Below are 57,671 nucleotides of genomic sequence, written 5' to 3'. Positions count from 1 at the left end.
GACCCTGGGCCAGCGGCACTACGACGTGCAGCTGATGGGTGGGGCAGCCCTGCACCTGGGCAACATCGCCGAGATGAAGACCGGTGAGGGCAAGACCCTCGTCGCCACGCTGCCGGCCTACCTGAACGCGCTGACCGGCAAGGGCGTCCATGTCATCACCGTCAACGACTACCTGGCCTCCTACCAGTCCGAGCTGATGGGGCGCGTGTTCCGTTTCCTGGGCATGGAGACCGGCTGCATCGTGGCCAACCAGGACCCGGCGACCCGGCGCGCACAGTACGCCGCGGACATCACCTACGGCACGAACAACGAGTTCGGCTTCGACTACCTGCGCGACAACATGGCCTGGTCCAAGGACGAACTGGTCCAGCGCGGCCACCACTTCGCGATCGTCGACGAGGTCGACTCCATCCTCATCGACGAGGCCCGCACCCCGCTGATCATCTCCGGCCCGGCCCAGGGGGACGCCAGCCGCTGGTACACCGAGTTCGCCAAGCTGGTGAAGAGGCTGACCCTGGACGAGGACTACGAGGTCGACGAGAAGAAGAAGACCGTCGGCGTGCTCGAGCCCGGTATCGAGAAGGTCGAGGACTGGCTGGGGATCACCAACCTGTACGAGTCCGCGAACACCCCGCTGATCCAGTACCTGAACAACGCCATCAAGGCCAAGGAACTGTTCAAGAAGGACAAGGACTACGTCGTCATGGGCGGCGAGGTCAACATCGTGGACGAGCACACCGGTCGTGTCCTGTCCGGGCGCCGGTACAACGAGGGCATGCACCAGGCCATCGAGGCCAAGGAGGGTGTGCAGATCAAGGCGGAGAACCAGACCCTGGCCACCGTCACCCTGCAGAACTACTTCCGGCTCTACGAGAAGCTCTCCGGCATGACCGGCACGGCCGAGACCGAGGCCGGCGAGTTCATGTCCACCTACAAGCTGGGCGTGGTGCCGATCCCGTCGAACCGGCCGATCCAGCGCCAGGACAAGACGGACCTGATCTACAAGAACGAGGTCGCGAAGTTCGACGCGGTGGTCCAGGACATCGCCGAGCGCCACGAGGCCGGCCAGCCCGTGCTGGTGGGCACCACCTCGGTGGAGAAGTCCGAGTACCTGTCCAAGCTGCTTGCCAAGGCGGGTATCCGGCACGAGGTGCTCAACGCCAAGAACCACGCCCGTGAGGCCGCGATCGTCGCCCAGGCCGGCCGCAAGGGGGCGGTGACCGTGGCCACCAACATGGCCGGGCGCGGAACGGACATCATGCTCGGTGGCAACGCCGAGTTCAACGCTGTGGCGGAGATGCAGAGGCGCGGGCTGGATCCGGAGGAGAACGCGGAGGAGTACGAGCGCCTCTGGGACGAGGTCCTCGCGGCCGCCAAGGAGGGCGTGCAGAAGGAGCACGAGGAGGTGCTCGCACTCGGTGGGCTCTACGTGCTGGGCACGGAGCGCCACGAGTCGCGGCGCATCGACAACCAGCTGCGCGGGCGCTCCGGACGGCAGGGCGACCCCGGCGAGTCCAGGTTCTACCTGTCCCTGACCGATGACCTGATGCGCCTGTTCAACCCTGCCGCCGCCTCCCGGATCATGAACTCCTCCTCGGTGCCGGACGACATGGCCCTGGAGTCCAAGATGGTCTCCTCCGCGATCGCCAACGCGCAGCAGCAGGTGGAGTCCCGCAACACCGAGCAGCGCAAGAACGTGCTGAAGTACGACGACGTGATGAACCGCCAGCGCGAGGCCATCTACACCGACCGGCGGCAGATCCTCGAGGGTGAGGACCTGCACGAGAAGGTCCAGCACTTCCTCGAGGACGCGGTCTCGACCATGGTGGACGAGAGCACCGCCGTGGGCCACGCAGGGGAATGGGACCTGGAGCAGCTGTGGACCGACCTGCGGCAGATGTACCCGGTGGGGGTCACCATCGAGGAGGTCCTCGAGGAGGTCGGCGGGCTGACCAAGCTCAAGGCGGCCGACCTCAAGCGGGAGCTGACCTCGGATGCCAAGCTGGCCTACGAGGACCGGGAGAAGGCGATCGGCGCGGAGACCATGCGCGAACTGGAGCGCCGGGTGGTGCTCTCCGTGATCGGCCGGAAGTGGCAGGACCACCTGTACGAGATGGACTACCTCAAGGAGGGCATCGGGTTGCGCTCGATGGCCCAGCGTGACCCCCTGGTCGAGTACCAGCGCGAGGGGTACATCATGTTCCAGTCCATGATGGAGGCCATCCGTGAGGAGTCCGTGGGCTACCTGTTCAACCTCGAGGTGCAGACGGCGCCGGCCCCGACCTCCCTGCCCGGCGTGAAGGACGCGCGCGGTGCGACGATGACCCCGGTACTGAACGTCAAGGGCCTCGAGGCGCCGCAGCAGCCGGCAACCCTGCGGTTCTCTGCTCCCTCCGACTCCGGCGAGGTCACCACCGAGGTACGCCGCACCGGGACCACCGACGCGGATGGCCGGCGCGGTGAGGCCGAGACGGCCGGCGCCGGAGGACGGGGCGCGGCGTCCTCGAAGAAGGGCCGCAAGCGCCGGCGCTGATCTGGCACCGACCCGAGGTGGACCCGGCGTACGAGCATGCTCAGCCGAGTTCGAGCGCGGTGACCTTCCACCGGTCGCGGTGGCGCTCGATCCGCAGGGCCATGGCCCGGACGCGATCCGGCAACTGGATGGTGGCGCTGGCCTCGTAGACCCCGTCCCCTGCGGGACAGCAGCGGGATCCCAGGGCCTGTGGTGCGCCCGCAGCGCCGCGATCAGGCCGGATCCGGCGGGCCAGTTCCGCCCGTCGGGTCATCTTGCCGTAGGTCGGCAGGTCCAGCCATGCCGAGAGCTGGCGCGCCGGCCGGAGACCGAGCTCGGCCTCGACGCAGGCCAGGGCGACGATCCGGGCCAGGGACCTGATGTGCCGTTCCTCTTCACGACGCCGTTCGGCGAGGGCCCGTTCGGAAGGCGTCGAGGCCGGGGCGGTCTGGGGCCCGGGAGACCACGCTGGACGTGAGGTTCCGGACCCGGGGCGTCCGACGGCGGGGGCTCCTCCGTGGGCGGACCGGGGCGGCAGGGCCGGTGGCACCGTGGACACGGTCAGCGGACCGGGGGTGCGGTGGGTCGCGGTCAGGTGGGTGGTGGACATCGTTCCTCCGATGGGTCGGTCGAACCGTGCTGGGGGTCAGGTGTGGGGGATCGAGGGCGCGCACGCGGGGCGTGCCCACCGCGCGTGGCCAAACCGGCCGGCTCAGGACACCGGGGGCGCCTGGAGGACCGTTCCGGGGGCCAGGACGTCCGCCTCGGCTCCGATGACCGGCCGATTGAGCTGATACCACTGCCGCCACCTGCGGTCGATCTCCAGGTCGGTGGCGTACGGACCGAGTTCCTCGGCGGCGATGTCCCAGAGGCAGTCACCGGCGCGCACGGTGACCGACCTGGGCGCCGTGCTGCGGCCCTGCTGCCCGGCCCCGGGGACCGCCGGGGCCGGAGCGGCCGGTCGCCACGTCGGCGACGGGACGTCGGCGGAGGGAGGCGGCGTCCCGGACGGTGTCTCGCGCGACGCGGCCATCCAGCCGGGCCGGGGGGCGGGTACGGTCAGGACGGCGGCCTGCTGCCGGGCCACGGAGACGTGCTGCCCCGGGGTTGTGCCGACCCCGAAGGGGTCGTCGGTCGCCGCCCATGAGCCGGGGGCGACCAGCAGGTTGAGGCCCAGGACGGAGGCGGCCACCCGGCGCAGGAACCGCGGTGACAGGGCCTGTCCGTACCGGACCAACCGGACCGAGCGCGACCGTTGACCGAGGGCCGTCAGGGCCGTGCCGATCAGCGCCACGAACCACCAGGCGGCCAGGAGTGCGCCTGTCCCCGCGCAGGCCGAGGCCACCAGGACCTCGACCGCATGCAGTCCCGAGACGGCCTCGGCGGAGAGTCCGGTGGACCCGAACCACCACAACAGCGGGCCGGTCGCCGTGGCCAGTACGGTCAGGGCGACGTCGTCGCCCCGCGGGGCGCTTCGATGGTGCGGTGATGGGGCGTCCACGGGGCTTCCCTTCGGTGGTGTGGCCTGCGCCGACTCGTTCGACGGCCGGTGAGCCTTCTCGATGCCCTCAGCCAACCGTGGCCGCCCGGTGATGTCAATAGGTTCTCTTCAAGTGTCTATGGCTCGTTCTGATGATGTTTGATACTATTTGGTGTCATCTGATGCTTTGTGGTGTTTTTCGGAGGGCTCGTCTCCTCGGGCCGCGGACTCTCAACGCGGTGGCGCTTCTGCCGATGGGTCGCCCCCCTAGGCTGGGGCCATGAGATGGGAACGGCTCTTCGCCGACCTCGAGGCGCAGCTCGCCCAGGGCCAGTGGCAGGACACGGAGGCCGAGGCCGCGGAGATGACGCGCGGTGAGCATGCGGGCATCACGCTGGCGGACCGGATCCGCGGGGCGCTCGGTGCGACCCTCCAGATCCAGCTGACCCAGGGGGAGCGCCTGCAGATGACCGTGTCCACCGTGGGTGAGGAGTGGCTCGGGGGCAGTGACCGGGGCGGGAGCCTGCTCGTCCACCTGGAGGGGGTCCTCTCGGTGGACGCTCCACTGGCCCTGGCGACGCCGGAGGACTCTCCCGGCCGCCGGAGACTGGGGATCTCCGCGGCCTACCGCACGCTCTCCCGCGCGCGGGCCGGCGTCGTGGTCTACGGACGAGACGGTCGCTCCCTCGGGGAGGGGACCATCGACAGGGTAGGGCGGGACCACTTCGACCTGGCTGTCCATCCGCGGGACGAGCACCGCCGTGGACGTAACGTCCGCGGGCTGCGGGTGATCCCGTTCAGCGCAGTGCAGGTGGTCCGGTCAGCTCACGCGTCCTCGGTCTGAGGTGCGCCGGCGCGACGGGCCTCGGTCTTGGCGGCCTGCTGTGCGTACAGGTCCTCGATGTACTGGTCGAGCTTGACCTGCTCCACCCGCCACTGGCCCCGTCCCCCGATCTGGATGGCCGGGAGCTCACCGCTGCGCACGATCGCCCGGGCCTGGGCCATCGAGATCTGCAGCTCCTCGGCGACGTCGGTCAGGGTGAGGAATCGGGGCATCGGTCCTCCGGGTGGTCGGGACGGGCGTACTGCCGCCCATTCTCCCACGTCCGCGGATCCCGGCCGCGGTTGTCCCCAGTGCCGGTGTCCAGGAACCGATGTCCACAGTGACGGACCGTCCCCTGGGCGGTCTTTTCCGGATGTGACTAGGCTGATTGGCGCATCCGGTGGTGGACGGGACCGCCGGGCCGAACAGGGAGGGCGCTCGTGGAGGGGACGAACAGCGCGGAGGCCCCGCGCCTCAGGCGACCGGGATGGAAGGATCCCCGACTGCTGGTGGGGGTCCTGCTGGTCCTGCTGTCCGTGGCGGGGACCGTTGCCCTGGTCCAGTCGCTGGACCGGTCGGAGGGGTACTGGGCTGCAGGGCAGGACCTGGTGCCCGGAGCGGTCGTGGAGCCCGATCAGCTGACCGTGGTGCAGGCACGTCTGGGCGAGGCGGCAGACGACTACCTGCCGGCGGAGCGGCCGCTGCCGGCGGACGCCTCGGTGGTGGGGACGGTCCGTCAGGGGGAGCTGATCCCGGTGGGCGCAGTGGCTGGCGTGGACCCGGAGTCCCGCCAGGCCGTCGCCCTCACGCTGGAGGATCCCCTTCCGGAGGGCACCGGTCCGGGGGCCCGCGTGGACGTCTGGATCGCCGCCGCCGACGGCCGGCAGGGGTTCGGCGAACCCGAGCTGGTGGCCCCACGCGCCGAACTCGCCGGGATCTCCGAGGCCTCGGGATCCTTCGGCACCACGGGTGAGATCTCGCTGCAGGTCCTGCTCGGCCCCGAGGAACTGCCGCGTGTCCTGGACGCCAAGGGCAACGGCGCGCGCATCAGCGTCGTTCCCTCCCTCGGCGGGCGGTAGGGGCACCGGATGCGCAAGGTCTCGGTCGCCACCACCATCATGCCGGGGCACGACCACGTCTCCGGGCTGGAACGGCTGCGCGGGCCGGTCACGGTCATCCGGCGCTGCGAGAGCCTGGCGGAACTGATCTCCGTGGCACGATCCGGACTCGCGGACGTCCTGCTCGTGGCCGGGGACACGGGACAGCTCACGCTGACCTTCTTGGACTCCGTCGCCGCCGACGCCCGCGGACGCCGAGTGGCGGTGGTGGCACTCAGCGACGTCGCCGCTGAACGCGAACGCCTCGGACACCTCGGCGTCGTCGCCGTGCCCCCGGAGACACCGCCCTCCGACCTTGCCGCACTGCTGCAGGAGGCGGTGGCGGCGGCGCGTCACCCACTGCCCGTCGGTTCCTCCGACCATGACGACCGACCGCCCGGCGCGACGGAGCGACCCGGCCGCCGGGCGGCTGGGGCCATCGTGCGGACCGGTTCGTCCGGGTCCGCCGCACCGGGTACCCGGCCCGCGCCGGGGCCGTCGACCCCGGCGCGGGCCAGGACAGCGCTGCGGCCCCGGTGTCATCGGGGGAGTGGATCCCGGCCAGCGGCGAGGACGATGACGACGGTGACCGGTCTGGGGCCCGATCGGCCGCACCGGTCGCGGTCCCGGTCCCACCGGCGGATGTCCTGACGGATTCCGAGGCCGGAGCCCGCCCCACCCGGACGACGGCCGTCTGGGGGCCTGCGGGCAGCCCGGGCCGCACGACCGTGGCCGTGAACCTCTCCGTCGAACTGGCGCTGGCCGGACGCCGTACCCTGCTGGTCGACCTGGACACCTACGCCGCGTCCGCCGGGGTGCTTCTGGGACTGCTGGACGAATCGGCCGGTATCGCCCAGGCCTGCCGACTGGCGGACCAGGGTGAAATCAGCGCGGAGGGGGTCGGCCGCTGCGCCCTCCGTGCGCGCGTGGCCGGGGCCACGCTCCAGGTCCTGACGGGACTGACCCGCTCCGACCGGTGGCCCGAACTGCGCCGGTCCGCCCTCGACGCCGTCCTGACCGCGGCCGCCGAGGGGTGGGAGGAGGTCGTGATCGACTGTGGCTTCAGCCTGGAGCAGGACGAGGAACTCAGCTTCGACATCCCCGCGCCGCAGCGTAATGCCGCCACCCTCGCGGGGCTCGCCGCCGCCGACCGGATCCTGGCCGTGGGCGCCGGTGACCCGGTGGGACTGCCGCGCCTGGTCCGGGCCCTCGACGAGCTCGACCAGGCCGAGACGGCGGCCGGCGCCGTCGTGGAGATCGTGGTCAACCAGCTGCGGGCCGAGGCGTCCGGCGTGGCGCCGAGGTCCCAGGTCCGCAGCGTCCTCGAACACTTCGCCGGGGACAGGACGGTGTCCGCCTTCCTCCCGTGGGACCGCAAGGCCCTGGACCGGGCACTGCTGGGCGGCCAGGTGCTCGCGGAGGCCGCGCCGAAGTCGGCGCTGCGGCGGGCCCTGTCCGCGCTCGCGGGGACGCCGCAGGAACCGGCCGAGGGCCGTGCACGGCGCCTGCCGGTTCCCCGGCGACTGCTCGGCGCGGCCCGTTAACGCTTTGAGACGTGGGCCACTAGGCTCGGAGCCAGTGGACCAAGGACGTTCCACTGCCTCCGGACGCCCCGGTGCCCGGAGCCGTTGAAGCGATGGAAGAGGACACCACCACATGTCATCGTCGACTCCCCTGTGGACCGATCAGCACGACTCCACCACCCCGGAGCGCCAGATCGACCCCGCCCCGCTGTTCGATGCCTACTTCGAGCACGTCTCCGAGGCGGATCAGGCCGAACTGGACCCGAGGACCCGCCAGGCGCTGGTGACCACGCACGTGGACCTGGCTGCCGGCAAGGGACTGCGGGACGCGGTCGTGAAGGTGACGCCCATGCGTCAGTACGCGCTCGTGCAGATCGTTCACGACGACATGTCCTACCTGGTCGATTCCGTCACCTCGGAGCTGACCCGGCAGGGCCACGCCATCCGCATCGTGGCCCATCCCACGGTCATCACCCACCGGGACCAGGAGAGCGGACGGCTGCTGGCGGTGCACCGCGTCCCCACCCAGTCCGGTACCGCCAGCGGTGACACGACCGCGGCGCTCGCCGACCTCGGCCCGCTCATGGCCGGTGAGGGCGCCCGGGCCGTCGTCGAGTCCTGGATCGGGATCCAGACCGTGGGACCGCTGACGGAGGACCAGGCGGCGGACCTCGAGCACGGTCTCGAGGAGGTGCTCGCGGACGTGCGGGCGGCCATCGCCGACACCGACCGCATGCGCTCGGCGGCCTTCACGGCGGCCCGGGCCCTGGCCCACGATGCCCCGCCGAGCGTCCAGGGCGTGCGCCAGAGCACCGAACTGCTGAACTGGATGGAGGACGGCCACTTCACCTTCACCGGCTACCGCGAGTACCTGCTGCAGAGCGGGGACAACGGGCAGGTGCTGGTCGCTCTGGAGGACACCGGCCTGGGGATCCTGCGGCACCGGCCCAGTGCGCCCCCGGCACCGCTGTCCATCGCCGGCCGCAACCAGATCGAGCGCCCCAACCCGCTGATCATCACCAAGGCCAACTCCCGCTCCCGGGTGCAGCGGGCCGCCTACATGGACTACGTGGCCGTGAAGACCTACGGCGCGGACGGCCGGGTCACCGGCGAGCGGCGCTTCATCGGCCTCTGGGACCCCAAGGCGTACACGACCTCCGTGGAGGACATCCCGCTGATCCGGGACAAGGTGGCCGCGGTGCTGGCCCTGTCCGGGTTCCCGCGGGACTCCCACTCGGGCGCCGAGCTCCAGCAGATCCTGGAGACCCACCCGCGCGACGAGCTGTTCCAGGTGGACGTGGAGGAACTGTGGGAGACCTGCCGGCAGATCCTGCAGCTGCAGGAACGGCGCCGGACCCGGTTGTTCCTGCGCCCGGACACCTACGGGCGGTTCATGAACGCCCTCGTGTTCCTGCCCCGTGACCGGTACAACACCGCCGTGCGCGGCCGGATCCAGGACGTGCTGCTGGAGACGCTCGGGGGGGAGTCCCTCGACTTCCAGGTGCGGCTGACCGAGTCCGTGCTGGCCCGGCTCTACTTCCGCGTCCGGCTGCCGCGCGAGCGCGAGCGCAGTGAACCGGTGGATGCCAAGGAGCTGGAGCAGCTCCTGGTCGACGCGGTGCGCTCCTGGAAGGAGGGCGTGGACGAGAAGGCGATCGAGGCCTTCGGCGAGGACAGCGGCGTGGACACCGCCCGGCTCTGGGACGAGGCGTTCCCGCCCGCCTATCGGGTGGCCTACGAGATCGACGACGCCCTGGAGGACATCGGCCGGTTCTCGAGCCTGCCGGGGGACGGCGAACCGGTGGTGCACGTGGTGCCGGAGGACCGCGACGAGAGGTCCCGCAAGGCGGAGGAGGAGGTCGAGGGCATCACCGTGGGCCGGATGAAGCTGTACTCCGACCGGCCCCGGACGCTCACGGAGGTGCTGCCGGTATTGCAGAACCTCGGTCTGTCCGTGATCGATGAGCGCCCCTTCGAGGTCGAGCCGGCCGACGGGCGCAAGTTCTACCTCTACGACTTCGGACTGGGCTATCCCGAGGGCACGGAGAACGATGTCTCCGCCCGACTGCTCGAGGACGCGGTGGTGGCCACGGCGACGGGATCCGCCGAGTCCGACGCGCTGGACCGGCTGGTCCTGTTCCAGGAGCTGCCCAGCCGCACCGTCACCATGCTCCGGGCGTACGCCAAGTACCTGCGCCAGCTCGGCGTCCAGTACTCCCTGACCTTCATGGCCGACTCCCTCCTGACCCACCCGGAGATGACGTCCCTGCTGGTGGAGTACTTCTACACCCGCTTCGATCCCTCGCTGCCCGCGGCCACGGACGACGACGGCGCCACCGCCGGCCCGGCCCGGCGCCAGGCCATGGAGGACGTCCGTGAACGCGCCGAGAACGCCCTGGACGCCGTCTCGACGCTCGACGCCGAACGCGTCCTGCAGGGCTTCCTCACCGTCATGCAGGCGACCCAGCGGACCAGTTTCTTCCAGGGGCACCGCCGGCTGAGCTTCAAGATCGCCACGGAGCAGATCCCGTTCGCGCCCCAGCCGCGGCCGGCCCGGGAGATCTGGGTGTACGCCCCCGACGTCGAGGGCGTCCACCTGCGCTTCGGGCCGATCGCGCGTGGCGGGCTGCGCTGGTCCGACCGCCGGGAGGACTTCCGCACCGAGGTGCTCGGGCTCGTGAAGGCCCAGCAGGTCAAGAACGCCGTGATCGTCCCCACCGGCGCCAAGGGCGGGTTCTACGCCAAGAGGCTGCCCGACCCCGCCGCCGATCGCGGCGCCTGGATGGAGGCCGGGAAGGACGCCTACCGCACCTTCATCCGCGCCCTGCTCGACATCACCGACCAGCAGGAGCGCTCCGGCGAGGGCACGGTGTTCTCGGTGCGCGGGGACATCGTGCGCTACGACGGTGACGACGCCTACCTGGTGGTGGCCGCGGACAAGGGCACGGCGTCCTTCTCCGACACCGCCAACGAGATCTCCGCCGACTACGGTCACTGGCTCGGTGACGCCTTCGCCTCGGGCGGATCGGTGGGCTACGACCACAAGGCCATGGGCATCACGGCCCGCGGTGCCTGGGAGTCGGTCAAGAGCCACTTCGCCTCGATCGGCCATGACACCCAGGCCCAGGACTTCACGGTGATCGGCATCGGGGACATGTCCGGTGACGTGTTCGGCAACGGCATGCTGCTGTCCGAGCACATCCGGCTCGTGGCCGCGTTCAACCACCTGCACGTCTTCCTCGACCCGGACCCCGACGCCGCGGCCTCCTTCGCCGAACGCCGCCGGCTCTTCGAGCTGCCCCGCTCCTCCTGGTCCGACTACGACCGCTCCCTCATCAGTGAGGGAGGTGGCGTCTACGACCGCTCCGCCAAGTCCATCCCCGTCTCCGAGCAGGTGCGGGCCCGGCTGGGCCTGCCCGCGGACACCACCGAGCTGACGCCGGCGGAGCTGATCCAGGCCATCCTGAAGGCACCGGTGGACCTGTTGTACAACGGCGGCATCGGCACGTACGTCAAGGCCGCGGACGAGGACCACGCGGAGGTCGGGGACCGGGCCAACAACGCGATCCGCATCAACGGCGCCGACCTCCGGGTCCGCGTGGTGGGTGAGGGCGGGAACCTGGGCTTCACCCAGCGGGGCCGGATCGAGGCGGCCCTGGCCGGGGTGCAGATCAACACCGACGCCATCGACAACTCCGCCGGCGTGGACTGCTCCGACCACGAGGTGAACATCAAGATCCTCGTGGACCAGCTGGTCTCCACCGGAGCCCTGGAGGCGCAGGAGCGCGCCGCGCTGCTCGAGTCGATGACGGAGGAGGTCGCCCGCCTGGTGCTGCAGACCAACGTCGACCAGAACAGGCTGTTGCGCAACGACTCCCAGAAGGTCTCCGAGTGGCTGCCCAGCTTCGAGCGGCACATCCACTGGCTGGAGGCGCACGGGGACCTGGACCGGGCGCTGGAGTTCCTGCCCGATGACGCGGAGCTCGAACGTCGCCAGCAGGACGGGGCATCCCTGACGACCCCGGAACTGTCCGTGCTCGCCGCCTACGCCAAGACGAACCTCTCGGCCGTCCTGCTGGACTCGGCACTGCCGGACGACCCCTGGTTCGACCGCACGCTGGACGCCTACTTCCCGACGCAGCTCCGGGAGCGGTTCGCCGGACAGATCCAGCAGCACCCGCTGCGCCGGGAGATCATCGCCACCGTGGTCGCCAACGACGTCGTCAACACCGGCGGCACCACGTTCGTCTTCCGCGCCATGGAGGAGACCGGGGCGGACGCCCCCGCGGTGGTGCACGCCTACGTCGCGATCAAGGAGATCTACGGCTTCGGCCCGTTCCTCGACGCGATCTCGGCGCTGCCTGCGTCCGTGTCTGGGGAGGCCAAGGGCCGCGTCTACCTCGACGCCCGGCGCGTGCTGGACCGCGCCGTGCGCTGGTTCGTCAACCACCGCACGCGCAGCGGCGCCAGCATCAGCTCGGGGGTGGAGTACTTCCGGGACGATGTCCAGGCACTGGCGGCGGACCTGCCGCAGATCCTCCGGGGCCAGGACGCCGAGCGCTACGAGCAGTGGCGTGACGAGGCCCTGGAGATGGGCCTTCCGGAGGACCTGGCCAGCCGACGGGCCTACCAGTTCGAGTCCTACGGGCTGCTCGACGTGGTGCGGCTGGCCCGGAAGACGGGGCGCGACCCGCGCTCCGTGGCCGAGGTCTACTACCGCCTCTACGACTGGTTCGACGTGGATCCGGTGCTCAACCGCATCACCGGCCTGCCGCGTGACGGGCGGTGGCGCGCGCTGGCCCGGGCCGCGCTGCGCGATGACCTGTACGGCCTGCTGGTCAGCTTCTGCTCCGACATCCTGGACGGCAGGGGAGACACCGTCGACGAACTCGTGTCCCAGTGGGCCGAGGACCGCTCGACCAGCCTCACGCGGGCCGAGGGTTTCCTGGACGAGATCCGCGAGGCCGGGACCGATGACCTGGCCTCGCTGTCCGTGGCGCTGCGCCAGTTGCGCGCGGTGACGGCCCAGTAGGGTTCCGATGTCCCTGCTGACCGCACCGCTCGAGGACGATCCGGACCTCCGGGACGGAGACGTCGACCGGCTGCAGGCCGTGGTCGCCGACTGGCAGCTGCTGGCGGACCTGTCCTTCGGCGACCTGGTGCTCTGGTACCCGGTCACCGGGCCGGAGGAGCCCGATCGTGGTTTCGTCGCCCTGGCCCAGGCCCGGCCCTTCACCTCGCAGACCGCGCTGCACCGGGACATCGTGGGCAGCAGGGTGCGCGCGGACCTGAGGTCCCTCGTGGACCACGCGTGGCAGACCGGGGAGCCCACGGTCACCGCGCCCTCGGTCTACGCGCCGGACAGTTCGATGCGGGTCACGGTGTGGCCCGTGGTGCGTGAGGGCAGGACCATCGGCGTGCTGACCGTGCACCAGAACCTGACCGGACAGCGCACCCCCTCCCGGCTCGAGCTCGTCTACCGAGAGAGTGCCCACCGACTGCTGGAGATGGTGTCCCGGGGCCAGTGGCCGGATCCGGACGACCCGGTCGGCGGGCCGCACCGCGGCTCGCCGCGTGTGGGCGACGGCCTGCTGCTGCTGACCACGGACGGCCGGGTGGACTTCGCCACGCCCAACGCCGTCTCGGCCTTCCGCCGGCTGGGGGAGACCGACCCCCTGGAGGGGAGGTCCCTGGCCCGGGTCGTCACCGACCTGCAGGACGAGCGCCGCCCCGTGGACGAGTCCCTTCCCCTGGTCCTCACGGGCAAGGCGACCGCCCGCGCGGAGTTGCAGGTCCGGGCGGTGAGCCTGACCCTGAGGACGGTGCCGCTGAGGGAGCGGGACGAGCGCATCGGGGCGCTGGTCCTGCTGCGCGATGTCACGGAGCTGCGCCGTCGTGAGCAGCAGCTGGTGGGCAAGGACGCCACGATCCGGGAGATCCACCACCGGGTGAAGAACAACCTGCAGACCGTCGGCTCACTGTTGCGCATGCAGTCCCGCAGGATGACCTCGCCCGAGGCCAAGCGCGGGCTGGAACAGGCGATGCGCCGGGTGGACACGATCGCGCTGGTGCACGAGACGCTCTCCCACGGCCTGGACGGGCAGGTGGACATGGATGCCCTGCTGGGTCGCCAGTTCCGCCTGGCCGTGGAGGTCGCCGGCGACGGCCGGCCCGTCACCACCGAGTACTCCGGCGGGTTCGGCCACCTGCCCAGTGACCTGGCCACGCCCCTGGCCCTGGTCATCAACGAGCTGGCCACCAATGCCGTGGAGCACGGCACCCGCCCCGAGGGCGGGCACGTGGGCCTGTCCGCGCGGCGCTCGCACGTGCCCGCGGGGGAGCGGCTGGAGGTCCGGCTGTGGGACAGCGGCTCGTCGGATCCGTCCTCCGGGCCCGACGCCGGCCCGGAGTCCCCGGCGGCTCCGGGCGGGGCCGGCGTCGTGCCGGAACCGGGACAGGATGCCGGCCTGGGGCTGCAGATCGTCCGGACGCTGGTGGCCGGGGACCTCCGCGGGACGATCGACTGGCACCGGCGTCCGGACGGAGGCACGGAGGTCGTGATCCTGGCCCCGGTCCCGGAACGCTGAAACCCCGGCCTGCTGGGCAGGCCGGGGTTTCAGGGGCTGGGGTGGGGCCGGAGGCCCCACAGGGTGGTCGGAGCCTCAGGAGGCCCGACGGGCGCGGGCGGCGCGACGCTTCAGCGCCCGGCGCTCGTCCTCGCTCATGCCGCCCCAGACCCCGGAGTCCTGGCCGGACTCGATGGCCCACTGCAGGCAGGTGTCGACTACTTCGCACGTACGGCAGACCGCCTTGGCTTCCTCGATCTGGAGCAGTGCCGGTCCAGTGTTCCCCACGGGGAAGAACAGTTCCGGGTCCTTGTCCAGGCACGCTGCCCGGCTACGCCAATCCATGCTGATCGATACTCCTCTTCTGCCGGGCACACTGCGACCCGACGCGTCCTACGTCTGTCGAAACGGACGATCGTCCGTCTGCGGGGCTGGTCGTCGCCATCCGTACGACGGCAAAGAAAAAAGGGCCGTAGCAACGACCCCCGCTGAACTCGTGAAATATCTTTTCATGTACATTGCACGTAAACAAGGGGTACGGCGGATTGGACGGCGGATATCCTGAGGTGTTGATCACAAGCCGGGTCCCGACGGGACCGACTATTCCGGCCCCTGCGCGGCACTGTCAAGGGTGACGGGATCCATTCCGGTGCCGGATTGGGAAGAGGCAGCGGGCGGATCAGGTCGAGGACAGGGCAACGACGGAAGGACGGCACGAGCACGTGAGTACGCAGAGTCGGCAGGGTCCCCGACCCCCGGCCGTGGTGGCGGTGGCCCTGGTGCTGCTGTTGCAGGCCCTCGGAGTGCTGGTGGCGGCTGCCGGGTTCGGGGTGCAGGTCGGGACCGGGTCCCTGAACCTGGGCGCCCAGGTATTCCTCGTCGTCCTCATGGTCGCCGCCGGGTTCTGGATCGGAGCCGTGGGCCTGGGCGTGTGGCGCGGCAGGCCGTGGGTCCGGGCGGCCACCGTGGTCATCGAGATGTTCGCCGTCATCCTGTCCATCAGCTTCTTCTCGGCCGGGAACGTGCCCATGGGCGCCGTGTTCCTGTTGCCGGCCGCGGTGGCCCTGGTGCTCATGTTCTCCCGGCAGGTGGCCTCCTACCTGGCCGGACTGCCCTCCTGACCGTCCGGCCGTGCCCGGGGCACCCGGGCCGCTCGGGTCCTCGAGGCCGGAACGGGCCGGGCCCGGCGTCCTCTGCTGGAGGCGCCGGGCCCGGTGGGGTAACGGGGTCTGGAGGGCGTGTGCGGACCGGCGGTCAGTTCACCGCGCCGGTGTACTTCTCGCCCGGGCCCTTGCCCGGCGCGTCCGGGAACGGCGAGGCCTCGCGGAAGGCCAGCTGCAGGGAGCGCAGGCCGTCGCGCAACGGGCCGGCGTGCTGGCTGCCGATCTCCGGGGCGGCGGCGGTGACGAGGCCGGCCAGGGCGGTGATGAGCTTGCGGGCCTCGTCCAGGTCGATGAGCTCCTGGGCGTCCTCACGGTCGGCCAGGCCGACCTTCACGGCCGCCGCGGTCATGAAGTGGACGGCCGTGGTGTTGATGATCTCCACCGCCGGGACCTCGTGGATCTCCCGGACCCGGTCGGCCACCGGCTCGCCGGACGGGGAGGGATTCTGCTGTGCATCGTTCATGCTGGTAAGCTTGTCACAGACCAGCTGGTCCGCTGGCCATTCCCCTGTGGAATGGACCACGGTCACCAGCCATCGAAGTGGAGGCCATCTCCCACCCGCGTCAGCAGGAAGCCCGGATTCCGGGCCGAGTTGCCGGGTTACCGGTCCGGCAGTCCCGTGAGGGTTGTCGCACCGTTCGGTCGGCGGAGTACTCCGCTGGCCTCGGCCTCCGTCTGCGTTGAGCACGGAGGCCTTAGTCGTCTCCGGGCCCGGCGCAGGGGACCGCACCCGGGACAGCGGCCCCGAACCCGAAGAACCCAGACCACAGGAGTTGCAAGATTAGCGAGCCGAGAATCAACGAACGGATCCGCGTGCCCGAGGTGCGCCTGGTCGGCCCCCAGGGCGAGCAGGTCGGAATTGTGCGCATCGAGGATGCGCTGCGACTTGCCACTGAGGCCGATCTGGACCTCGTTGAGGTGGCCCCGACGGCGAAGCCGCCGGTCTGCAAGCTCATGGACTTCGGCAAGTGGAAGTACGAGGCCGCCGTCAAGGCCCGTGAGGCGCGGAAGAACCAGACGAACACGGTGTTGAAGGAAGTCCGCTTCCGCCTGAAGATCGACACCCACGACTACGAGACCAAGGTCGGCCACGCCCGGAAGTTCCTCACCGCGGGGGACAAGGTCAAGGCCATGATCCAGTTCCGCGGACGCGAGCAGCAGCGCCCGGAGCTGGGCATCCGCCTGCTCGAGAAGTTCGCGTCCGACGTCGCCGATGTCGGCAGCGTCGAGTCGACCCCCCGTCAGGACGGCCGCAACATGGTCATGGTGGTCGGGCCGGTGAAGAACAAGGCCGAGGCCCGCGCCGAGGCCCGGAAGAGCCAGCAGGACACCACCAAGCCCGAGCGCGTCGGTTCGCGCCGTGACGTCGCGGCCCGGGAGGCCAAGTCCAAGGTCGCGGAGGACACCTCGTCCGCCCCGCTGTCCAGCTCCATGTCGGACGCGATGCCCGAGCAGCTGAAGAAGATGGCCCAGGCCGGTTCGGCTGCGGCGGCACCGGCGGCCGCGCCGGCGGAGACCACTCCGGTGTCAGCTCCTGCTGTGACGGAGGAGGCCAAGCCCGTGTCCGCTCCGGCGGAGACCAAGCCGGCTGCGGCCAAGCCCGCGACGGCTTCGACGGAAACGAAGCCGGCTGCGGCCAAGCCCGCGACGGCTCCGGCGGAGACCAAGCCGGCTGCGGCCAAGCCCGCGACGGCTCCGGCGGAGACCAGGCCGGCTGCGGCCAAGCCCGCAGCGGCTCCGGCAGCCAAGCCGGCGGCAACTCCGGCAGCGGCCAAGCCGGCGCCCAAGCCGTCGATGCCGAAGCCGGCCCCCAAGCCCGGTGCGGCCCCGAAGCCCGGCCCCAAGCCGGGCGGCAGGAAGTAAGGCCGGCATCACACCTTCGGTCCGGCATCCCCGGACCGTCCAGATCGGCCCCGTGCACGGCGGGGCCCATGCAGCACTGTCCCGCCCCGGCGGGCAGCCAACACGAAGGAGAACGGCAGCCATGCCGAAGATGAAGACCCACAGCGGAGCCAAGAAGCGCTTCCGCGTGACCGGTTCCGGCAAGCTGATGCGTCAGCAGGCCAACCGCCGCCACTACCTGGAGCACAAGCCCTCCACGCTGACGCGCCGTCTGGCCAGCGACCAGCTGGTCTCGAAGTCCAGCGTCAAGACCATCAAGCGGATGCTCGGCATCTGAGAATCCCCGTGGCCTGAGGGCCGCAATCCAGCCAGCCGCCGCGCGGAGCGTCCCGCGGACGGCATCGATTTCGAAGGAGTACGCACGTGGCACGTGTGAAGCGGGCAGTCAATGCCCACAAGAAGCGCCGGGTGGTCCTTGACCGCGCCTCCGGTTACCGCGGTCAGCGTTCCCGCCTTTACCGCAAGGCCAAGGAACAGCTGCTGCACTCGTATGTCTACAACTACCAGCACCGCAAGAAGCGCAAGGGCGACTTCCGCCGGCTGTGGATCACCCGCATCAACGCCGCCTCCCGCGCCAACGGCATGACCTACAACCGCTTCATGCAGGGCCTGAAGCTGGCCGGCATCGAGGTGGACCGCCGCATGCTCGCCGAGCTGGCCGTGTCCGACGCCGCCGCCTTCGCCACCCTGGTGACCGCGGCCCGCGCGGCCCTGCCCGCGGACGTCAACGCCCCGGTTGCCGCCAAGTAGGCATTCCGGACTCCGTCCGCCGGGCGAGGCATCGCCCGCGCCCTCGCGACAGGACACCATGAACGAGCGCCCTGACCAGGACGTGATGACCAACCCCCGGGCTGACCGGGTGCGCAGGGTCGCACGGCTGGCGGGGCGCTCGTCGCGTCAGCGGGAGGGGTTGTTCCTCGCCGAGGGTCCCCAGCCGGCCCGCGAGGCGCTGCGCGCACACCTGGGCCTGCTCGGATCCCCCCAGTGGGCACCGGGTGACGTCGTGGAGGCGGTGTACGTCTCGACGAGGCTGGCCGATCGTCATCCGGACCTGACCGCCCTGGCAGCTGAGGCAGCCCGCGCGGGGGTCCCGGTGCGGCAGGCCAGTGACGAGGTGCTGACGGCCATGAGCGACGCGGTCACCGGGCAGGACGTCTTGGCCGTGTGCCGGATCCCCGAGTCCTCGGCGGAGTCGGTGCTCGCCGGTCTCACCGGCCAGCCGCGCTTGGCGGCCGTCCTGTGCCGGGTCCAGGACCCCGGCAATGCGGGGACCATCCTGCGCGCGGCCGATGCCGCCGGGGCCGACGTCGTGGTGTTCACGGCCGGCTCGGTGGACCTGTTCAACCCCAAGGTGGTGCGTTCCACCGCCGGATCGCTGTTCCACCTGCCCGTCGTGACCGGGGCGGACCTGCCTGCGGCCGGTGCGCTGCTGTCCGGCCGCGGACTCCAGTTGCTGGCCGCGGACGGGTACGGCACCGTGGTCCTGGACCGGCCTCCGCGGGGCCTGCTGGCGCGGCCCACCGCCTGGCTGTTCGGGAACGAGGCCCAGGGATTGTCACCGGCGGAACTGTCCCTGGCCGCCGAACGGGTGGCGGTGCCCCTCTACGGCAGGGCGGAGTCGCTGAACGTCGCCACGGCGGCGACCGTGTGCCTCTACGCCTCGGCCATGTCCCAGCACGCGGACCGGTCCTGACGTCCCGGCCGGCGACAGCACGAAGGGCGCCCCGAGGGGCGCCCTTCGTCGTCCCGCCGACGTGCCGGAATCAGACCCTGCTGCCGCGGCGGCGCGTGATGGCCTGCCAGATGAAGGCCACGATGATGCCACCGATGATGGCGAACACCCAGGTCCAGAAGCTCCAGAAGCTCTCGTTCAGGTCGAGGCCGAACAGCAGGCCACCGATCCAGCCTCCCAGCATGGCGCCCAGGATGCCGGTGACCAGCGCCCCCAGCCAGCCCCCTCCCTGGTCGCCGGGGAGGATGAGGCGCGCGATCGCCCCTGCGACCAGGCCCATGATGATCCAGCTGATGATGCTCATGATGTGTCCCCTTCGTGCTCGCCGTGCAGTGCGCTGACAGGGATAGTGTCAGCCGGGATGCACGGGCCCGTCCACGGTTGGCGGGCTGGACCGGACGGGCCATCGCCGGTGCCCCGGGCCGGCGGACTGCATGGCCCGCACGGTGCGGCATCGCCACACGTCAGCTGGGGGTTGCCGCGGATCGGGGACGCAACAGCAGCAGGGACAGCACGCACCCGACGGCGGCGAGGACGGCCCCGGCACCGGCCGGCACCTGGAGCCCGGCACCGGCGGAGATGACCGCCGCACCCACCCAGGCGCCCATGGCATTGGCCAGGTTGAGCGCCGAGTGGTTCAGGGCCCCGGACAACTGCGGCGCGTGCGGGGCGGCGTCCACGAGCAGCACCTGCAGGGAGGGGACCAGGGCCGAGGCGGCGGTGGCGGCGGCCAGCAGGGGGACCAACGAGAGCACCCACCACGGTGCGGTGACACTGAAGAGGGCCAGGGCCACGGCCACGGTCCCGAGCATCCACTGCAGGGTGCGGGTGGCCGACCGGTCGGACCAGGCCCCGCCCAGCAGGGTGCCGGCCACCATGCCGAGTCCGTAGAGGGCCATGATGACCGGGACCAGCCGCTCCGGCAGTCCGCCGATCTCCACGAACACCGGGGCGATGTAGGTGTACAGCGCGAACATGCCCGCGAACCCGATGGTGCCCACCAGCACGGCCCGCCACAGTGCGCCGGAGCGCAGCGCGGTCAGTTCACCGCGCACCGAGGTGCCGGCCGGTGCCGGGATGGCCGGGACCAGCCAGGCGACGGCGGCGATCGTCGCGGTTCCGAAGACTCCGGTGAGGATGAACATCCACCGCCAGCCCGCACTCTGTCCGAGCCAGGTGGCCACGGGCACGCCCACCAGGTTGGCCACGGACAGGCCCGCCATCACCCAGGCGGTGGCCTGGCCCCGGCGGGCCGGACCCGCCAGGTGAGCGGCCGCCAGGGCCGCGGCCGAGAAATACGCGCCGTGGGGGAGACCCGAGATGAAGCGGGCCACGAGCATGGTGGCGAAGTCCGGTGCCAGCAGGCTCGCGGCATGGCCGATGACGAACATGGCCATGAGGGAGAGCGCCGAGACCTTCCGGTCCACTCGGGCCAGGCCCGCCGCCAGCAGGGGCGCGCCGACGACGACGCCCAGGGCGTAGGCCGAGATCAGGATGCCGCCGGCGGGAAGGTCGACCTCGAGATCGGCCACCGCCTGGGGCAGCAGCCCCATGATCGCGAACTCGGTGGTGCCGATCGCGAACCCGCCCAGGGCCAGCGCCAGGATTCCCGGCAGGATACGGCGGGGCCGGGCGGGCCGGGCAGGTGGGGCGGAGGGGTCGGCGGCAGTGGGGAGCACCATTCCAGCCTACGGGCCAGGCCTCCGCGCGACCGGCCTAGGATCGGGACCATGACTGAACTCACGTCCACGTCCACCCCGGCTGCCGAGGCGGGAGCACGACCTCGAGGCCCCCGACCCGTCATGGGGGCCGCGGTGCTGGACCGGCTGGACCGTCCGACCCGGCTGCTGGTGGGACGGCGCAGCTCGCCCGAGGGCCTGGCCGGCCTCTGGGAGTTCCCGGGCGGCAAGGTCGAGCCCGGAGAGGACCCCCGGTCCGCCCTGCGGAGGGAGGTCCGGGAGGAATTGGGCGTGGACGTCCGCCTGGACCGCGAGGTGGCGGCAGCTCACCCCGAGGGCTGGCTGCTGGGCAACGGGGCCAGGATGCGGGTGTTCACGGCGGTCATCGAGCGGGGCGAGGCGCGTCCGCTGCAGGACCACGACCTGCTCGAGTGGCGCGCACTGGACCGGGACCGGCTCCAGGAACTGGAGTGGATCCCGGCCGACCGGCCGATCGTCGACGCGCTGGTGGAGATGCTGCGGGACGGACCGTGAGGGTGCCGGCTCAGAACAGTGCCGGCTGCGGAGAGTGCTGCGGAGAGTGCTGGGAAGACCGCCCGGGAACCCCGCGCGCGGTGGCCCTGGCCGACCCCTCCCCGTCCGCCGCGGTGATCCGGTGGGCGCCGCTGCGGTCCAGGCCGTGGCGGCGGGCGGCCGCGGTGGTGCGGCGGCCCAGGGCCTTCCGGTAGGAGGGCGCCGCATAGGAACCCCGGGCGTAGAGGGTGCGGTAGCCCTCGAGCAGTTCCGGATGGTCACGGGCGATCCAGTCCAGGTACCACTGACGGGCCCCGGGCCGCAGGTGCAGGGCACCGGCCAGCACCGACCGTGCCCCGGCAGCGGCCAACGCCGCCATGAGCTCCTCCACCTGCCGGTCGCTGTCCGTCAGCCAGGGCAGCAACGGCATGGCCATGACCGTGACGTCCGCCCCCGCCGAGGCCAGCCTCTCGATCAGCCGCAGGCGCGCCGCCGGGCTCGGCGTCCCCGGTTCGACCTGCTGTGCGAGGCCGGGATCGAGCATGGCCAGGGACACCGACACCTGCACGGGCACCTGACGCGAGGCCGCGGAGAGCAGGTCCAGGTCACGGTCCAGCAGCGTGCCCTTGGTCAGGATGGAGAACGGCGTGCCGGTGTCCGCCAGGGCGGTGATGATGCCGGGCATCAGCCGGTACCGGCCCTCGGCCCGCTGGTACGGGTCGGTGTTGGTGCCCAGCGCCACCAGCTCTCGTGTCCATCCGGGGCGGCCCAGTTCCCGGCGCAGCAGCTCGGGGGTGTTCACCTTCACCACGATCTGCCGGTCGAAGTCGGCCCCCGGGTCGAGGTCGAGGTACTCGTGGGTGCTGCGCGCATAGCAGTAGCGGCAGGCGTGGGTGCATCCCCGGTACGGGTTGACCGTCCACCGGAACGGCATGGGCGAGGAGTCCGGGACCCGGTTCAGGGCCGACTTGGACACGACCTCGTGGAAGGTGATCCCGGCGAAGTCCGGGGTGGAGATGGAACGCTGCAGGCCGGAGAGCGGCAGCAGGGCGGCTGGCGCGGCCGGAGTGCCGTCGCCGTCCTGACCGGTTCCGTCCCCGGCCTGCAGTGCCTGCGCTTCCCATCGCATGGACCGATTAGAACACATGTTCGAATCATGGTGCAAGGAAGGTGTCAGGAACGAGCGTGGGAACCCGGGGGCCGGCGCGTGGTGCCGTCCGTGCTGGTGAGAGTGAGGTCAGGCGCGCCGGCGCGGCCAGCGCACCGGGCGCTCGCGGTACCCGCCGGCCTCCAGTCCCGCGCGGCGCTCGAAGACGTTGCGGGAGGCGGTGTCCCCGGTGCGCAGCAGCGACCAGCCGACCGCCGCCGCGTACAGCACCAGGAACGGCAGCCCCGCGCACCAGGCGTACTGGGTGGCGTGCCGGGACTCATGGGCCAGCAGTTGCGGGGTGATGACCGTCCGGGCCCGGAACAGGACGACGTTGCCGACCGTGAACGCCCCGCCGTCCGGGAACGGCCACCGGTACCCGGTGGCCAGGACCAGCCCCAGCGGTCCCCGCCGCACGGAGCACCCGGAGCCCAGGGCCAGGACCAGTCCCAGGGGCGTCGTCAGGTTGATCGCGTTCCACCACCGCCGCAGCGCCAACCGCGCCGGGAGGCGGTCCGGCCCACGCCCGGGCAGCCGGCCGGCCCGGTCTTCGGACCGGACCGGCCGGCGTCGGGAAGTGTGACCGGCCATGCCGTCCAGCCTAGGTGCCCGGGGCGGTCCACTAGACTGGCCGGGGCCTTCTTCCCGAGTGGCCCACCCCGTGTCCGAACCCACCGCAGCATGAAGGTCGTTGCCCGCCATGACGGAAACCCCCCAGGACCTGGCCGAGACCCCGGTCGAGCAGCCGGACGGAACCACCGAGCAGGTCGCACCCGAGATCTCCCCGGCCGACGAGACGGCCGTGGGCGCCGCCGTGGAGGCCGCGCTCCAGGCCTTCTCCGCCGCCGCCGACCTCGACCAGCTCAAGGCCGCCCGCCTGGCCCACACGGGGGAGAAGGCGCCGCTCACCCTGGCCAACCGCTCCATCGGCAAGCTGCCCAAGGACCAGAAGTCCACGGCCGGCAAGCTCATGGGCGGCGCCCGCAAGGCGATGGAGTCCGCGCTCGCCGCCCGCACCGAGGTGCTGGAGGAGGAGCGCGCGGCCCGGTTGCTCGTCGAGGAGACGGTGGACGTCACCGCGGCGGTCCGCCGTCGTCGCGTGGGCGCCCGCCACCCGCTGTCGGTGCTGCAGGAGCGGGTCTCGGACATCTTCATCGGCATGGGCTGGGAGATCGCCGAGGGCCCGGAACTGGAATCGGAGTGGTACAACTTCGACGCCCTGAACTTCAAGCCGGACCACCCGGCCCGCGAGATGCAGGACACCTTCTTCGTGGACCCGCCCGAGGCCCACCTGGTGCTGCGCACCCACACCTCGCCGGTGCAGATGCGCGCCATGCTCGGGCGCGGTGCACCGGTGTACGTGCTGTGCCCCGGCCGGACCTTCCGCACCGATGAGCTCGACGCCACCCACACGCCGGTGTTCCACCAGTTCGAGGGACTGGCCGTGGACAAGGGTCTGACGATGGCCGACCTGCGGGGCACCCTCGAGTACTTCGCCCGGCAGATGTTCGGCCCGGAGGCGAGGATCCGGCTGCGCCCGAACTTCTTCCCGTTCACCGAGCCCAGTGCCGAGATGGACATCTGGCACCCCGGGGCCAAGGGCGGGCCGCAGTGGATCGAATGGGGCGGTTGCGGCATGGTCCACCCCAACCTGCTGCGCGCCGCCGGCCTGGACCCCGAGGTCTACTCGGGCTTCGCCTTCGGCATGGGCGTCGAGCGCACCCTGATGTTCCGCAATGAGGTCCCGGACATGCACGACATGATCGAGGGCGACGTCCGCTTCTCCCAGCACTTCGGAATGGAGATCTGATCACCCATGCGCATCCCGCTGTCATGGCTCCGTGAGTACGCGCAGGTCCCGGCGGACGCCACCGCCGAGGACGTCATGGCCGACCTGGTGAGGGTCGGCCTCGAGGAGGAGGACGTCCACCGTCCGCTGGACGGGATGTCCGGACCGATCGTGGTGGGTGAGGTGCTCGAGAAGGTGCCCGAGCCGCAGTCCAACGGCAAGACCATCAACTGGTGCCAGGTCCGGGTGGCCCCCGAGGGCCGGCCGCAGCCGCTGTCCGGCGAGGGCATCGACCCCTCCGGCGTCCAGGGCATCGTGTGCGGCGCGGACAACTTCGAGGTGGGGGACAAGGTCATCGTCACCCTGCCCGGGGCCGTGCTGCCCGGGGACTTCCGGATCTCCCCGCGCAAGACCTACGGGCACGTGTCCGCCGGCATGATCGCCTCCGCCCGCGAGCTCGGCCTCGGCGAGGACCACGACGGCATCATCGTGCTCTCATCCCTCGGCTTCTCCCCGGAGCACGGCAACGACCCCGAGGCCGGCACCGACGTGTTCGACCTGCTGCACCTGCGCGACGAGGCCGCGGAGATCAACGTCACGGCGGACCGCGGCTACGCCTTCTCCATCCGCGGCGTGGCCCGGGAGTACAGCCTGGCCACCGGTACCCCGTTCACGGACCCGGCCTCCCTGGTCACCGCCCCGGAGGCCGACGGTGACGGCTACCCCGTCCGCCTCGAGGACCGGGCGCCCATCTACGGGGTGCCCGGCTGCGACCGCTTCGTGGCCCGCACCGTGACGGGCATCGACCCGACCCGGCCGACCCCGCCGTGGATGAGCGCTCGCCTGCGCCTGGCCGGCATGCGGTCGATCTCCCTGGCCGTGGACATCTCCAACTACGTCATGTGGGAGCTGGGCCAGCCGCTGCACTTCTACGACGCCGACACCCTGCAGGGTGACATCGTGGTCCGCCGGGCCCAGGAGGGCGAGCGGCTGACCACGCTGGACGGCAAGGACCGCGCGCTCTCCGCGGAGGACCTGCTGATCACCGACGACCGTGGGCCCATCGGCCTGGCCGGCGTCATGGGCGGCGGGGAGACCGAGGTCTCCGAGGCCACCACCACCGTGCTGATCGAGTCCGCGCACTTCGACCCGGTGTCCATGGGCCGGACCCGCCGCCGGCACCGGTTGCCCTCCGAGGCCTCCAAGCGCAACGAGCGCGGCGTGGACTGGGAGGTCGCGGACGAGGCCGCCGAGCGCGCCGTCCAGCTGCTCGTCGAGCTCGCCGGGGGGACCCCCGGCCCGGGCATCACGGACGTCGGCACCCGGCCCGAGCCGACCGTCGTCGAGCTGCCGGCATCCTTCCCCGCGGCCGTGATGGGTGTGGAGTACACCGAGGAGCAGATCGAGCGGACCCTGACGGACCTGGGGGCCACGGTGGAGAAGACCACCGCGGCACGGCCGGGTCCCGACGGCGGCGCCGCCGGGACGGTCTTCACCGTCACCTCGCCGCCGTGGCGCTCCGACCTGGAGATCCGGGAGGACCTGGTCGAGGAGATCGGCCGGCTGGTCGGTTACGACGAGATCCCCTCCACCGTGCCGGTGGCGCCTCCCGGGCGCGGGCTGACCCGGCCCCAGGCGGACCGCCGCCGCGTGCTGCAGGGCCTGGCCGATGCCGGTCTGACCGAGGTGCTGGCCTACCCCTTCGTCTCCGCGGCCCAGAACCGGTTCTTCGGGTCCGCCACCGCCGAGGAGGGCGAGGCCCAGCGCATGGTGCACCTGGCCAACCCGATCTCCGCGGAGTTCGGCTACCTGCGCACCTCACTGCTGCCCGGCCTGCTGGAGATCGCCCGGCGCAACCACTCCCGCGGCTTCCGCGACCTGGCCCTGTACGAGTCCGGTTCGGTGTTCCTGCCCGGTGAGCACCTGGGCAGCGCCTCGATCCCCCCGCTGGGGGCGCGGCCCGCCGACGAGGTGCTGGCCGGCCTCGAGGCGGGCATCCCCGACCAGCCGCGCCACGTGGCGGCCGTGTTCACCGGCCACGACTCGGTCGCGGGGCCCGGTCACGCCCCGCGGGCCTGGGACTGGCAGGACGCGATCGGGACCGCGCTGGACGTGGGGGCGCTCCTGGGCGTGGAGCTGACCGTGACCCAGGGCCATCACCAGGCGTTCCACCCCGGACGCACCGCCCGGCTGTCCCTGGCCGGCGGTGACGGCACCGTCGTCGGGGTGGCCGGCGAGTTGCTGCCCACGTGGCTCGAGTCCGCGGACCTGCCGGCCCGGACCGTGGCCCTGGAGCTGGACCTGGATGCGCTGATCGCGGCCGCCGCAGGCGTGGTGGTGGCCCAGACGCTCTCCACCTTCCCCCCGACCAGCCAGGACGTGGCACTCGTGGTGCCGGCCGACACCGTGGCCGCGGAGGTGCTGGCCACCCTGCGCGAGGGCGCCGGGGAGCTGCTGGAGGACATCTCCCTGTTCGACGTGTATGCCGGACCGGGCGTGCCGGAGGGGCAGAAGTCCCTGGCGTTCTCGCTGCGGTTCCGCGCCCCGGACCGGACCCTGACCGCAGACGAGGCCTCCGGGGCCCGCGCCGCGGCCACAGCCCTGGCCGCCGAGCGCCACGGCGCCGTCCAGCGCTGAACCGGGCGGGTCGACGTCGTGACCGGGCCGGGGTGGCACGTGGTGGTCACCGGCCCTCGCGCCGGTGACCAGCGGCGCGAGGCCCTGGACTACCTGGCGGTGTCCCTGGGGCACCGGCCGGGCACCTTCGAGGTGGAGCACCGCTGCCCGGCCTGCGGGTCCGCCGAGCACGGAGCCCCGGTCCTGCGGTACAGCAGGCTGGCGCTCCGCCGGCACGGCCCGGACGCCGTGGACCCGGCCCGTGCGCTGCCGGCCGTGAGTTTCAGCCGGTCCCGCGGCTGGCTCGCCACGGCCTGGCTGGACGCCGCCCTGGTCGCGGACGGATGGCGGATCGGCGTGGACATCGAGGAGCTGGGGTCCTCGGCGTTCGCGACGGCGGACGAGCTCGGTGCCGTCGGCTTCTCGGTGGCCGAGGCCTCGGCCATCGCCGGTTTGCCTCCCGCCGACCGGCCCCTGGCGCGGGCACGGCTCTGGTCGGCGAAGGAGGCCCTGGTCAAGGCCCGGGGGACCGGCTTCCGGGGTGATCCGGCGGGGGTGCCGCTGGTCCCCGCCGATGAGGGACCCGATGATCCCGACGTCGAGGACCCCGGGCTGACGTGGGCGGTTCCGGGGGCGCCGGGGGCGGTGGTCTCGGCGGACCCGTACTGGCCCGGGGGATCCGCGCCCGAGGGGCTGGTCGGTGCCGTGGTGGTGCTACCACCAAGTAGTTAGCAGGTTTGTTAACTCCCTCGTCATGACCCACTGGGGCCTGTGTGTACGATGTGCTCAGACCACGACCACGGACACTGACATGCGGCCGGCGGCACTCTGATCTGCCCGGGCCGGTGGGAGGAACACCTTATGGCGGAAGCATCCGGCAACAACGCCGACCGGCCGTACCGGCAGTACCTGGACGACGTCCTCGCCGCGGCCTCGCCGGGGCTCGAGGAGGTCGTCAACTCCAAGGCCTTCGGGCACATGCTCTCCCAGACCGCCGGTAACCTGGTGGCCCTGCACCGGCTCGGCAATGACGCCCTGGACCTGGTGATCCGCAACGCCCGGCTGGCCGGCCGCTCCGACGTCACCTCCCTGCACCGCCAGCTGTCCCGCAACGAGGACAAGCTCGAGATGGTCCTGGAGAGCGTGGAGCGGCTCGAGGACGAACTGGCCGAGGAGCGCCGCCGCAACGCCGCCCTCGTGGAGGAGGCCGCCGAGCGCGACGCCGCGGCCCCGGCCCGGCCCGCCCGCCGGACCTCCCGGTCCACGGGTGCCGCGTCCCGGTCCACCACCGGCGACGCCGACCAGGGGAAGTGATCGGCGTGGCGTCGATGTTCCGGGACATGCTCCGCCTGCCCGCCACGCTCCTGGAGTACTCGAACATCCAGCTGACGACGCCGGACGCGGTCGTGGGCGCCACGCCCAAGGACGTGGTGTGGACCTACCGCAAGACCACCCTGTACCGGTACCGGAGCAATCGGCGCACCCATCCGGTGCCGATCCTGCTGACGTTCGCCCTGATCAACCGGCCCGACATCTTCGACCTGCGGCCCGGCAACTCCTTCGTGGAGTTCCTGCTGGCGGAGGGCTTCGACGTCTACCTCGTGGACTGGGGCTACGCGGACGAGGAGGACGCGGACACCGGCCTGGAGGACTACGCCCTGACCTACCTGCCCCGGGCCGTCCGGGAGGTACGGCGCAGCAGCGGCGCCGAGGAGATCACGCTGATCGGCTGGTGCATCGGCGCGGCGCTCAGCGGAATGTACCTGTCCGTGACTCCCGATGCCCCGGTGCGCAACTGGGTCCCGCTGACCATGCCCTTCGACGCCAGCAACTCCACCTACGAGGCCATGCTCGGCAACGAGGAGCTCGACACCGACTGGCTGGAGCAGCACGCCGCGTACCTGCCGGGCGCGTACGTGGACACGGTGAACAAGTTGCTGAAGCCCGTGCCGAATTACATCGGGACTCCGCTGCGGCTGTTCCGCCAGGTCCAGGACGGCACCGCGGACAAGGCCTCGTACCAGCCGATGGCCAAGTGGGTGGCCGACAACCCGAACTTCGCCATGCGCGCCTTCCGGCAGTGGGTGACCTGGGTCTACAAGGAGAACCGGCTGGCCACCGGCCGCATCCGCCTGCGGGGGCACCGGGTGGACCTGTCCAGGATCCAGCAGTCCATCCTGGTCGTGACCGCCTCGAGGGACCACATCGCGCCCCGTGACGGGACCCTGCCGCTGCTCGACGTCCTGACGAGCCCGGACGTGGACCACCTCGACGGGGTCGGTGGCCACATCGGCCTGATGGCCGGTTCCCGCGCCAAGGGGGACATCTGGCCCCGCATCCGTGACTGGCTCGAACCCCGCAGCCAGGACCGCCGCTCCGACTGACTGTCGGACGTACCATCCCATCCCCGGAGGAGAGCCACTTGACAGCTCAGAACCAGACCAACGGAGTCCGCGGCAGCAAGCTGGCCGATCGCGTGGCCCTCGTCACCGGCGGCACGCGCGGCATCGGCGCCGCCATCGCCCGCAGCCTGGCGCAGCAGGGGGCCGCGGTGGCCCTCGGCTACGGCGGTGACACGGGCCGCGCCGAGCAGTTCCTCCGGGAGATGCAGGAGACCTTCCCGGAGGGGCGGTTCTCGATCCACCAGGGCAACGTGGCCAAGGCCGATGACTGCCGGGCGACGATCGACGCCGTGGTCGCCGAGCACGGCAAGCTCGACATCCTGGTCAACAACGCCGGGATCACCCGTGACAAGACCGTCCTGAAGATGGAGGACGACGACTGGGACGCCGTCATCCAGGTCAACCTCTCCGGCACGTTCTACATGGCCCAGGCCGCGCTGAAGCACATGCTGGAACGGGGCACCGGACGGATCGTCAACGTGTCCTCGATCATCGGCGAGATGGGCAACATCGGGCAGGCCAACTACGCCGCCTCGAAGTCCGGCCTGTTCGGGCTGACGAAGACGCTGGCGCGGGAGGCGATCTTCCACCTGCAGCGGGCCGGCAAGCTCAACGACGACTCGATCGGCGTCACCGTCAACACGGTCACTCCGGGCTACGTCAACACGGAGATGGTCGAGGCGGTCCCGGAGAAGGTCCTGGAGAAGATCAAGGGCAACATCCCCATGGCCCGGCTGGCCCACCCCGACGAGATCGCGCGCGTGGTGCACTTCCTCGTGGCCGACAAGTCCTCCTACATCACCGGGCAGATCTGGGGCGTCAACGGCGGCATGGACATGTGAGACGGTGGCCTGCAGTACCGGCTTGCAGAGGTTAGCAAGACCCTGCTAACTTTGTTAACGCAGGCAGGTCCACCGCTGCCATCGACATCAACCCAAGGAGACATCATGGCTGCTGCCAACCCCAATGCCACCAACGCTGCCGCTGACAACGCCAACCGCATGGCCGAGGAGGCCACCAAGCGCTTCGAGGAGAACACCGAGCGCATGAAGGAGTTCAACTCCGCCGTGGCCGAGTCCACCAAGGCCGGCAGCCGCACCGTTGTCGACAACTACGAGAAGGCCGCCAAGTCCTTCTTCGAGATGCAGCGCCAGATCGCCGGCACCTCCCAGAACGAGTGGATGAAGAACACCGCGAACACCCAGATCCAGTTCTCGGAGGAAGTCACCAACGCCTGGATCAAGGCTGCCCGCGAACTGCTCAAGTGACCCGGTCGGCGTCCTGCCGATCCTGCGCTGACGAACGGCCCCGTCGAGTTTCGACGGGGCCGTTCGACGTCTGGACCATAGACGATGGGGCCGTTCGACGTTTGGACCATAGACAATCCCGTACTGGCGCGTAGGATTCAACGTCAAGTGACGCGCGTCACCCGCTCGTCACCCGCTCGTCATCCGCACGACACATGAGCCATGTTTCCCAAGGAGTCCCCGTGTACACCTCGTCTCATCGTCCCGCCACCCCCGGCATCACCGATTCCCTCATCTCCGGCACCTTCGGCACCTGGACAGCACTGAACAAGTTCGCCCTCGACTACTGGAGGGACGCCTGGCAGCGAGGGGCGACCCCGCTGGACGTGGCCGGTGACTTCGTCACGTGGGTGTCCGCCATGTCCGACCGGCGCCGCCCGCCGTGGGCCCACCAGAACACGGTCCTGCGCGAGTGGCCCATTGCCCGCCTGCGTGACTTCTCCGCGGCGGACGCGCCCGCGGACATCCTGCCCACGGTGATCCTGCCGCCGCAGGCGGGCCACGACTCGAGCATCGTCGACTTCGCCGACACCCAGAGCCAGGTCATCACGGGCCGGGACAACGGCTGTTCCCGGATCCTGGTCCTCGAGTGGATCGGTGCCACCCAGGAGACCAAGGACACGGGTATCGACGACTACATGGCCCTGTTGCGGGAGGTCACCGACCTCCTGGGGGGCAAGGTCAACATCGTCGGTGACTGCCAGGGTGGCTGGCTGGCCACGATCTTCGCGGCCACGCACCCGGAGCGGGTGAACACGCTGGCCATCGCCGGCGCCCCGATCGACTTCCACGCGGGAGAGCCGCTGATCCATGAGTGGCTCCAGCACCTCACCCCGAGGGGTGACCTGTCGTACTACCGTTCGGTCGTGGAGGCCAATGACGGCGTCCTGCCGGGGCGGTTCCTGCTGGACGGCTTCAAGGCCCTGCAGCCGGACCAGGAGGTCAGCCGCGTGCTCGAGCTGGCGACCCACCTGCGCGATCCCGAGCACATGGAGCGCTACCGCAAGTTCGAGGACTGGTTCCAGTGGACCCAGGACCTGCCCGGCGCCTTCTACCTGTGGGTCGTCGAGCACCTGTTCATGCGCAACTCCCTGACCAAGCGCCAGCTCGAGGTCGAGGGCAAGATCGTGGACCTGGCCAACATCTCGTGCCCGCTGTTCCTGATGGCCGGACAGACGGACCACATCACCCCCGCGGACCAGGTCTGGGCACTGGCGGACCACGTCTCCACCCCCGCCGATCGGATCGGCCGTCAGTCCTCCGAGAGCGGCCACCTGGGCCTGTTCATGGGCCGCGACTCGCTGGAGAACCACTGGAAGGTCATCTTCGCCGAGATGGGGGCCCTGTCCAACAGGACGCCGGAGGACGATCCCGAGGTCCTGACCGATGAGCCGACCCACAAGCGCCCCACCCGGCGGGGACCGCGCAAGGCCGCCACGAAGGTCTCGGTCGCCCAGGCGGTCCCCACCGGTTCCGTCGACTGACGCGCTCTCAGCCCGGGCTGGCTGCGCCGGCCGGGTCGTCGCCCTCAGGGCCGGCGTCCCGGCCGGCGTCACCCTCGTTCGCGCGGACGAACGACCGGTAGATCTCCGTCAGGGAGGCCCGCTGGGCCGTGGTGAGCTCGCTGGCGGCCTGGATGGCCGCCTCCAGGCCACTGACGGTTCCGCCGCCCTCGCCCGGCCCGTAGAGGTCGTGCACGTTCACCCCCAGTGCCGTGGCGATCCCGGCGGCCACGGCCTCGGAGGGGGCGCGCAGCCCGCGCTCGATCTGGGACAGGTAGGGGTTCGATATCCCCACCATGGCCGAGACCTGTCGCATGGACATGTCGGCCAGCTTGCGTTGCTGGCGGATGTACGCGCCCGCCAGCCGGCGTTGTTCCTGAGTGCTCACGCATCCATCTTACGAAGTCCCGCGCCGCGGGGACGTGGGGAAGGGCGGCAGGCTCTGCTGGCAGAGCCAGGGGCGCAGCACCTCGGAGGCGTGCCCGGCGGGGTGGCCCGCCGCCGCGGCGTGCCGGTCGGCGTGGGCGAGGAACATCGCGGTGTCCACGGTGGCATGCCGGTGCTCGCGGACCCAGGCGCGCAGCAGCTCCGCGAATACCTCCTCGCCGAGATCCTGGCGCAGAGCGAACAGGGCCATGGCGCCACGCTTGTAGATGCGGTCGTCGAACATCAGCTCGGGGCCGGGGTCGGCCACCACGAGGTCCTGGTCCTTACCGGACAGGCCCCGCCAGGCGGTGCGGGCGTAGGAGGACAGGGCACCGCGGCCGGACTCGGCGCCCCACAGCCACTCGCTGTAGCAGGCGAAGCCCTCGTGGAGCCAGATGTCCTTCCACTGACGCAGCGTCAGGGCGTTGCCGAACCACTGATGGGCCAGCTCATGGGCCACGAGACGTTCGGCGGCCCACGACCCGGTCAGGTGGTTCGAGCCGAAGATGGACAGAGAGGCGGCCTCGAGGGGGATCTCGAGCGGGTCGTCCGTGACGACGGCGGTGTAGCGGGCGAAGGGGTACGGGCCGAAGTGCCAGCTGAAGCAGGCCATCATCTCCGTCTGCAGGCCCAGCACCGCCTGGGCGCGGTCCTGCAGCGCCGCGGAGGCGGCCAGGAAGACCGGCGCGGCGTGGTCCGGCCACTCCTCGTGGCGCCCATCCTGCTGCCTCTCGTCCCGCCCGGGCAGCAGCCCGTCCAGCAGGCCCTGGACCGCCTCGCGGACGGGCCCCGGGGCGGGGCGCCGGCCGGGGGTCCGCTCGGGCACGGCCACCAGCTGGTACCGGCCGATCTGCACCGTGACGAGGTAGGTGGGCGCAGGCTCGCGCAGCTCCCAGGTCCATTCCTCGCGCGAGGACCGGCGGCGGTGCCCGGTGGGCAACCCGTTGCAGACCGGGAGGTAACCCGCGTCGGTGCTGATGGTGAAGTGGTAGGTCGACTTCACCGAGGGGTGGTCCACGCAGGGGAACCAGGTGGACGCCCCGTTGGGCTGACCGGCCACCAGCACGCCGTCCTCCAGTTCCTCCCAGCCGATCTCGCCCCAGGTGCCGTGCATCATCCGCGGGACCCCCGAGTAGGTGACCTGCAGGGTCAGGGGAGTGCCGGCGTCCAGCGGCGAGGCCAGGTCGATCACGAGCCTGCTGTTGCGCGTGGCGTACTTGGTGACCTTCACGGAACGGTCCCGGGAGACCGCCGTGACCCGGGTCGCCGAGAGGCCGTGCAGGTCCAGCTCGATCCTCTTGGCCCGGTTCAGCAGGGTGCCCTCGAGACGCGCCGTGCCCGAGACCCGGTTGGCGGCCAGCTTCACCTCGAGGGTGAGGTCGTAGTGGCCGACGCCGTAGTCCGGGGTTCCCGATCCGGGGAGGTAGGGATCGGGGATGGCCGGTCTGACGTCACTCACGGGTGGGTCTGCTCCTGACGGTCTCGGGGGTGGTCCTGGGCGGGCCGGTCTGATGGATCCGCGGCGGTCCGGGCCGCGGCCTTCTGCGCCTTCGCGGCCCTCGCCGCAACAGCCCGGGCCGCCTTGGCCTCCCGGCGTTCCAGGCGCGTGATCGCGGCGGCCAGGCCCTTCACCTTCGGGCCCTTCCACGGTGCCACCGGGTTGCCGATCCACCAGGTGTGTCCCGGCACCATCTCACCGCGCATCACCAGCGATCCGGCACCCACGGTACCGCCGTCACCGATCGAGGCGGCCGGGAGGATGACGGAGTTCGGTCCCAGGGTCGCGCCGTCGCCGAGCCGGACGGTGTCGATCGACATCACCCGGTCGTGGAACAGGTGGGTCTGGACCACGCAGCCGCGGTTGACGGTGGAGGAGTCACCCAGGGTGACCAGGTCCGCCTCCGGGAGCCAGTAGGACTCACACCACACACCGTGGCCGATCCTCGCACCCAGTGCCCGCAGCCACCACACGAGTGACGGCGTTCCCGAGGACAACCGGCCGAACCAGGGGGCGGAGACCATCTCGATGAACGTGTCCACCACCTCGTTCCGCCAGATGAACGAGCTCCACAACGGGTGCTCGCCGGCAGTGATCCGGCCGACGAGGACCTTCTTGGCAAGCACCGAGGACCCGGCGGCCAGCGCGCCGGCCAGCATCAGCACCACTCCGCCCAGCAGCACGGGCAGCCACCAGCCACCCGGGCCGGCCCCCTCTGCGGCCCCACCGCCGAGCTGGGCCAGTCCCTCCAGGGCGAGGGCCACGAGGACGGCGATGACGGTGGAGACCCAGACCGGGATGCTGCGGAGCAGTTCCCATCCGGTGCGGGCGCGCTTGAGGGCGGCCGGGGGGTCGTAGGTCAGGGCATCCTCGGCCTCGACCTCGGTCCGTCGCAACCGGACGGGCGGGGAACCGAGCCAGGAGGAGCCGGCCTTGGTCTTCTTCGGCGTGGCGGACAGTACCGCCACGAGGGAGTTCCTGGACAGCTTGCGGCCGGCGGCCACCATGCCGGAGTTGCCCACGAACGACTTCCGGCCGACCCGGGCCTGGCCCACGTACATCCAGCCGCGCTGGAGCTCGTAGGAACCCACCATCGTGTCGTCCGCCAGGAAGGCGTCATCCCCGATCTGGGTCAGGGCGGGCTGCAGGATGACGGTCGAGGCCTCGACGTTGGTGCCCACCTCGGCGCCCAGCCAGCGCAGCCACACCGGGGTGAAACGGGAGGCATAGAGCGGGAACAACAGGTCCCGCGCCGTGTCCATCACCCGCTCGGTGGCCCAGAGCTGCCAGCCGACCCGCGAGCGCACGGCGTGGTAGCCCTCGCTCACGCCCACCGAGAGCAACCGGACGACGACCACGGTGAAGGCCATGTTCAGCCCGAACCACACGATCGCGAGCAGGGGGCTGACCGCCAGCAGGCGCCAGCCGGAGCCGAAGAGCGTCTCGGGGGCCGCCCCGGCGCCACCGGGCTGCCAGTCGGGCCACCAGGTGAGCGACCACAGCCCCAGCAGGGCGGCCAGCGCGGCCGCGGCGAACGGCAGCAGCGCCACGAACCCGGACCCGACGGCGGACAGGGCGAGCCAGCCGGTGGCCCGCGGCGGGTCGATGTTCGGCCCGGAGTACTTGGCCTTGCCCAGGCGCTGGGCCGGGGACCCGGCGTAGTCGAGCCCGTCCTTGACGCGGCCGGACACGGTGGACCCGGGCTGGACCCGGGCGCCCGTGCCGATCGAGGCCCCGGGCATCAGCGTGGAGCGGGACCCGATCACGGCGTCCGGGCCGATGCTGATCCTGCCGATGTGCACGACGTCCCCGTCGATCCAGTATCCGGACAGGTCGACCTCGGGCTCCACGGAGGAGCCGTCCCCGAGCTCGAGCAGGCCGGTCACGGGCGGCACCGAGTGCAGGTCGACGTTCCTGCCGATCCGGGCACCGAGCAGCCGGGCGTAGGTGGGCACCCAGAGCGCTCCGCCCAGGGAGACGGGGTCCACCAGGTCGGAGACGTGCTGGGCGAGCCAGAGGCGCAGGTGGACCTTGCCGGAGCGCGGGTAGGATCCCGGGATCACCCCGCGCAGCAGCCACCGGGCGGCCACGACCGAGATGAGCATGCGGCCCGGCGGGGCCACGAAGACCAGCCAGGCGGCCAGGATCCACCACCAGGACACGGTGGGGGCCCCGGGCAGGATGCCCCAGCCGGCCGCCAGGTTCGACCCGGCGGCCAGGTACACCACCCAGCGCATGGCCACGAGGATCACCAGCGGGATGCCCATCAGGGTCTGGAAGACCTGGGCCTTGCGCGTGGTGCGGACCACGGGCCGCGGTTCGACCGGCTCGGCCGGCTCGACCGGACGGCCGTCGTTGCCGGTGACGGCCTCCAGCAGGGCACCGGCCCGCGGGTGCGCATAGATGTCCCGCACGGTGACGGTGGGATAGCGGACGCGCAGGCGGGAGACGAGCTGGGCGGCGGCCAGCGATCCGCCGCCGGAGGTGAAGAAGTCGGTGTCCAGGTCATCCGGGGCGACGCCGAGCACCTCGGTCCACTGGGACAGCACCCAGCCGCCGGGGGACCCCGGGTCCACGGGCAGGTCCGCGTTCGGTCCGGACCCGGAATGCCCCGAGCCCTGTCCGGCCTGGCCGGGCAGGGGCCAGGGCAGTGCCTTGCGGTCCACCTTGCCGGAGGTCTTGGTCGGCAGGGTCTCGACGGTCACCAGCCGGGGCACGAGCGCCCCGGGCAGCTCGGCCTCGAGCCGGGTCCGGAAGGCCTTCAGGTCGGGTTCCGGGGCCGACGGTGACATGGCCAGATAGCCGATGAGCAGCTGGGTCCCGGCCGGTGCCGTCTGGACGGCCGCCGCGCCGCCGGCGACGCCGGGCAGGGACTGCAGGGCGGCGTCGATCTCGCCGAGTTCGATGCGGCGTCCGCCGAGCTTGACCTGTTCATCGGCCCGGCCGGCGAACAGCAGGCCCTCCGGGTCCCACACCACGAGGTCACCGGAGCGGTAGGCGCGGTCCCAGCCAAGGGTGGGCATCGGGGCGTACTTCTCGGCGTCCTTGGCCGGGTCCAGGTAGCGGGCCAGGCCCACGCCGCCGATGATCAGCTCACCGGTCTGGCCCTCGGCCACGGGGATCCCGGTGGTCGGGTCCACGACGGCCAGGTCCCAGCCGTCCAGGGGCAGGCCGATGCGCACCGGGCCCGTGCCGTCCATCCGGGCGGCGCTGGCCACGACGGTGGCCTCCGTGGGGCCGTAGGTGTTCCACAGCTCCCGGTCGTCCTCGGCGAGGCGGGCCGCCAGCTCGGGCGGGCAGGCCTCGCCGCCGAAGATCAGCAGGCGGACGTTCTCCAGGGCCTCCGGGGGCCACAGGGCGGCCAGGGTGGGCACGGTGGAGACCACGTTGATGGACCGGGACACCAGCCAGGGCCCGAGGTCCATGCCGGAGCGCACCAGTGACCGGGGCGCGGGGACCAGGCAGGCGCCGGAGCGCCAGGCCAGCCACATCTCCTCACACGAGGCATCGAACGCCACGGAGAGTCCGGCCAGCACCCGGTCGCCCGGGCCGAGGGGATCGTCCGGAAGGAAGATCCGCGCCTCCGCGTCCACGAAGGCCGCCGCGCTGCGGTGGCTGACGGCGACGCCCTTCGGGGTGCCGGTGGATCCGGACGTGAAGATGATCCAGGCGTCGTCTCCGGGCTCCGCCGGCCGTGCTGCGGGGAACGGCTTGGGCCGGGCCGAGGAGGTCCGGACCGTGCCCCCGCCGCTGAGGATGGCGGCCACCCGGGCCTCGGAGAACACCAGGCGCGCCCGTTCCTCGGGGTCATCGGCGTCCACGGGCACGTAGGCCGCACCGATGTAGAGCGTGGCCAGGATGGAGACGTAGAGGTCCACCGTGCCGGAGGGGATCCGGATGCCGATCCGGTCCCCGGCGCCAAGGCCGGCCTCGTGCAGGGCACGCCCCGTGGCCTTGACCTCGTCCAGCAGCTCGGCATACGACAGGACGGTCTCCCCGTCGTCGAGCGCCGGGGCCTCCGGGTGCTGTTCTGCGGTGGACACGAGCACGTCCACGAGGGTGCGGACCGGAGGAGCCTTGGCGGCGGCGGGCAACTGGGGCTGGTGCGTGGACACGGCGGGGCTCGGCCTGCTCTCGTCAGAGGTGGATGCTGGGAAACGACAAAAGAATGCGTGCCAGTTTATCGTGTTTCCGCCCCACCGGCCCGGTGGTGCGTGTCACTGGGGCAGGAGCAGGGACTTCCCCGTGGTCCTCCGCCCCTCCAGATCCTGATGGGCACGGCCCGCCTCCGCCAGCGGGTAGGTGGCGCCCACCCGGAAGGACAGCGAGCCGTCGTCGAGCGCGGAGAACAGCTCCCGGGCCCGCCAGCGGGTCTCCTCGGCGGTGCGGGTGTAGAACGCCAGCGACGGGCGCGTGACGAACAGTGACCCGGCGGCGTTGAGACGCTGCAGGTCGAAGGGAGGCACCTGGCCCGAGGAGCCGCCGAACAGCACGAGCATGCCCCGGACCCGCAGGGACCGCAGGGACTCCTCGAAGGTGTCCTTGCCGACGCCGTCGAACACCACGTGCACGCCCTCACCGCCGGTGAGCTCGCGGACCCGGTCCGCGAAGCTGGAGTAGTCGAGGACCTCGCTGGCACCGGCCTGCCGGGACAGCTCCTTCTTCTCGTCCGTGGACGCGGTGGTGATCACGGTGGCGCCCAGGGACACGCACAACTGGGTGAGCAGGAGTCCGACGCCCCCGGCCCCAGCATGGATCAGCACCGTGTGCCCGGTCTCCACCGGGAAGGTGGAGCGGCACAGGTAGTGGGCGGTCATCCCCTGCAGGGGGATCGCCGCCGCCGTGACGGGATCCACGCCGGACGGGACCGGCAGGAGCTGCTCGGCCGGTGCGGTGAAGAACTCGGCGTAGGTGCCCGAACCGGCGGCGGTGGCGACGAGGTCGCCGACGGAGACCCCGTTCCCGACGCCGGAGCCCACGGCCACGACCGTGCCCGATCCCTCCGAGCCCGGGACGAACGGGTGCGGCATCCGGTAGACGCCGGACCGCTGGTAGGTCTCGATGAAGTTCAGGCCGGCTGCCGCGGTGCGCACGAGCACCTGACCGGAGGCGGGGGAGGGAACGGGGACCTCGGTCCAGCGCAGGACCTCGGGACCGCCGGAGGCGTCGACGCGGATGGCGTGCTGGGTGGTGGGCACAGGGTTCACCGTCATGGTGCCCACCGTAGTCGTGGGCACCGACCGGTGCGAGGGTCCGGATCCACGATGGCCCTGTCTGCATAAATATTGGCAGGTCTGCATACTTCCCCTATCATGGGCGCATGAGCCTGAAAGTCGCCGTGTCCGGAGCCAGTGGCTACGCCGGGGGAGAGGTCCTGCGCCTGCTGCTGGGCCATCCCGAGGTCGAGATCGGGGCCATCACGGCCCACTCGAACGCCGGGGAACGCCTCGGTGCCCTGCAGCCGCACCTGCACGCGCTCGCCGACCGGGTGCTCCAGGAGACCACCGCCGAAGTGCTCTCGGGGCATGACGTCGTCTTCCTCGCCCTGCCGCACGGGGCCAGTGGCGGCATCGCCTCCGAACTAGAGGCCCGCTCACCGGGCACCCTCGTGGTGGACGCCGGGGCGGACCACCGGCTGGAGTCCGCCGAGGCCTGGCAGCGGTTCTACGGTTCCGGGCACGCCGGGACCTGGCCGTACGGCCTGCCCGAACTGCCCGGACAGCGGGAGCGGCTGACCGGCGCCACCAGGATCGCCGTCCCGGGCTGCTACCCCACCACCTCCCTGCTGGCCCTGGCCCCCGGGTTCACCGCGGGGCTGCTCGAGCCGCGGGACGTGGTGATCGTGGCCGCGTCCGGGACCTCCGGGGCCGGCAAGTCGCTCAAGCCCCACCTCCTGGGCAGCGAGGCCATGGGGTCGATGAGCCCCTACGGCGTGGGCGGGGGCCACCGCCACACCCCCGAGATCGAACAGGGGCTGTCCCAGGCCGCCGGGGAACCCGTCACCATCTCCTTCACCCCCACCCTGGCGCCGATGCCCCGGGGGATCCTGGCCACGGCCACCGCACGCTACCGTCCGGGGGTCTCCGCCGAGCAGATCCGGGCGGCGTGGCAGCGGGCCTACGACCACGAGGCCTTCGTGCACCTGCTGCCGGAGGGCCAGTGGCCGACCACCGGCTCGGTCCTGGGCTCGAACCACGTGGTGATGCAGTTGGCCGTGGACGAACACGCCGGACGCGTCATCGTCACCGCCGCCCTCGACAACCTCGCCAAGGGCACCGCCGGAGGCGCCATCCAGTCCATGAACCTCGCCCTCGGCCTCCCGGAGGACTCGGGCCTGACCCAACAGGGGGTTGCACCATGAGCGTCACCAGTGCACTCGGCTTCCGCGCGTCCGGCGTGGCCGCCGGACTGAAGTCGACCGGGAGACCGGACGTCGCCGTCGTCGTCAACGAGGGTCCGGACCGCCACGCGGCCGCCGTCTTCACCACCAACCGCGTGGCCGCCGCCCCGGTGCAGTGGTCCCGGCAGGCCGTCAGCGACGGCCGGGCCGATGCCGTGGTGCTGAACTCCGGCGGGGCGAACGCCTGCACGGGCGCACCCGGCTTCCAGGACACCCATGCCACGGCCGAGCGCGCGGCAGAGCTGCTGGGCGTCTCCGCCGGAGACGTCCTGGTGTGCTCGACCGGGCTGATCGGGGAGCGACTGCCCATGGACCGGCTGCTGACCGGCGTCCAGGACGCCGTCGACGCCCTGTCCGCCGACGGGGGGCCGGCCTCGGCCGAGGCGATCATGACCACGGACACCGTGCCGAAGACCCACGCGATCGGCGGGGACGGTTACACGATCGGCGGCATGGCCAAGGGGGCGGGCATGCTGGCCCCGGGGCTGGCCACCATGCTCGTGGTGCTGACCACGGACGCCGTGCTGGAACCCGGCACCCTGGACGGTCTCCTGCGCGAGGCCACGCGCACCACCTTCGAGCGGGCGGACTCCGACGGGTGCATGTCCACCAACGACACCGTCATCCTGCTCTCCTCCGGGGCCTCGGGCACCACCCCCGAGCCAGGTGAATTCCAGGAGCGGCTGCGGGCGGTCTGCGCCGACCTGGCCCGCCGGCTCATCGGCGACGCCGAGGGAGCCAGCCACGACATCGCCGTCGAGGTGGTCAACGCCGCCTCGGAACAGGACGCGGAGGAGGTCGGCCGCGCCGTGGCCCGGTCCAACCTGTTCAAGACCGCGATCTTCGGCAAGGACCCCAACTGGGGCCGCGTGCTCTCCGCCGTGGGCACCACGCGGGCCGCGTTCGAGCCGGAGGACCTGGACGTGGCCATGAACGGCGTGCAGATCTGCCGCGGCGGCGGCATCGGTGAGCCGCGCGAGCTGGTCGACCTCGAACCCCGCGAGGTGCACGTGCTCATCGACCTGCACGCCGGGGACCAGCGCGCCACCATCTGGACCAACGACCTCACGCACGAGTACGTGCATGAGAACTCCGCCTATTCGAGCTGAGGGAGCGACCGTGACCGCACAGGAAGCCACCGGACCGGACCGGGACCGGGCGACCGCCAAGGCCGGGGTGCTGATCGAGGCCCTGCCCTGGATCCAGCGCTTCGCCGGGACCACCATGGTCATCAAGTACGGCGGCAACGCCATGGTCTCCGAACCGCTGCGCCGGGCCTTCGCCGAGGACATCGTCTTCCTGCACCACTGCGGGATCCACCCCGTGGTGGTCCACGGCGGCGGGCCGCAGATCAACGCCATGTTGGACCGGCTCGGCATCGACTCCGAGTTCCGCGGTGGGTTGCGCGTGACCACGGCCGAGGCCATGGACGTGGTGCGGATGGTGCTGACCGGGCAGGTGGGCCGCGAGCTGGTCGGACTGGTCAACGGCCACGGCCCCTACGCGGTCGGGATGTCCGGTGAGGACGCCGCGCTCTTCCGGGCCGTGCGCACCGGCACGGAGGTGGACGGCGAGGACGTCGACCTCGGGCTGGTGGGTGAGGTCACCGGCGTCAATCCCGTGGCCATCCGCGACCTGATCGACAACGGCCGGATCCCGGTCGTGTCCTCCGTGGCCCCGGAGATCGGCCCGGACGGCGTCCCCACCGGGGACGTGCTCAACGTCAACGCGGACACGGCGGCCGCCGCGCTGGCCGTCGCGCTGGGCGCGGCCAAGCTCGTGGTGCTCACGGACGTGGAGGGACTGTACGCGAACTGGCCGGACCGGGACTCACTGGTGTCCTCCATGACGGCCTCCGAGCTGCGGGCGATGCTGCCCGGGCTGCAGTCCGGGATGATCCCGAAGATGACCGCCTGCCTGAACGCCGTGGACGGTGGGGTCCCGCAGGCCCACATCGTGGACGGACGCGAGCCGCACTCGATGCTGCTGGAGATCTTCACCGCAGCCGGGGTGGGCACCCAGGTGCTGCCCGACGCCCCCACTGAGACAGGAGCCCCATGACCTCGCCCGACTCCAACGCCGGTTACCTCGACCGCTACGGCCACGCGCTGACCGGGGTCTTCGGCGCACCCAGCACGGTCCTGGTCCGCGGCGAGGGTGCCAGCGTCTGGGACGCCGACGGCCGGCGCTACACCGACTTCCTCGGTGGGATCGCCGTCAACGCGCTCGGCCACGCCCACCCGGCCCTCGTGCAGGCGGTGACCACGCAGCTCGCGACGCTGGGACACGTCTCCAACCTCTTCACCTCCGGCCCGCAGGTCGACCTGGCGGAGCGGCTGCTGGAGCTGTCCCGCGCGCCGGAGGGTTCCACCGTGTTCTTCGCGAACTCGGGCTCCGAGGCCAACGAGGCCGCCCTGAAGCTGGCCCGACGCCACGGTGGCGAGGACCCGTCCGGCCGGCGCACCCGGGTCATCGCACTGCGCAACGCCTTCCACGGCCGCACGATGGGTGCGCTGTCCATGACCTACAAGCACACCTACCGCGAGCCGTTCGAACCACTCGTGCCGGGCATCGAGTTCATCGAGGGCGGGGACGTGGAGGCGCTGCGCGAGGCCGTGGACGAGACCGTGGCCGCCGTCGTCATCGAACCGGTCCAGGGCGAGTCCGGGGTGCACGGCTGGCCGGCCGGGTACCTCCAGGCGGCGCGGGACCTCACCCGCGAGCACGGGGCCCTGCTGATCTTCGACGAGGTCCAGACCGGCGTCGGGCGGACCGGTCACTGGTTCGCCCATCAGTCCCCGCAGGTCACGGGGCAGGATGACCCGGTGATCCCGGACGCCATGACGCTGGCCAAGGGCCTGGGCGGGGGCATCCCGATCGGCGCGATGGTCAGCTTCGGTGCGCGGACCTCCTCCCTGCTGACCGCCGGACAGCACGGCACCACCTTCGGCGGCAACCCCGTGGCGACCGCTGCCGCCCTGGCGGTGCTGGGCGTCATCCAGGACGAGGACCTGCTGGCCCACGTGCGGCGCCTCGGCGCACGCCTCGCGGAGGCCCTGCGGGGTCTCGGCCTCGTCACCGGGGTGCGCCAGTACGGGCTGCTGGTCGGCGTGGACGTCACCGCCCCGGCCGGGTCCCCGGTGCCCGACGGCGGCCTGGCGCCGGCCATGGTGCGCGCCGGCCTGCGGGCAGGGTACCTGCTCAACGCCACGGGGCCGGACACGCTGCGCCTGGCACCGCCGCTGGTGATCGGCGACGACCTGGTCGACGCCCTGATCGCCGACCTCCCGAGCATCCACGCCGCCGCGCTGGCGGAGGCCCCGGCCCCGTCCGGCCAGGGCGGTTCCGACCTGAGAACCCAGGAGACCCACTGATGAGCCCTGCACCGGTCCACACACCGAATCCCGCCCTGCGCCACTTCCTGGTGGACACCGACCTGACGCCCGCCGAGCAGTCCGAGGTGCTGGACCTGGCCCAGGAGATGAAGGCCGACCGGTTCCTGCACCGGCCCCTGGCCGGGCCGCAGACCGGGATCGTCTTCTTCGACAAGACCTCCACCCGGACCCGGGTGTCCTTCGCCGCCGGGATCGCCGACCTCGGCGGCCAGCCGTTGATCGTGAACCCCGGTGAGTCCCAGCTGGGGCACAAGGAGACCATCGCGGACACGGCCGCCGTGCTGTCCCGGATGGTGTCCGTGATCGTGTGGCGCACCTACGCCCAGTCCGGCCTCCAGGAGATGGCCGAGAACGCCACCGTCCCGGTGATCAACGCCCTCTCGGATGACTACCACCCGTGCCAGTTGCTGGCCGACCTGCTGACGGTGCGTGAGCACAAGGGCCGCACCCAGGGCCTGGTCATGACCTACCTGGGCGATGCGGCCAACAACATGGCCAACTCCTACCTGCTGGCCGGGGTGACGGCGGGGATGCACGTGCGCATCGCCGGGCCCGGGTCCTACCTCCCGGACCCGGCGGTCGTGGCCGCGGCGGAGGAGCGCGCGGCACAGACGGGCGGGTCGGTGCTGGTCACCACGGACGCCGTGCGGGCGCTGTCCGGGGCCGACGTCGTCGTCACCGACACCTGGATCTCGATGGGCCAGGAGGCCGAGAAGGAACAGCGCCAGGACCTGTTCCGGGATTACGCCGTGGACTCCGCCGCGATGGCCCAGGCCGCGCCGGACGCGATCTTCCTGCACTGCCTGCCGGCCTACCGGGGCTTCGAGGTCTCCGCGGAGGTCCTCGACGGCCCGCAGTCCGTGGTCTTCGACGAGGCCGAGAACCGGTTGCACGCCCAGAAGGCGCTGATGGCCTGGCTGCTGTACCGGTCCGGCCTGGCGACGCCGCCGCAGGGTCGATGAGCGCCCCGTCCACCAAGACCGCCCGCCAGGCCGCCATCAAGGACGTCCTGGCCGAGGTGGCCGTGCACAGCCAGTCCGAACTGCTGGACAGGCTGCGCTCCCGCGGGGTCTCGGTGACCCAGGGGACGCTGTCCCGCGACCTGGTGGAACTGGGCGCCTACCGCGTCCGCAGCGACGGCGGCCAGCTGGCCTACGCGGTGCCTCCCGAGGGCCCGGTGGCCGGGGAGGCTCCGGGCCACCGGGCCCCGGAAGCGATGGAGCACCGCCTGGCGACACTGTGCCGCGAGCTCCTCGTCTCGGCGGAGTCCAGCGGGAACCTCGTGATCCTGCGGACCCCGCCGGGGGCCGCGCAGTTCCTGGCCTCCGCCATCGACCAGTCCCGGCTGCCGGATGTCCTGGGGACCATCGCCGGTGACGACACCATCATGATCGTGGCCCGGGCCACGGACGGGGGAGTGGCCGTGGCCGGCCGGTTCCTGGGCTACGCGGGCTGACGGCTGATCCTGCCGTCAGGCCGGGCGGATACCAGGCACCGTTCCCGACGACGCCGGACACGCCGACGCCGGCCGAGGTGACTAGGCCGGCGTCGGTCGTGGTGCCACGGGGCGGCGTCCGGGAGGACCCGTGTCGGTGTCACATGCCGGGGACGGCGAAGACCTCGTCCTTGGCGGGCATGTCGACCGGCTCCACGGCGTCCCAGTCGGAGAAGTCCACGGTCCCGGTTCCGGCATCCGGGCTGGCGCTGGCCTGGGGGGAGGCCGGGGTCGAGGCGTCCGCCGACCCGCCCTCACCCTGCCCGGCCTGGTCGACCTCCACGCGGACGAGCCTGTTCTCCTGGGTGATGTAGATGGCCACCGGTTCACCGTTCTCGGCGCTGGTGCCGGAGTACTTGTAGACCTCCTCGCCGTTGTGCTCCACGACCTCTGAGGTGTACTCCGAGTCCTGGAACTGGTCGGAGCCGGGGATGTCCTCACTGACGCTGGACCAGAAGCTGGACATGGTGAAGCCGCCGTCCTCCGCGGGCATCTCCAGCCACTTCTCGCCCACGAGTTCCTGCAGCCCGGCGCCGCCCATCTCCTGGTAGAAGGCGCCATTGGGCTTCAGGTAGGTCTTCTCGGCGTTGCCGATGACCTCGACCTGCGCATCGCCCATGGAGACGGAGCCCGAGTAGGAGGAGTCGTCGATCTGACCGGACATCGCCACGGACATGTCCTGCCCGCCCTGGGTGACGTTGCCCTCGATGGCCACGGACTTGGCGTTCTGGATGGACTGGCTCACCTCGGGCCACACGTCCTCGAGTGCGGGGGCGCTGGTGCCGCAGCTCGAGAGGGTCAGCGCCGCGGCCGCGCCCAGTGCGGTGATGCCCAGGGCGCGGAACCGGCGGCGGACGGGGGTGTGGCTGCTGGTGGTCTGAGGCATGGATGTTCCCCTTCGAGACTGCTGATCCGGTGTGATGCGGCGCGCGGGGCGATGACTCGTCGACGCCGCGCGCGGTGATGACCGCTGTCTCACCCTAGCGGCCGGCGTCCTTAACGAGAGAACGCGCCGGATGGGGAGGACTCCCCATCCGGCGCGTTCCGTCAAGACTGACGGCCGTCGATCAGGCCGGCAGGTGCAGGGTCTGGCCGACGAAGATCAGGTTCGCGTTCGACACGGTGTCGGCGTTGGCGGCGTGCAGTGCCTTCCAGCCGCCCTCGACGCCGTAGGAACGGGCGATCTTGGCCAGGGTGTCGCCCGGCTTGACGGTGACGGTCTTGGCGGAACGCTCGACCGGGGTGACCGAGGAGGCGCGCTCGGCCTGCTGCACCTGTGCCTGCTGGACGGCGGCGCGCTCGGCGGCGGCGGCCTCCTGGGCGGCGGCGCGCTCGGCAGCGGCCTTGTTGGCGGCGGCACGCTCAGCGGAGGCGTTGGAGTCCGCCGACTGGGTGGTCACGTTGGCGTTGGAGGGCGTGCCGTACAGGCCCAGCTTGGCGGAGCAGGCAGGCCAGGCGCCCCAGCCCTGGGCGGCCAGGGTGTTCTCGGCGACGCGGATCTGCTCGGCCTTGGAGGCCTGGTGCGGCATGCCGGAGCCGCCGAAGGCGCGCCAGGTGGAGGGGGAGAACTGCAGGCCACCGTAGTAGCCGTTGCCGGTGTTGATGGACCAGTTGCCGGTGGACTCACACTGGGCCAGGGCGTCCCAGGTGGAGACCGGGGCGGCGGTGGCGGGGGCCGAGAGGGCGGTCAGCCCGGCGCCGGCGATGGCGACGCCGGCCAGGCCGGCGGCCGAGCGACGGACGATGGAGCGGCGGGCAGTCGTGGCAGTGGAGGTGTTCTGCATGATGTTGGGAGATGTCGGCCCACCCCTGCTCGAACCGTCCCCGGTCGTCACAGCAGCACCGTCCGCCGTCCGTGATGGAATACACGGCGCGAGGCTCCCAAGGGACGGTGCTGGTGGGGGAGGCCCGCTGTCGTTCTTTCCTGCCGGATCACGAAACGATCACGGAGCAGGTCTGAAACCAGTGAAAGGCATCAGGACGATAACGTCAAATCCGGGGCGGCTTCTTCAGGCAATTCCCATGGAACGCTCAGGAGCGTCGCTGGTGGGAGTCCAGGGGCAAGGCGCGGCGTGCTTCCCGGTCAACCGGGGGACGGCGCAGTGTGGGTGGTGACGCCGGAACGAGCGGTCACGGGGTCGAGACCGGGCCGTGATCCTCGTCACGCGGCGCCTCGTCGAGCAGGCTGCGCATGGCCTCGAGTCCGAACTGGTCCACCGCCGCGCGTGCGCTGACGGGGCCGGCGTCGGGATCCGCTCCGGCGGCCAGCAGGGCGCGCACCGACTCCTCGTTCTGGACGAACACGGCGCAGGTCAGGGCCGACTGGCCGCGCTGGTTGACCCGGTGGACGTCCGCCCCGCGATCCACCAGGGCACGGACGAGCCGGGGGTGGTTGTTGTAGGTGGCCAGGATCAACAGGGTGTCCCCGTTGTGGTTGGACAGGTTCACCGGCACCCCCTGGTCCACGGCCGCGAGCAGTGGCTCGGAGTCGCCGGCGCGGGCCAAGTCGAACAGGGAGTTGAGGAACTCCAGCTGCTCGTCCGTGAGCTCAGGGGCTCCGTGGGTCGCCGGGGTGCCGGGTCCCGGGGTGGAGTGGTCCGGGTTCTGGGGTCCGGGGATGTCGCTGCTCATGGGTCCACAGTACGGTGAGTGTGGTCGGGGTGCCGCGTCGCGGAGGGTCTCCACGGCGTCGTCCGTGCGCAACGATGCATAAATATGTAGACTCTTGCATAGAGTCCACCAGGGCCGCCTTCCCCCCGCGTGGGGACCGGCCCGCCACTGCAGGAGAGCTTGAGGAGCACGCAATGACAGAACGCATCGTCCTGGCCTATTCGGGCGGACTGGACACGTCCGTGGCCATCGGCTGGATCGCCGAGGCCACCGGGGCCGAGGTGATCGCCGTGGCCGTGGACGTGGGCCAGGGTGGGGAGGACCTCGAGACCGTGCGCCAGCGTGCCCTGGACTGCGGTGCGGTCGAGGCCTACGTGGCCGACGCCCGGGACGAGTTCGCCGAGCAGTACTGCATGCCGACCCTCAAGGCCAACGGCCTCTACATGGACGCCTACCCGCTGGTGTCGGCCATCTCCCGCCCGGTGATCGTGCGCCACCTCGTGGCCGCCGCCCGCCAGTTCGGCGCCTCCACCGTGTCCCACGGGTGCACCGGCAAGGGCAACGACCAGGTCCGCTTCGAGGTGGGCATCCAGACCCTCGGGCCGGACCTGAAGTGCATCGCCCCGGTCCGGGACCTGGCGCTCACCCGGGACAAGGCCATCGAGTACGCCGAGCGCAACGAGCTGCCGATCGTCACCACCAAGAAGAACCCGTTCTCCATCGACCAGAACGTCTGGGGCCGCGCCGTGGAGACCGGTTTCCTGGAGGACATCTGGAACGGTCCGACCAAGGACGTGTACGACTACACCGACGACCCGGCGTTCCCGCCGGCGCCGGACGTGGTGACCGTGACCTTCGAGCAGGGCGTCCCGGTGGCGCTGGACGGCCGCTCGCTCTCCCCGCTGCAGATCATCGAGGAGATGAACCGCCGGGCCGGTGCGCAGGGCATCGGGCGCATCGACATCGTCGAGGACCGTCTCGTGGGCATCAAGTCCCGCGAGATCTACGAGGCCCCCGGTGCGATGGCGCTGATGACCGCCCACCGCGAGCTGGAGAACGTGACCCTGGAGCGCGAGCAGGCCCGGTTCAAGAAGACCGTGGACCAGCGCTGGACCGAGCTGGTGTACGACGGCCAGTGGTTCTCCCCGCTGAAGAAGAACCTGGACGTCTTCGTGGACGAGACCCAGAAGTACGTCTCCGGGGACATCCGGATGGAACTGCACGGCGGCCGCGCCACCGTCCAGGGCCGTCGCTCGGACACGGGGCTGTACGACTTCAGCCTCGCCACCTACGACGAGGGCGATGCCTTCGACCAGTCCTCTGCACGGGGCTTCATCGACATCTTCGGCCTCTCCTCCAAGGTCGCGACCGAGCGCGACCAGCGGGTGGAGGGCGCTGGGTCCGTGGACTCCCTCGAGGACGTGGCGAAGCTGTCGAACGAGAGCACCGGGGCCTGAGACGTGGCGGATCAGGGCGCGGAGAACACGCCGGGGCCACAGCGCCACGGCACCAATGAGGGCTCGCTGTGGGGCGGCCGCTTCGCCGGCGGCCCCGCGGACGCCCTGGCGGCGCTGAGCAAGTCGACGGACTTCGACTGGCGACTGGCCCGCTATGACATCGCGGGTTCCCGCGCCCACGCCCGGGTCCTGCACACCGCGGGGCTGCTCGACGACGCCGAGCTCGAGGGCATGCTGGCCGCGCTCGACCGCCTGGAGGCCGACGTCGTCTCCGGCGCCTACGTCGCCGCGGACTCCGATGAGGACGTGCACGGCTCGCTCGAGCGCGGACTGATCGAGCGCGCCGGTCCGGAGCTGGGCGGCAAGCTACGTGCGGGGCGCTCCCGCAACGACCAGATCGCCACCCTGGGTCGGATGTTCCTGCGCGACCACGCGCGACTGATCGCGGCCCGCCTGCTGGACACCATCGACGCGCTCATCGCCCAGTCGGAGACCCACCCGTACGCGCCGATGCCGGGACGCACGCACCTGCAGCACGCCCAGCCGGTGCTGCTCAGCCATCACCTGCTCGCCCACGCCTGGGCGATGGCGCGGGACGTGCAGCGGCTGGTGGACTGGGACGGCCGTGCCGCGGTGTCGCCCTACGGCTCGGGGGCCCTGGCCGGGTCCTCGCTCGGCCTGGATCCCAATGCCGTGGCCGCAGACCTCGGTTTCGACTCCGCGGCGTGGAACTCGATCGACGGCACCGCCGCGCGGGACGTCTTCGCCGAGTTCGCCTGGGTGTGCGCCATGATCGGCGTCGACCTCTCCCGGATCAGCGAGGAGGTCATCTTCTGGGCCACGAAGGAGGCCGGTTTCGTCACCCTGGACGACGCCTACTCCACCGGATCCTCGATCATGCCGCAGAAGAAGAACCCGGACGTCGCCGAGCTCGCCCGGGGCAAGTCCGGGCGGCTTATCGGCGACCTGACCGGGCTGCTGGCCACCCTCAAGGGACTGCCGCTGGCCTACAACCGCGACCTGCAGGAGGACAAGGAGCCGGTCTTCGACGCCGCGGACACCCTCGAACTGCTGCTGCCGGCCGTGTCCGGGATGATCGCCACGCTGACGTTCCACACCGACCGGATGGCCGAGCTGGCCCCGCAGGGGTTCGCCCTGGCCACGGACATCGCCGAGTGGCTGGTCCGCCAGGGCGTGCCGTTCCGTGACGCGCACGAGCTCTCGGGCGAGGCCGTGAAGGTCGCGGAGTCGCGGGGCGTGGAGCTCTGGGACCTGACGGACGAGGACTATGCGGCGATCTCGCCCGCACTGACCCCCGCGGTCCGTTCCGTCCTGTCCACCGAGGGGTCCCTCTCCTCCCGCAATGCCCAGGGCGGTACGGCCCCGGAGGCCGTCGCCGCCCAGCTGGCCGAGCTCCGGCGCCAGCTCGTGCCGCTGCGCGAGTTCGGGGCGTCCGGCCCGCTGGCGTGAGGGAGCCCGGCATCCATGCCCGGTGACCTGAGCGTGCTCGAGCGGGGTGGCCTGCGGGCCGCCCCGCTCCTGCTCGGTTCGACGCTGACGGTCGCCCGGGGCGGGACGGTGGTCGGCGTGCGGCTGACGGAGGTCGAGGCCTACGAGGGTCAGCGCGATCCCGGTTCGCACGCCTACCGCGGTCGAAGCCGCCGCAATGACACGATGTTCGGCCCCGCCGGTCACGTCTACGTCTACTTCACCTACGGCATGCACTGGTGCATGAACATCGTCTGCGGGACGGAGGGAACCAGTTCCGCCGTCCTGCTGCGCGCCGGTGAGGTGACGCTGGGACTGGACGCCGCCGTCGCCCGGCGCGGCGCCCCGGCCGGACCGAGGCTGGCCTCCGGTCCGGCGCGCCTGGCCCAGGCCCTCGGCATCGGGGCCGGTGACGACGGCTCGGTCCTGTTGTCCGGGCCCGGCCCGGACGACCACGCGGCGCAGGCCCCGGACGGCATCTGGCTCTCCGGCATCCGCTCGCGACGCCGGCCGGGCACCCTGACCGGGCCCCGCACCGGCGTCTCCGGGCCCGGGGGAGGACCGGAGTTCCCCTGGCGCTTCTGGCTGCCGGACGAGCCCTCGGTCTCGCCCTACCGTCCGGCGGCGCCGCGTCGTCGCACCTCACGGGCGTGATCCACGGGGTGGGCCCCGTCGCGCGGGGTCGGGCATTAACGGTGTGTTCACCGCAACCGCTGTACCATGGATGGTCACTCGTTCCGTGGTGCCCCCGGGGCGTGCCGGACCCCTCCGGTCGTCAGGCTCCCCCGGGGAGCACCGTCGATAGCCCTAAGGTGTGCAAGGCATGACTGATGTGGTCCCGGTCCACCAGACCGAACTGGAGCACGAGCGCCACTACGTCGCCCGGCTCTACCAGCGTCTGGACGAATTGCGGGCGGAGAAGGAGCGCCAGTTGGCGCGCGTGCGCAAGGAGGGACCCCAGGGCTCGGTGCAGAACGTCTCCGAACGCGACGCCTTCGCCACGCTCTACGAGGACCGCCTCGCGCAGTTGTACGCCGTGGACGACCGGCTGGTGTTCGGCCGGCTGGACCTGGACGGCGGGGACGAACGCTACATCGGGCGCATCGGCCTGACCGACGAGGACCAGCAGCGGCTCATGGTGGACTGGCGGGCGCCCGAGGCCGGGGCGTTCTACCAGGCCACGGCCCACCACCGGCTGGGGGTGCGCCGCCGCCGTCACCTGATGCTGCGCGGGCGCACCGTGGTGGACCTCGAGGACGACGTTCTGGACGCGAGCCTGCTGGACGGTGAGACCGGCCACCACGGGGCCGGCGCCCTGCTGGCGGCAGTCTCGGCGCGGCGCACCGGACAGATGGGGGACATCGTCGCCACCATCCAGGCCGAACAGGACGCCGTCATCCGTTCCCCGATCAAGGGCGTGCTGGTGGTCCAGGGCGGCCCGGGCACCGGCAAGACCGCGGTGGCCCTGCACCGCGCCGCCTACCTGCTCTACACCCACCGGGAACGGCTGAAGTCCGCCGGTGTGCTGCTGGTCGGCCCGTCACAGTCCTTCATGCGCTACATCGACCGCGTGCTGCCCTCCCTGGGTGAGACCGGCGTGGTGATGTCCTCCCTCGGCCGGCTCATGCCCGGCATCAAGGCCGTGCCGGAGGCCGACCGCCGGGTGGCCCGCATCAAGGGCCGGCTGTTCATGGCCGACGTGGTGGCCAACGCGGTGGCCAACCGCCAGCGGCTCCCCGCCGGTCCGCGCACGGTGGACGTCGGCGGTACCGTCCTGACCATCCGCCCCAAGCAGGTCCGGCGCGCCCGGGACCGGGCCCGGGCCACCGGCAAGCCGCACAACGAGGCCCGGAACACCTTCGTCAAGATCATGGTCCGCGAACTGGCCGACCAGTTGAAGGACAAGCTGGAGAAGTCCTCGGGCGCCGGCAACAACATCGACCGGTCCTACCTGGCGGAGGATGTCCGGACCTCCCGGGACGTGAGGATCGCCCTCAACCTGTGCTGGATGCCCCTGACCCCGGAGAAACTGCTCGCGGACCTGTTCTCCAAGCCGGAGCACCTGGACATGGCGGCGCCGTTCCTCGACCCCGAGGACCGCCGGCGCCTGGTGCGCCCGGCGGACGCGATGTGGACCGAGGCGGACGTCCCCCTGCTGGACGAGGCGGCGGAACTGCTCGGGGAGCTCGATCCCAGCGCGGGCCGCGGCAAGGCGGGACAGGAGGTCGAGCGCAAGCGGAACCTGGCCAACGCCGAGGCGTCCCTGAAGAACGTCAACGCCATGCTGGAGGACCTCGGCGTGGACGGCGTGGTGACCGCCGAGGCCCTGGCCGACGTCAACGAGGAGGGTGACCGCTACGTCTCCGCGTCCGAGCGGGCCTCCACCGACCGCACCTGGACCTACGGGCACGTCGTGGTGGACGAGGCGCAGGAGCTCTCGCCCATGCAGTGGCGGTTGCTCATGCGGCGCTGCCCCATGAAGTCGTTCACGATCGTGGGGGACATCGCCCAGGCGTCCTCGGCGGCCGGCGTCACCTCCTGGGCCGAGGCCCTGGAGCCCTTCGTCCAGGACCGCTGGCGCCTGGAGGAGCTGACGGTCAACTACCGCACCCCGGCCCGGATCACCCGGCTGGCCGCCCGGGTGGCCCAGGAGGCCGGGCTGCCGGTCTCCTCGCCACAGGCCGTGCGCGAGGGCGACTGGCAGCCCACGGTGCAGCAGGTGCCCGAGGCGCAGGCGGTCGGCGCGCTGATGGCCGGGGTGGCCGAGGACCTCGAGAGGATCGACGGCGGCCTGCTCGCCGTGATCGCCCCGGCCTCCCTCGAACGGCGCATCGCCGCCCTGCTCGTCGAACGCTACGGTGACCGGGTCGGGTCCGGCGGCGGTGGCCTGGGCCAGGACATCGTCTCCACCACCCCGGGAGAGGCCAAGGGGCTGGAGTTCGATGCCGTCGTGCTGGTGGAACCGGCACAGATCGTCGCCGAGACCGGTGGGGTCGTCGGGGACCTGTACGTCGCCATGACCCGGTCCACCCAGACCCTGCGCGTCCTCTCCACCGGCGGGTTGCCGGCGGGGCTGGGCGACGCCTGACCGGCCCCCCGCACCCTCCGCCGACCCCCGCCCGTCCCGGACCGTCCCCCAGGACCGTCCCACGCCCCGCATTCCGAAACGACGCACGCACCGAGAGGCAGCATCCGTGACCACCACGTCCACCGCACCGCAGGACCGCCAGCCGGAGGGCGCCCCGGCGCAGCCCCGGCCCGTGAACCCTGCCCTGGCCGGCCAGTCGAACGATCCCTCGTTCCCGAACATCTGGCAGGAGCTGAAGTGGCGCGGACTCGTGCACGTCTCCACGGATGAGACCGCGCTCGAGGAGGTGCTGTCCGGGGACCCGATCACGTACTACTGCGGTTTCGACCCCACGGCCCCCTCGCTGCACCTGGGCAACCTCGTCCAGATCCTCGTCCTCCGCCGGCTGCAGCTGGCCGGTCACCGGCCGCTCGGGCTGGTCGGTGGCTCCACCGGGCTCATCGGTGATCCGCGGCAGACGGCCGAGCGGGTGCTCAACGACCGCGAGACCGTCGGCGAGTGGGTGGGTTACCTGCGCGGTCAGATCGAGCGGTTCCTGTCCTTCGAGGGGGACAACGCGGCCCGCATGGTCAACAACCTGGACTGGACGGGGCAGCTCAGCGCCCTGGACTTCCTGCGGGACATCGGCAAGCACTTCCGGGTGGGCACGATGATCCGGAAGGAGACCGTGGCCAAGCGCCTGCACTCGGACGAGGGCATCTCCTACACGGAGTTCTCCTACCAGGTGCTGCAGGGCATGGACTACCTGAACCTGTACCGCGACTACGGTTGCACGCTCCAGACCGGCGGTTCCGACCAGTGGGGCAACCTGACCTCCGGGACGGACCTGATCCGCAAGGTCGAGGGAACCGCGGCACACGCCTTCGGCACCCCGTTGATCACCAACGCGGACGGCACGAAGTTCGGCAAGTCCGAGGGCAATGCCATCTGGCTGGACGGGCGCATGTGCTCGCCGTACACCTTCTACCAGTTCTGGCTGAACACGGCGGACGCGGACGTCATCAGCCGGCTGAAGGTCTTCACCTTCCTGCACCGGGACCGGATCGAGGAGCTCGAGGCCAAGGTCCGGGACGAACCGTTCCGCCGCGAGGCCCAGAAGACCCTGGCCTGGGAGGTCACCTCCCTGGTGCACGGGGAGGAGGCCACGCGCAAGGTCATCGATGCCTCCGCGGCCATATTCGGCCAGGGCGACCTGGCCGCCGTGGACGAGGCCACTCTCGCCGCCGCCACCGCCGAGCTCCCGACGGCGGCTCCCGGCCTGGGTGCCGGTGGCCCGGTGGGCATCGTCGAGCTGCTGGTGGCCACCGGGCTGTCCGGTTCCAACTCCGAGGCCCGCCGCACGGTCGCCGACGGAGGCGCCTCGGTGAACAACGTCAAGGTCACCGACGCCGAGCAGGCCTTCGGGAGCGATCAGGCCCTGCACGGGCGCTACCTGCTGGTGCGCCGAGGCAAGAAGAACATGGCGCTGGTGGACCTGTCCGCCTGAGTGACGGTTCCGTGTCCACGCGGTGAAATCCCCGAAGGGGTGGGTCTGACGACCCCGAAGGTCCCGGACGGATGGCAGAGTGGACGACGTGACCGATTCCGTGCGACCCGGCCGCCCCGCGTCCGCCGACCCCGCGGCGCCGACCGCGGCGGACCTGGAGGAGCTCCTCGCCCAGGTGCAGGAGCTCATCGACGGTGCGCGCGCCGCCGAGGCCGACCAGGCGGACCGGATCGGCCGGGTCCGGCCCGAGCACCGGGACAGTGCCGCCAACCTCGTGCACTACGTCTGGCTCCGCGGCCGGGACATCCGCACGCTGCAGGGTCGTCTCGCCGACCTCGGCCTGTCCTCCCTGGGACGGCTGGAGTCCCGGGTACTGCCCACGCTGCACTCCATCGCCGCCAGCCTGGAGGGCCTCCGGCTGGCGCGTGCCGTCTCCACGGGTGAACCCGGCGCCGCCGTCGGGACCGGGGCGGGCCGTGCCACCGGATGGCCGGACATGGATGCCGGACCGGACCGGCTGGAGCAGAACGCGACCAGCCTGCTCGGCCCCAGCCCCGAGGAACGCGTCTCCCGGATCATGGTGACCTTCCCGTCCCAGGCCGCCACGGATCCGGAACTCGTGGCCGAGATGCTCCGCGCCGGCATGGACATGGCTCGTATCAACTGCGCCCATGACGGTCCGGAGCAGTGGCGGGCCATGATCCGGCACCTGAGATCCGCCCAGGGGCTCCCGCCCGTGGACGGTGCCGGCGGCCCCGGGCGTCCTCTCCACGGGGCGTGTTTCAGCCGCGGGGGAGAACCGGCACCGGACCGCTGCCTCGTGGCCATGGACCTGGCCGGCCCCAAGCTGCGCACCGGGCCCATCGCGCCCGGTCCCGAGGTGCTCAAGATCAGGCCGGAGCGTTCGGCCACCGGGCAGGTCGTCGAGCCGGCCACCGTGGTCCTGGTCGCTCCCGGACAGGAACCGGGCGCACACGGAGCGTCCGGCGGCGGAGACGGCATCGGTGGTGATGGCACGGGCGGGGACGGTGTGGACCCGGCGCAGCGCATCCCCGTCCGGGACCCTCGGTGGGTGGACGGTCGCGCCGTGGGGGAGACCCTCCGCTTCACGGACGCCCGCGGCTCGGCCCGGACCATGACGGTGGCCGCCCGCGAGCCGGGCCGGCTCACCTGCGAGATGGCGCAGACCGCCTACTTCATGCCCGGGGTCGTGCTCTACGCGGCCGACGGCACGCTCACCGAGGTCGGAGCACTGCCGCCGAAGGAGCAGCGGCTGTTCATCCGTCCCGGCGAACGGCTCGTCCTGACCCGGTCCCTGGAACCGGCCCAGCCGGTGCCCGGCGGTCCTCACCGGATCGGTTGCTCGCTGGCCCAGGTCTTCGACGACGCCGAACCGGGCCAGCGCATCCACGTCGACGACGGGAGGATCAGTGGCGTGATCACCGAGGTCAGTCCCGAGGAGATCGAGGTGCGCGTGGAGTCGGCCGGGGTGTCGGGGAGCAGGCTCAAGGCGGAGAAGGGCATCAACCTGCCGGACACGCACCTGGACATCCCGGCGCTGACCGAGGAGGACCTCGCCGCGCTGCCGTTCGTGGCGGAGCACGCGGACATCGTCAACCTGTCCTTCGTCCGGACCCCGGCAGACGTGGCGGACCTGATGGAACGACTCACCGGCCTCGGGCGCGAGGACCTGGACGTGGTGCTGAAGATCGAGACCGTGGAGGCCTTCGAGAACCTTCCGCAGATCCTGCTCGAGGCCATGCGCTGGCCGGACATCGGCGTGATGATCGCGCGCGGTGACCTGGCCGTGGAGGCCGGCTTCGAACGGATGGCCGAGGTCCAGGAGGAGATCCTGTGGCTGTGCGAGTCCGCCCACGTGCCGGTGATCTGGGCGACCCAGGTCCTGGACTCGCTGGCCCGGACCGGGCTGCCGAGTCGTGCCGAGGTCACCGATGCGGCGATGGCCGAGCGCGCCGAGGCCGTGATGCTGAACAAGGGCCCCTTCGTGGTGGACACGATCGCCTTCCTGTCCGGCGTCCTCGGACGGATGCAGGAGCACGTGTCCAAGAAGCGCACGCTGCTTCGGGAATTGCGTTCCTGGGACCTGTTCTCCGAGGCGGTCACCAACCGCGGACCCCGGGGGACCGCGACCACCAGGCCCCCCGGGACCGGATCGCCGACTAGGCCGCGACACCCGCGGGAGACGTGCCTCACAGTGGCGGACGGACGTCAGCCGGTGGACGGGAAAAGCCCGGAAATCCGGGGATTCCAGGGGTGCAGACCGCCCCGGGCGCCGATTTGGCACCGGCGCCGAAGCGTGTGTATAGTTCTTCAAGTCGCCAGCCGCGAAAGCGGGAAATCGGCGGCCGAACCCAGACTGAATGAAGGCCTAGACTGGTGCGCCCTGAGGGTGTAACATCGGTGGCCCGGAGGAAGTCTGGGGGGACCGCGGTGAGCACCGGGTGAACATGGCGGAAACGCCGGTTTGACGGAATGGAAACCGCAGTCTAAAGTAATATACCGCAGATGAGAAAAGCGAAGATGTTCCGGGTTTTCCTGGTTTCTTGGTGAGTAC

The 57,671-nt window shown here is 71.4% G+C and carries 49 protein-coding genes (1 of these 49 running past the window's edge); 33 read left to right on the top strand and 16 right to left on the bottom strand.

The genetic code is table 11. From position 1 onward, the window contains the following. Positions 1–2,533, top strand: partial view of a preprotein translocase subunit SecA gene (gene secA, locus Q0283_RS14515; RefSeq protein WP_183526855.1) — the 3' portion only. It extends 227 nt beyond the left edge of the window; only the last 2,533 of its 2,760 coding nucleotides appear in the window; its start codon lies off the left edge, out of view; its stop codon occupies positions 2,531–2,533. Between the two features lie 40 nt (positions 2,534–2,573). Here secA and Q0283_RS14510 read toward each other — a convergent pair whose 3' ends face one another. Continuing rightward, entirely contained in the window at positions 2,574–3,122 is a 549-nt protein-coding gene (locus Q0283_RS14510; protein WP_183526852.1) for an Rv3235 family protein, read from the bottom strand. 102 nt (positions 3,123–3,224) lie between these two features. Further along, complete coding sequence (locus Q0283_RS14505; RefSeq protein WP_183526849.1) at positions 3,225–4,013, bottom strand: LysM peptidoglycan-binding domain-containing protein; 789 nt, start codon at positions 4,011–4,013, stop codon at positions 3,225–3,227. Positions 4,014–4,272: 259 nt separating this feature from the next. On the opposite strand from Q0283_RS14505, the gene Q0283_RS14500 reads away from it, so the two are divergent. Beyond that, a complete protein-coding gene (locus tag Q0283_RS14500; RefSeq protein WP_183526846.1) occupies positions 4,273–4,836 on the top strand; it encodes a hypothetical protein in 564 nt (187 codons plus the stop codon). On the opposite strand, the gene Q0283_RS14495 is transcribed toward Q0283_RS14500, so the two are convergent. Then, positions 4,818–5,048: a helix-turn-helix domain-containing protein gene (locus Q0283_RS14495; protein WP_010144513.1), complete on the bottom strand. Its 231-nt coding sequence runs from the start codon at positions 5,046–5,048 to the stop codon at positions 4,818–4,820. The two genes, Q0283_RS14500 and Q0283_RS14495, sit on opposite strands and share 19 nt — an antisense overlap. Positions 5,049–5,255: 207 nt before the next feature. On the opposite strand from Q0283_RS14495, the gene Q0283_RS14490 reads away from it, so the two are divergent. The 5 genes from Q0283_RS14490 (at position 5,256) to Q0283_RS14470 (ending at position 14,022) form a co-directional block, all read left to right on the top strand. Next, entirely contained in the window at positions 5,256–5,894 is a 639-nt protein-coding gene (locus Q0283_RS14490; protein ID WP_183526843.1) for a flagellar biosynthesis protein FlgA, read from the top strand. Positions 5,895–5,903: 9 nt separating this feature from the next. After that, the gene (locus tag Q0283_RS14485) at positions 5,904–6,563 is read left to right on the top strand and encodes a hypothetical protein (RefSeq protein ID WP_298045283.1); all 660 of its coding nucleotides are present in this window, start codon (positions 5,904–5,906) and stop codon (positions 6,561–6,563) included. Next, positions 6,449–7,456: a chromosome partitioning protein gene (locus tag Q0283_RS14480; RefSeq protein ID WP_298045281.1), complete on the top strand. Its 1,008-nt coding sequence runs from the start codon at positions 6,449–6,451 to the stop codon at positions 7,454–7,456. The genes Q0283_RS14485 and Q0283_RS14480 overlap by 115 nt, the downstream gene beginning before the upstream one ends. A gap of 112 nt (positions 7,457–7,568) precedes the next feature. After that, positions 7,569–12,467 carry an NAD-glutamate dehydrogenase gene (locus Q0283_RS14475; RefSeq protein ID WP_298045279.1) on the top strand — a complete coding sequence of 1,633 codons (4,899 nt, stop codon included), beginning with the start codon at positions 7,569–7,571 and terminating at the stop codon, positions 12,465–12,467. Positions 12,468–12,474: 7 nt separating this feature from the next. Next, positions 12,475–14,022: a sensor histidine kinase gene (locus tag Q0283_RS14470; RefSeq protein WP_183526834.1), complete on the top strand. Its 1,548-nt coding sequence runs from the start codon at positions 12,475–12,477 to the stop codon at positions 14,020–14,022. 75 nt (positions 14,023–14,097) lie between these two features. Here Q0283_RS14470 and Q0283_RS14465 read toward each other — a convergent pair whose 3' ends face one another. Beyond that, complete coding sequence (locus tag Q0283_RS14465) at positions 14,098–14,346, bottom strand: WhiB family transcriptional regulator (RefSeq protein ID WP_010144519.1); 249 nt, start codon at positions 14,344–14,346, stop codon at positions 14,098–14,100. 377 nt (positions 14,347–14,723) lie between these two features. Between Q0283_RS14465 and Q0283_RS14460 the strand changes: the two genes are divergently transcribed. Then, positions 14,724–15,122, top strand: coding sequence for a hypothetical protein (locus Q0283_RS14460; RefSeq protein ID WP_183526830.1), 399 nt, complete (start codon positions 14,724–14,726; stop codon positions 15,120–15,122). A 133-nt stretch (positions 15,123–15,255) separates the two neighbouring features. Here the strand turns inward: Q0283_RS14460 and Q0283_RS14455 are convergent, their stop codons facing one another. Next, on the bottom strand, positions 15,256–15,627 hold the full coding sequence (locus tag Q0283_RS14455; protein WP_010144521.1) for a DUF1844 domain-containing protein: 372 nt from the start codon (positions 15,625–15,627) through the stop codon (positions 15,256–15,258). Between the two features lie 317 nt (positions 15,628–15,944). Between Q0283_RS14455 and infC the strand changes: the two genes are divergently transcribed. The 4 genes from infC to Q0283_RS14435 all read left to right on the top strand — a co-directional run bounded on the left by infC (position 15,945) and on the right by Q0283_RS14435 (position 18,759). Next, positions 15,945–17,027, top strand: a complete 1,083-nt coding sequence (gene infC / locus Q0283_RS14450) for a translation initiation factor IF-3 (protein ID WP_183528447.1) — start codon at positions 15,945–15,947, stop codon at positions 17,025–17,027. Positions 17,028–17,148: 121 nt separating this feature from the next. After that, positions 17,149–17,343, top strand: coding sequence for a 50S ribosomal protein L35 (gene rpmI, locus Q0283_RS14445; protein ID WP_010144525.1), 195 nt, complete (start codon positions 17,149–17,151; stop codon positions 17,341–17,343). An 86-nt stretch (positions 17,344–17,429) separates the two neighbouring features. Then, on the top strand, positions 17,430–17,816 hold the full coding sequence (rplT, locus tag Q0283_RS14440; protein ID WP_029139186.1) for a 50S ribosomal protein L20: 387 nt from the start codon (positions 17,430–17,432) through the stop codon (positions 17,814–17,816). A gap of 58 nt (positions 17,817–17,874) precedes the next feature. Beyond that, positions 17,875–18,759 (top strand): RNA methyltransferase, encoded by an 885-nt coding sequence (locus Q0283_RS14435; RefSeq protein WP_298045269.1) that lies wholly within the window; start codon positions 17,875–17,877, stop codon positions 18,757–18,759. A 70-nt stretch (positions 18,760–18,829) separates the two neighbouring features. Here the strand turns inward: Q0283_RS14435 and Q0283_RS14430 are convergent, their stop codons facing one another. After that, positions 18,830–19,102: a GlsB/YeaQ/YmgE family stress response membrane protein gene (locus tag Q0283_RS14430; RefSeq protein ID WP_298045266.1), complete on the bottom strand. Its 273-nt coding sequence runs from the start codon at positions 19,100–19,102 to the stop codon at positions 18,830–18,832. A 160-nt stretch (positions 19,103–19,262) separates the two neighbouring features. Then, entirely contained in the window at positions 19,263–20,480 is a 1,218-nt protein-coding gene (locus tag Q0283_RS14425) for an MFS transporter (RefSeq protein WP_298045265.1), read from the bottom strand. 120 nt (positions 20,481–20,600) lie between these two features. On the opposite strand from Q0283_RS14425, the gene Q0283_RS14420 reads away from it, so the two are divergent. Next, positions 20,601–21,011, top strand: coding sequence for a (deoxy)nucleoside triphosphate pyrophosphohydrolase (locus Q0283_RS14420; RefSeq protein ID WP_298045317.1), 411 nt, complete (start codon positions 20,601–20,603; stop codon positions 21,009–21,011). 10 nt (positions 21,012–21,021) lie between these two features. On the opposite strand, the gene Q0283_RS14415 is transcribed toward Q0283_RS14420, so the two are convergent. Continuing rightward, complete coding sequence (locus tag Q0283_RS14415; RefSeq protein WP_298045263.1) at positions 21,022–22,119, bottom strand: Rv2578c family radical SAM protein; 1,098 nt, start codon at positions 22,117–22,119, stop codon at positions 21,022–21,024. A gap of 108 nt (positions 22,120–22,227) precedes the next feature. Further along, positions 22,228–22,728: a hypothetical protein gene (locus Q0283_RS14410; protein ID WP_298045262.1), complete on the bottom strand. Its 501-nt coding sequence runs from the start codon at positions 22,726–22,728 to the stop codon at positions 22,228–22,230. Positions 22,729–22,837: 109 nt separating this feature from the next. On the opposite strand from Q0283_RS14410, the gene pheS reads away from it, so the two are divergent. From pheS to Q0283_RS14370, 8 genes are all read left to right on the top strand, one after another. Next, positions 22,838–23,947 carry a phenylalanine--tRNA ligase subunit alpha gene (gene pheS, locus Q0283_RS14405; protein WP_298045261.1) on the top strand — a complete coding sequence of 370 codons (1,110 nt, stop codon included), beginning with the start codon at positions 22,838–22,840 and terminating at the stop codon, positions 23,945–23,947. Positions 23,948–23,953: 6 nt separating this feature from the next. Beyond that, positions 23,954–26,563 carry a phenylalanine--tRNA ligase subunit beta gene (gene pheT, locus Q0283_RS14400; protein ID WP_298045259.1) on the top strand — a complete coding sequence of 870 codons (2,610 nt, stop codon included), beginning with the start codon at positions 23,954–23,956 and terminating at the stop codon, positions 26,561–26,563. 18 nt (positions 26,564–26,581) lie between these two features. After that, a complete protein-coding gene (locus tag Q0283_RS14395) occupies positions 26,582–27,274 on the top strand; it encodes a 4'-phosphopantetheinyl transferase superfamily protein (protein WP_298045258.1) in 693 nt (230 codons plus the stop codon). A 129-nt stretch (positions 27,275–27,403) separates the two neighbouring features. Further along, on the top strand, positions 27,404–27,856 hold the full coding sequence (locus Q0283_RS14390; protein ID WP_183526810.1) for a hypothetical protein: 453 nt from the start codon (positions 27,404–27,406) through the stop codon (positions 27,854–27,856). Between the two features lie 14 nt (positions 27,857–27,870). Beyond that, positions 27,871–28,926, top strand: a complete 1,056-nt coding sequence (locus Q0283_RS14385; protein ID WP_141566051.1) for an alpha/beta fold hydrolase — start codon at positions 27,871–27,873, stop codon at positions 28,924–28,926. 38 nt (positions 28,927–28,964) lie between these two features. Beyond that, complete coding sequence (locus Q0283_RS14380; protein ID WP_183526806.1) at positions 28,965–29,786, top strand: beta-ketoacyl-ACP reductase; 822 nt, start codon at positions 28,965–28,967, stop codon at positions 29,784–29,786. A gap of 105 nt (positions 29,787–29,891) precedes the next feature. Beyond that, on the top strand, positions 29,892–30,212 hold the full coding sequence (locus Q0283_RS14375) for a hypothetical protein (RefSeq protein WP_298045256.1): 321 nt from the start codon (positions 29,892–29,894) through the stop codon (positions 30,210–30,212). Positions 30,213–30,433: 221 nt separating this feature from the next. Next, positions 30,434–31,735: an alpha/beta fold hydrolase gene (locus Q0283_RS14370; protein ID WP_183526800.1), complete on the top strand. Its 1,302-nt coding sequence runs from the start codon at positions 30,434–30,436 to the stop codon at positions 31,733–31,735. Between the two features lie 7 nt (positions 31,736–31,742). Here the strand turns inward: Q0283_RS14370 and Q0283_RS14365 are convergent, their stop codons facing one another. The 4 genes from Q0283_RS14365 to Q0283_RS14350 form a co-directional block, all read right to left on the bottom strand. After that, entirely contained in the window at positions 31,743–32,141 is a 399-nt protein-coding gene (locus tag Q0283_RS14365) for a helix-turn-helix domain-containing protein (RefSeq protein WP_221243366.1), read from the bottom strand. 9 nt (positions 32,142–32,150) lie between these two features. Further along, positions 32,151–33,638, bottom strand: coding sequence for a M1 family metallopeptidase (locus tag Q0283_RS14360; RefSeq protein WP_298045253.1), 1,488 nt, complete (start codon positions 33,636–33,638; stop codon positions 32,151–32,153). After that, positions 33,635–37,792 (bottom strand): Pls/PosA family non-ribosomal peptide synthetase, encoded by a 4,158-nt coding sequence (locus Q0283_RS14355; protein WP_298045252.1) that lies wholly within the window; start codon positions 37,790–37,792, stop codon positions 33,635–33,637. The genes Q0283_RS14360 and Q0283_RS14355 overlap by 4 nt, the downstream gene beginning before the upstream one ends. Before the next feature lie 102 nt (positions 37,793–37,894). After that, the gene (locus Q0283_RS14350; protein ID WP_298045250.1) at positions 37,895–38,890 is read right to left on the bottom strand and encodes a quinone oxidoreductase; all 996 of its coding nucleotides are present in this window, start codon (positions 38,888–38,890) and stop codon (positions 37,895–37,897) included. A gap of 107 nt (positions 38,891–38,997) precedes the next feature. Here Q0283_RS14350 and argC point away from each other — a divergent pair, with 107 nt between their 5' ends. The 6 genes from argC to Q0283_RS14320 are packed head-to-tail and all read left to right on the top strand — an operon-like array spanning position 38,998 to position 44,928. Continuing rightward, positions 38,998–40,038, top strand: coding sequence for an N-acetyl-gamma-glutamyl-phosphate reductase (gene argC / locus Q0283_RS14345; protein WP_183526787.1), 1,041 nt, complete (start codon positions 38,998–39,000; stop codon positions 40,036–40,038). Then, on the top strand, positions 40,035–41,186 hold the full coding sequence (argJ, locus tag Q0283_RS14340; protein WP_183526784.1) for a bifunctional glutamate N-acetyltransferase/amino-acid acetyltransferase ArgJ: 1,152 nt from the start codon (positions 40,035–40,037) through the stop codon (positions 41,184–41,186). Before argC ends, argJ begins: the two co-directional genes overlap by 4 nt. A 10-nt stretch (positions 41,187–41,196) precedes the next feature. Beyond that, positions 41,197–42,138, top strand: a complete 942-nt coding sequence (gene argB / locus Q0283_RS14335; protein WP_183526781.1) for an acetylglutamate kinase — start codon at positions 41,197–41,199, stop codon at positions 42,136–42,138. Next, positions 42,135–43,451 carry an acetylornithine transaminase gene (locus Q0283_RS14330; protein WP_298045248.1) on the top strand — a complete coding sequence of 439 codons (1,317 nt, stop codon included), beginning with the start codon at positions 42,135–42,137 and terminating at the stop codon, positions 43,449–43,451. The genes argB and Q0283_RS14330 overlap by 4 nt, the downstream gene beginning before the upstream one ends. Beyond that, positions 43,451–44,434 carry an ornithine carbamoyltransferase gene (argF, locus tag Q0283_RS14325; protein ID WP_183526775.1) on the top strand — a complete coding sequence of 328 codons (984 nt, stop codon included), beginning with the start codon at positions 43,451–43,453 and terminating at the stop codon, positions 44,432–44,434. Before Q0283_RS14330 ends, argF begins: the two co-directional genes overlap by 1 nt. Next, on the top strand, positions 44,431–44,928 hold the full coding sequence (locus Q0283_RS14320) for an arginine repressor (protein WP_298045246.1): 498 nt from the start codon (positions 44,431–44,433) through the stop codon (positions 44,926–44,928). The genes argF and Q0283_RS14320 overlap by 4 nt, the downstream gene beginning before the upstream one ends. A 139-nt stretch (positions 44,929–45,067) precedes the next feature. Here Q0283_RS14320 and Q0283_RS14315 read toward each other — a convergent pair whose 3' ends face one another. From Q0283_RS14315 to Q0283_RS14305, 3 genes are all read right to left on the bottom strand, one after another. Further along, the gene (locus Q0283_RS14315; protein WP_183526769.1) at positions 45,068–45,853 is read right to left on the bottom strand and encodes a hypothetical protein; all 786 of its coding nucleotides are present in this window, start codon (positions 45,851–45,853) and stop codon (positions 45,068–45,070) included. 181 nt (positions 45,854–46,034) lie between these two features. Further along, positions 46,035–46,751: a resuscitation-promoting factor Rpf gene (gene rpf / locus Q0283_RS14310; protein ID WP_255459449.1), complete on the bottom strand. Its 717-nt coding sequence runs from the start codon at positions 46,749–46,751 to the stop codon at positions 46,035–46,037. A 346-nt stretch (positions 46,752–47,097) separates the two neighbouring features. Next, complete coding sequence (locus Q0283_RS14305) at positions 47,098–47,598, bottom strand: ankyrin repeat domain-containing protein (protein ID WP_298045244.1); 501 nt, start codon at positions 47,596–47,598, stop codon at positions 47,098–47,100. Between the two features lie 173 nt (positions 47,599–47,771). On the opposite strand from Q0283_RS14305, the gene Q0283_RS14300 reads away from it, so the two are divergent. The 6 genes from Q0283_RS14300 to Q0283_RS14275 all read left to right on the top strand — a co-directional run bounded on the left by Q0283_RS14300 (position 47,772) and on the right by Q0283_RS14275 (position 57,512). After that, on the top strand, positions 47,772–49,034 hold the full coding sequence (locus tag Q0283_RS14300) for an argininosuccinate synthase (protein WP_183526764.1): 1,263 nt from the start codon (positions 47,772–47,774) through the stop codon (positions 49,032–49,034). Positions 49,035–49,037: 3 nt separating this feature from the next. Further along, positions 49,038–50,504 carry an argininosuccinate lyase gene (gene argH / locus Q0283_RS14295; protein WP_183526761.1) on the top strand — a complete coding sequence of 489 codons (1,467 nt, stop codon included), beginning with the start codon at positions 49,038–49,040 and terminating at the stop codon, positions 50,502–50,504. A 15-nt stretch (positions 50,505–50,519) separates the two neighbouring features. Next, positions 50,520–51,176 (top strand): DNA-3-methyladenine glycosylase, encoded by a 657-nt coding sequence (locus Q0283_RS14290; protein ID WP_183526759.1) that lies wholly within the window; start codon positions 50,520–50,522, stop codon positions 51,174–51,176. A gap of 169 nt (positions 51,177–51,345) precedes the next feature. Next, positions 51,346–53,610, top strand: a complete 2,265-nt coding sequence (locus Q0283_RS14285; protein WP_183526757.1) for an AAA family ATPase — start codon at positions 51,346–51,348, stop codon at positions 53,608–53,610. Positions 53,611–53,782: 172 nt separating this feature from the next. Continuing rightward, entirely contained in the window at positions 53,783–55,096 is a 1,314-nt protein-coding gene (gene tyrS, locus Q0283_RS14280; protein WP_298045315.1) for a tyrosine--tRNA ligase, read from the top strand. Between the two features lie 88 nt (positions 55,097–55,184). After that, the gene (locus Q0283_RS14275; protein ID WP_298045241.1) at positions 55,185–57,512 is read left to right on the top strand and encodes a pyruvate kinase; all 2,328 of its coding nucleotides are present in this window, start codon (positions 55,185–55,187) and stop codon (positions 57,510–57,512) included. The last annotated feature ends 159 nt before the right edge of the window (positions 57,513–57,671 follow it).

Origin of the sequence: uncultured Citricoccus sp. (genome assembly GCF_937871995.1) — a bacterium.
GTDB lineage: Bacteria > Actinomycetota > Actinomycetes > Actinomycetales > Micrococcaceae > Citricoccus.
This window is presented reverse-complemented; position numbering and strand designations above follow the sequence as displayed.

What these genes read in the sequence shown, in the direction of transcription:
- Q0283_RS14485 (WP_298045283.1), top strand. Translation starts at nt 5,904, where the DNA reads ATGCGCAAGGTCTCGGTCGCCACCACCATCATGCCGGGGCACGACCAC.
- Q0283_RS14475 (WP_298045279.1), top strand. Translation starts at nt 7,569, where the DNA reads ATGTCATCGTCGACTCCCCTGTGGACCGATCAGCACGACTCCACCACC.
- argJ (WP_183526784.1), top strand. Translation starts at nt 40,035, where the DNA reads ATGAGCGTCACCAGTGCACTCGGCTTCCGCGCGTCCGGCGTGGCCGCC.
- pheT (WP_298045259.1), top strand. Translation starts at nt 23,954, where the DNA reads ATGCGCATCCCGCTGTCATGGCTCCGTGAGTACGCGCAGGTCCCGGCG.
- Q0283_RS14285 (WP_183526757.1), top strand. Translation starts at nt 51,346, where the DNA reads ATGACTGATGTGGTCCCGGTCCACCAGACCGAACTGGAGCACGAGCGC.
- Q0283_RS14410 (WP_298045262.1), bottom strand. Translation starts at nt 22,728, where the DNA reads ATGGCCGGTCACACTTCCCGACGCCGGCCGGTCCGGTCCGAAGACCGG.
- argF (WP_183526775.1), top strand. Translation starts at nt 43,451, where the DNA reads ATGAGCCCTGCACCGGTCCACACACCGAATCCCGCCCTGCGCCACTTC.
- Q0283_RS14455 (WP_010144521.1), bottom strand. Translation starts at nt 15,627, where the DNA reads ATGAACGATGCACAGCAGAATCCCTCCCCGTCCGGCGAGCCGGTGGCC.
- Q0283_RS14465 (WP_010144519.1), bottom strand. Translation starts at nt 14,346, where the DNA reads ATGGATTGGCGTAGCCGGGCAGCGTGCCTGGACAAGGACCCGGAACTG.
- Q0283_RS14495 (WP_010144513.1), bottom strand. Translation starts at nt 5,048, where the DNA reads ATGCCCCGATTCCTCACCCTGACCGACGTCGCCGAGGAGCTGCAGATC.
- Q0283_RS14390 (WP_183526810.1), top strand. Translation starts at nt 27,404, where the DNA reads ATGGCGGAAGCATCCGGCAACAACGCCGACCGGCCGTACCGGCAGTAC.
- rpf (WP_255459449.1), bottom strand. Translation starts at nt 46,751, where the DNA reads ATGCAGAACACCTCCACTGCCACGACTGCCCGCCGCTCCATCGTCCGT.
- argC (WP_183526787.1), top strand. Translation starts at nt 38,998, where the DNA reads ATGAGCCTGAAAGTCGCCGTGTCCGGAGCCAGTGGCTACGCCGGGGGA.
- Q0283_RS14385 (WP_141566051.1), top strand. Translation starts at nt 27,871, where the DNA reads ATGTTCCGGGACATGCTCCGCCTGCCCGCCACGCTCCTGGAGTACTCG.
- Q0283_RS14290 (WP_183526759.1), top strand. Translation starts at nt 50,520, where the DNA reads ATGCCCGGTGACCTGAGCGTGCTCGAGCGGGGTGGCCTGCGGGCCGCC.
- Q0283_RS14305 (WP_298045244.1), bottom strand. Translation starts at nt 47,598, where the DNA reads ATGAGCAGCGACATCCCCGGACCCCAGAACCCGGACCACTCCACCCCG.
- Q0283_RS14425 (WP_298045265.1), bottom strand. Translation starts at nt 20,480, where the DNA reads ATGGTGCTCCCCACTGCCGCCGACCCCTCCGCCCCACCTGCCCGGCCC.
- rpmI (WP_010144525.1), top strand. Translation starts at nt 17,149, where the DNA reads ATGCCGAAGATGAAGACCCACAGCGGAGCCAAGAAGCGCTTCCGCGTG.
- Q0283_RS14300 (WP_183526764.1), top strand. Translation starts at nt 47,772, where the DNA reads ATGACAGAACGCATCGTCCTGGCCTATTCGGGCGGACTGGACACGTCC.
- pheS (WP_298045261.1), top strand. Translation starts at nt 22,838, where the DNA reads ATGACGGAAACCCCCCAGGACCTGGCCGAGACCCCGGTCGAGCAGCCG.
- Q0283_RS14420 (WP_298045317.1), top strand. Translation starts at nt 20,601, where the DNA reads ATGGGGGCCGCGGTGCTGGACCGGCTGGACCGTCCGACCCGGCTGCTG.
- Q0283_RS14320 (WP_298045246.1), top strand. Translation starts at nt 44,431, where the DNA reads ATGAGCGCCCCGTCCACCAAGACCGCCCGCCAGGCCGCCATCAAGGAC.
- Q0283_RS14510 (WP_183526852.1), bottom strand. Translation starts at nt 3,122, where the DNA reads ATGTCCACCACCCACCTGACCGCGACCCACCGCACCCCCGGTCCGCTG.
- Q0283_RS14375 (WP_298045256.1), top strand. Translation starts at nt 29,892, where the DNA reads ATGGCTGCTGCCAACCCCAATGCCACCAACGCTGCCGCTGACAACGCC.
- Q0283_RS14435 (WP_298045269.1), top strand. Translation starts at nt 17,875, where the DNA reads ATGAACGAGCGCCCTGACCAGGACGTGATGACCAACCCCCGGGCTGAC.
- Q0283_RS14430 (WP_298045266.1), bottom strand. Translation starts at nt 19,102, where the DNA reads ATGAGCATCATCAGCTGGATCATCATGGGCCTGGTCGCAGGGGCGATC.
- Q0283_RS14330 (WP_298045248.1), top strand. Translation starts at nt 42,135, where the DNA reads ATGACCTCGCCCGACTCCAACGCCGGTTACCTCGACCGCTACGGCCAC.
- Q0283_RS14500 (WP_183526846.1), top strand. Translation starts at nt 4,273, where the DNA reads ATGAGATGGGAACGGCTCTTCGCCGACCTCGAGGCGCAGCTCGCCCAG.
- Q0283_RS14315 (WP_183526769.1), bottom strand. Translation starts at nt 45,853, where the DNA reads ATGCCTCAGACCACCAGCAGCCACACCCCCGTCCGCCGCCGGTTCCGC.
- Q0283_RS14415 (WP_298045263.1), bottom strand. Translation starts at nt 22,119, where the DNA reads ATGCGATGGGAAGCGCAGGCACTGCAGGCCGGGGACGGAACCGGTCAG.
- Q0283_RS14350 (WP_298045250.1), bottom strand. Translation starts at nt 38,890, where the DNA reads ATGACGGTGAACCCTGTGCCCACCACCCAGCACGCCATCCGCGTCGAC.
- Q0283_RS14470 (WP_183526834.1), top strand. Translation starts at nt 12,475, where the DNA reads ATGTCCCTGCTGACCGCACCGCTCGAGGACGATCCGGACCTCCGGGAC.